Below are 57,671 nucleotides of genomic sequence, written 5' to 3'. Positions count from 1 at the left end.
AAGTGCAACCCGTTCCGTGGGTGTTCTTCGTGTTCACGCGTTTCGACTTCAGTTCCAACATTTCATCGGTTTCAACATTGTAAAAGATGTCCGTCAGCTCATCTTCCGTTAAATGACCGGCTTTCAACAAGACAGAAACTTTGCCGCCGCAAGTCAGGCTTTTTATCACCTTTCTCAGATCGGCCTGGTAAGCGATTTTCTGCCCCGACAAGATCTCCGCTTCGGGAATATTGGGCGTGATGACGCGTGCCAGGGGTATCAATTCATTTTGAAGGGTGGATATCGCCTCTTTCTGAAGCAAAGGATCACCCGAGGTTGCGACCATAACGGGGTCAAGAACAATATTTCGGATCTGGTAAGGCAACAGGGTTTCCCTAATGCCACGAATCAGTTCCGAAGAGTGTAACATCCCTATTTTAATGGCATCGGCGCCAATATCGTCCAATACCGATTTGATTTGCCCTTTAACAAAGTCAACCGGAATGGGATGAACACCAAAGACGCCGACTGTATTTTCATCGACCACTGCAGTAATGGCTGTTGTGCCAAAACAACCGCAAGCCGACATGGTTTTTAAATCGGCCTGAATACCGGCTCCACCACTTGGATCGCTTCCGGCAATACTTAAAACACGTTTATAATGCATGTCATTCGGATTTAGAGTTGGGGCATAGAGCATCGCGGAAAATAATCAGACCGGCCACTGCTCCTGTTCGTAAGCGCTTTGCCAAAACATCCATTCCATTTTAAAGGACAGTTTGAACGCCCGGGTCATCCTGTTTCGATGCTCCGGTGTACATTTTTCAGCATACTGATCGCAAATAAACAGGGCTTTTGCGACAGCTTTGGCAAACTCATCGCCACCATAGGTATCAATCCACGATTGGTAAGGGTTCTCCTCTTTCGTTTGATTGGCCAGGATATAGTCGCCAACCTCCTTGTACACCCAGAAGCAGGGTAAAACAGAAGCCAGTGCTTCTTCAACAGAGGCACAAGCCAATTGCCGAAACATATGCCCGGTGTAAAGCGTGCAGGTCGGCGAAGGTTCTGCTTTTGCCTTGGAGTCTTTCAGGTAAAACTGATGCAATGCTTGCTCTACCGCAACCGTGTCAGCTGAGAAATGAAGGAAAGCTTCCCGCCATTCCTTTCGTTCCAAACGGCCTGCGATGGCAGCCAGTATTTTCCCGTATTCAGCCAGGTAAAAAGCATCTTGCTGCAAATAGAACAGAAACTTCTCCTTTGGCAGGTTCCCGTTCGTGAGTTCCTGCAAAAAGGGTAAGGTCAAAATTTCGCCATAAACGGACGCACAGTCCGCCCAAGCCTGATCACTCCACTTCATCCTCTATATTTTTTTAATCGTTTGTTTTAACACTTCTGCTGCTTTCATTGGGTTCTCTGCCATTGAGATCGCTGAAACAACCGCAATTCCATTGGCCCCGTGTGCAATAATTTGAGCTGCATTCTCCTGCTTAATTCCGCCAATGGCAACAGTCGGGTGTTTCGACAATGCACAGGCGGCTTTTAAGCCCTCCAGACCAAAAGGCTGAAAGGTATCTGTTTTGGTTGCTGTTGCAAATACCGGCGAAATACCGATGTAATCCACGTCCAGTGCATTGGCCTCTCTCGCCTGTTCCATGGTTTCCACCGAAAGACCGAGAATCTTGTCCTTGCCGAGAATCGACCGGGCTACCTGCCAGGGCAAGTCGCTCTGCCCGACATGTAAACCATCAGCATCAATGGCCAGGGCAATATCCAGTCGATCATTTATAATCAGGGGAATATTTAAGGGTGCCAACAAGCTTTTCAATCGAATACCGAGTTCGTAGAATTCGCGGGAGTCACAATCCTTTTCGCGCAACTGAACCATGGTAACGCCACCTTTCACCGCTTCATCAACAATAAACTCCAACGGGCGACCTAGAGACAAGCTTCGGTCGGTTACCAGGTACAGGCTTAAATCGAATGTTTTCATGATTTGAACGTCTGTTTGATGTCGGCTTCAGAAAGCGTGTACAGCTGGTCCAGGAAATTCAACTGCAAGGTTCCCGGTCCGGTCGATTTTGCCGTAGCCAGTTCACCGGCAATTCCCATCACCGCCATGGCATGGCTTGCTGCCTGAATAGCGTTTGCATTAATCGCGGCAAATGCCCCAAGAACAGCGGTCGCTGTGCATCCCATTCCGGTTACCCGGGCCATCATGGTTGAACCATTTAAGGTTGAAAGCACCAGCTCGCCATCGGTAATAAAATCTTCGGGACCACTGATGACAACCACCGCGCCTGTTTCGGTAGCCAGCCGTTTTGCTGCTTCCACAGCCGAATTGCTCGACGCAGAGCTGTCAACTCCCTTGGTAACCACATTCTCTTTGGCCAAAGCCATAATCTCAGAAGCATTTCCACGAATAACGGTCGGCTTACACTGTTCCAGAATCTGTGCAGCAACTTCGTTTCGATAGGGAGTTGCTCCAACACCAACCGGATCGAAAATAACCGGGATGCCTTTCTTTGTAGCTGCTTTTCCGGCTTTAATCATCCCGTCAACCCACTGCGAATTAAGGGTTCCCATATTAATCACTAAGGCTGAAGCGATGTTCACCATATCCTCAACTTCCTCAACAGCATGCGCCATAACCGGCGATGCACCAATGGCCAGCAAAGCATTGGCGGTGTTGTTCATGACCACAAAATTGGTGATATTTTGTACTAAGGGCGACTTTTCACGAACAGCTGTCAGGTCGGCACAAATAGACTCTACAGAAATCATCATTTCAAATTTTATTATTTTGATTCGTTTGAAAGGATCATCTGCGGACGGCCATCAAAAAAGCCATCTCACAGGAAGTGAAACGGCTTGTATATCATGCTAAAATGATTAATCATACAACCCTCGTTTCCCTACGCTGTAATGATACATTTCAGGTTTGAAGGGTATAATCTCAGTCCGCCATCTGCGGACACCCCCAACGAGATGCAACAAAGTTAACGATAATTCCAAACGGTCAAAATTAGCGCTCAATATCTTTTGCTCAATGAAACATCTCCCGACAAAGAAGCTAAGCGACAAAAGGGACACGTAATTACCGATCCATTAGGGCACGATGACTTTTTTATCCAACAAATCCTTCACGATGATGTGTGAAAAACGAATGGTCTCTTCTTCCATGTCTTTCAAATTCACCGTTTTTGTTTGTCCCGACCATAGCAACTCTTCCGTCTTTACGTCATAAAATTTACAATCAACAAAATAAGTTACATCATCAACGTAGTATCCCGACCGATAAATAGAACCGAAAGAATAAGCATAATAATCGTAGAATGAACCTCCGGAATAGGGTGTCCCGTAATAAGAAGTCCCTCCCCAATGAAAGTCCTTGCTTTCTTCATATCGTTGTTGAACATCCTTTTGTAAAAGTGTAATTATCAGGATGCCATCAAACTTATTATCCGTAATTTTTTGTTCCACTTTACTTTTCAGTTTTGCCTTGGCTTCATCATCTATCTCAACATCACCTAATTTCCCGGCCATCGGAAAGATATCGTAAGTCGCTTTCGCAGTTATTTTCTTTTCTTTAAAAGCATCCTTCATCGAATTTTCCATCAGATAGCGGTTCGAACTGCTCGGAAAAAGAGTCACGACTGCGATGTTGTTGAATTTCTTCGCTTGATTGTCTACATGTTTCCATGAATCAGTCAACTTCGTTGATGAACCACATCCTGCAATGACTATCACACAGGATAAAAAAAGACCTTTCATTAATTTTTTCATGTTATCAGTAAAATAGTTGTTGTTCTCGTTGCATGCAAAACGAATGACACTGGATGAAGATAAATCAGCCATCACATCGACCGACTAATCTTTGATTGCCCGATAGAAAAGATTGAAACTTCGAGCGTTCACCAATCGCTTACCATCCTGCCTGTTCCTTTGTGATCATTATAATCTTTTCTATTTATAAGGTTCAAAAATTAAATCATCATTTCAAAGTCAAATCATATTTAAAATCTAATTTCATACAGCCGGCGAAATCGTTTTGGCAACCGGTCAGCATTCGTGTATTGTTTCACCATCCCAATCCTCTTCTGTCTAAGCGTATCATTTTCTCATTTTGAGTTCATGATCCATTAGACTGGCACCTCTGGTTAGCTAGCCAAACGAAGAACAGAATGTTTAAAGAAAAAGCGGCAAATGCTATTTGAAGCATAAAACAAGAACAATAAAATATAACTAATATTAGAAATATTTTGTAAATTACTACATCGTAATACACTCTAAATCTGTCACTCCAAAACAGTCAAACTAAAACAAGATCTGACTGAATTAGCTCTCGATAGCATTTTTCGAACTTTTGTGTACTATCTAAATTTAATCTAAAAAAAGGGAACACATGAAAATTAAAATTCTTTTAAGTCTTATGAGCGTACTGGTGCTCGGTGCATGTACATCAACTATGAAACACACGTGGAAAAGAGCAGATTACAATGGTAAAAGCTTTAATAGCATCCTGGTAATTGCCATTACGAAGAATTTGGAAGCGCGTACAACTTTTGAAAACACGATTGTTGAAGAACTCAAGAAACAAGGGATCAACGCATCAAACAGTCTCGATGTTTTCCCTCCTATCCTCAATGTCGCTGATTTGAGTGAAGAAGAAATCGCATCGAAGATTATGGAAGGAAATTATGACGCGGTTATCGCCTCTTCTTTAATCAAAGAGGATAGCCGTGATGTGAAGGAAGTTGCCACAGGTGCGTATTACGGACCTGGAATGTACGGCTACGGGGGTTACCGCGGCTATATCAGGTACGGGTATGGCTTTGCCTACACACCGGAGTACTACAGGCAGGAAAAATCGTATATTCTGGAAACAAGGCTCTTTGATGTTGAAGGCGCGAACCCGCAAGATGCCATCGTCTGGACCGGACAGTCTTCGCTGATTGACCCGTCATCTTATTATTCAGGAGCAAAAGAATATGCCAGGAAACTCGTAAAAACATTAGTCGACGATAACGTAATCCAATAATGTCGTTCATTGCAGGCACAGGCGTGCTTTCAAAGGACGAACCATAATGATAAAAGAGCAAATTGAACGAAACTCCAATTTGCTCTTTTATTATTAAGCTAAGAAAAAAGCCTTTAGCTCTCCTCCTTCTCTTTGTAGGAACCAATCGGGATGTTGATCTTCAGAAAAAGGGAACTATTTGTTGTCCCCGATATGTTTTTGTACACATCCGTAAACCCCTGGTAATATTTAAGCCCGACTGTAAATCCCTCACCGTTCATGAGTTTGTAACCGAAGCCACCTACCACACCAGCATCCAGCGTTCTTAGGATATCTTTATTATTATCCCGGATCCGAATATTCTTGCCTTCGATATCCGAGTCAAACTGAATGTATGCATCATACATCAGTGCAAATTGCGGACCTAACTCCAAATAAAAATGGTTCTTGAAATGGTACTTTGCCAGCACCGGAAGCTGAAAGGCTTTAATGACTTGCTTGTAATCTCCCTTCTCAACGTTGATTGTCGCGCCTAATGAATTCAGATCATTTTCAGTTAAATTATCCGAACCGAAATTTGATTTAACCAACATTCCGGTATATAAATTCCACTGGTTTTTAATTCGAATATCGAAGTAATATCCCAAATTATAAGCAACCATACTACTGGAGGTTTCCATTCCCGAAATTTGCGAAAAATTGATGCCACCTTCCAAACCAAATTCCAGACCGTCAGAATTCAACTTATCACCGAACAACATGGAAATAAGTATCTGAGAGTGTGAAGTAAAAGTGACCAAGAATAAGGTCAACCCGACGATAATTTTTTTCATCAAACAGTCGAAATTAAGTGAATAGTCAGCATGACGTTGTTTTCAGACATAGCGCCTTGATAGATGTATTTTCGCACCTATCGTCGGACACCTGTTCGTTGCGGAACTTTTGCTCTTCCTCGGTTTCCTGCAGGAGCAGCTCTGCTATTTTGGAAATTCCGGGTATTCGTATTCCCCCGGCTTCTGTTTTGAAATTGACTGTTCATGTAGTTCCCTTGAGCTGGTCGCTGGGCTGGTCGTGTTGGGCGCTGAACCGCTTTATTATCTGGCCTTTGTACCGACTGAGTCGGACGCTTTATGGATTGAGTTGGACGCTGGTTTAAATTCGTTGGACGCGTTTGGCTGACAGGCCGTTTGTTTTTCTGTTCCCAATTTCCTTTGTTGTCGCGCTGAAAAACATTCCCGCTGCGATCGGTATAAACGTTGTTGGGCCTGGTTGAAGGCCGAATTCGTGAGTTGTTAACCGGACGGGTATTATTCCGGGTATGTGTGACTCCCGTTCTCCTGTTTCGATAGATATTATTCGACTGGTGGCGTCCGTGGTAGTAACCGGAGGCATAACCCCGGTTATAACCATGATGGTAGCCATGGTAATAACCATGACGGTAACCATAGCGATAACCTGAAGGCCCCCAAAAACTAGGATGATAGCCAATCGACAACCACCCAAAACTAATTCCTACGGAAAATCCCCAGCCCGTATACGGGTTGTAATGAACACCAAAACCATAGGTTACCGGCCGCGGATAATAATAGCTTCCGTACCAGGGACGATAGTAAAAACCCGTTCCATAAACAACGACACCTCCATAAACATACGAATTGTAATAGCCGGGTGTGTAACCAACATACACCACATCAGGCGTAGAGTCATAAATATAAACATACTTCACATTGTACACCGGAGAGCTCGGTGGTATCTGATCAACTTCCTCGGGCCTCGAATCCGCGACTTTCCAAGTCCCCTTAGGACTGGAAGCTTCAAACCAAACCCCCTCATCAACACAATAGTAGGTGTCTTCCAATTTGAGAACCGTACTTTCGGTGTTGACGGCACTCGACAATGCAGTACCCTCTATTTTTTCAAATTTGGGTTCTCCATCGTATGTAACTTCAACGGTGGCCGTTTTCCGGTCAACGGTCGCCGTTTGCGGAATATATTGTTCGAACATCGCATCTGTTGCTTCCGGAGTTCCCGGAACACTTACCCGAACCGATGCAATACCGGTTGTATCTGCTGGTATTTGAGCAAATTCTTCCGGTAGATTTTCCGGTTCTACAAAATTCCAATCACCGTCCTTCAACGTTTTGGAACTGTACCAACGTCCGTTCAACAACAAAAAATGCTCCTGCGAATTAATGTCCATAAGGATATCACTTTCGCTGTTTTTGACATACAACAGTGAAGTTTCCTTAATCGGCTCGTACTCCGAGTCACCGCTAGTCACGACCAGTTCTGACGGTTCGGAAACACTAATAATTTTGGGGATTGCTCCACCGTCCTCTGCAACATCTTCCGGTTTCTCCTCATCAACCTTTCCTTTTGACAGCTCAATAACTTCGTTCGGAACCGATTTGGTTTCTGTCCAGTCTTCGGTAATTAATTTCTGCGATGTATACCAATATTCACCTCCCTTCAGGAAATACTTGTTGCCGGTTTTAACAATAAAAAAGGGCGTATTAACAACATATTCCATTTTTGAGTTTTCAACCTTTTTCAAAATTGGCTCTCCGTCGATACTGACCAAAACGGTTGGTTCGCGCCGAAAATAGATTGTTGGCGACTGATTATTTAGCTGATCACTCAATTCATTATTCGCTGCAACCGTCTCAACACTGGCCAAAACCTGATCGATCGATATTTCCATATTCGCAGACTCCAGATTTTCGATAATAATCTCTTTTAATGCCTGGAGTTTAGCCTCGTCTTCAACATCAGGAAATTTGACAATCGGGATTTCCATCTTCTCCATCACTGCCAACCTGGTTTCCATGTCGGTAGATAAAAACACCTTGAACCATAAAGCGCCGAAGATGAGTTCATCGTTTTTGTCTTTTACAGACAGTGCCATCCGACCTTCAAGAATATTGTCGTTTAACGTTTCCAGCTGGGGTTGGTAAAGCGTAATCAAATACTTTTGCTCTTTGATCTCTCGCGGCCAATGAACTTGTTTGTCAATACTCTCTCCATACAAAAACGAACAGAGAACCATAAATAACGCCCATATTGAATATTTCATAACCGATGAATTTTAAGGAAAAAACGCACTAAAATGTACTGAATTGTCAACGCCACCCCTCAACGAAATCGATAAGAATGGTTGGTTTATAAGTTCGTCTGCTTATTTAGGAAAAAGAAAAACAACGCCGGCTCGAACACCAAAATCGGCTTTACCTCCATCGGGAGCTGCCAGGTTTAAGCGTGGTCCAAACAGAAACTGTGTTTTTTGCTTCCCCAAACTGGTTACGGCTGTCAATATCGGATTTAGCCAAACGGTAGTGGTATTTCCTTTCCAGTTTTGAGTAACCTCGAAATTAGCGCCAATCCCGGCCCCTGATTTCCAGTTGTAGGTAAAAAAGGGCTGAAAAAACATGGAACTCAGATCACTGCGGTCCTTGTCACCGGCAATGCTCCAAACCTGATTGACCAATGCTCCAAATGTCATTCCATTTGCCTGGTACAAGGCAACAGCAGTCGGCCCGATACCGAGTTTTTTTGCTGTCAGGTAATCATTGGTTCCCGTTGGCACCAAAAGCACAGGTCCCACCCCCCACGTTAAACCATTTTTGGCTTCAGCAGGACTAAAAAAAGCACTCACAACGGCATCGCCCAATCCAGATTCATGCTTTCCGCTTCCGGTGACATTATACTGGGAAATAACAGGCTGAACCCACCTCACAATGAGATTTATATCTTCGGTTAGAGAGAGTGGCACGACCGGTTGAATGTTAAGCGTGTTACGCGAACCACCATTGGCACCGATTCCCAAATCAGTGTTATTCTGAAGCGGCACACTTATTAAACTAGCTATCGGATTCGATAACTTTTTAGCTAATTCGGCGGCATCAGACTGATTTGTTTCCTGAGCCAAAAGCAAGTGACTACATCCTAAGCCACCAATTAAGAGCATAATAAAAACAGTTCTCTTCATAACATATTTTTTAAATTCAGAGTTGTGTGCAATATTTAGAAATATCCCCCGCACGTTATCCCATTCTCATGTATTCAAACTAATCTGCATAAATCTTTCCCCAGTCTTTTTCCATATCGACAATCAACCAGTTGTATTGGGCTGCATCATCCAACCCTTTATTTAAGCCGCCAATTGACGACTCGCGATCATAGGCAAATTCCCGAACCGAATCGGTATGATGCACAAACATCCCAAAACGAGGACCATCTCCGGTACATGTCCATTGCAACATGGCATAGTCTCCATCGGAGTTCCCAGCTGCAAATACCGGTCGTTTCCCGATGTATTGATGGATACCAACCGGTTTCCCTTCCTTATCATCAATGAAACTGAGTTCCGGGAGTTTGATCAGTACCGGTTTTCCATCAATCACTTCGTATTTTACCTTACCGGAGCTTCCGACTACCTGATCCGAAGGAATTCCGTAGGTTTCCTCAGCCCAGGCACGTATAAAGTCAATTCCACCACCTGATACGATAAAGGTTTTGTATTGATTACTTCTTAAATAATTAAGTAATTCAATCATCGGCAGAAAGACCATGTCTTTGTAAAGCTTGCCTGTTTGAGGATGTTTGGCTGTACTAATCCAGCCCTTTACAAGGGCAGAAAACTCGTCAGTGGTCATCCCGGCATGAGTAGCCATTACAATTTCGACAATTGCATGCTCGCCACCAGTCAGCGCTGTTGATAAATCCCCGGCCAATATTGCTTTAAAGGGCTGTTCAGTTTGCCATTCCGGATGTTCCGGAGCCATTTTCTTAATCTGATCAATCGCAAACGCAAATTGAAAGTAAAGCGGCTGCTCGCTCCATAAAGTACCATCGTTATCAAAAACGGCAATTCGATCGGTAACCGGGATAAAGTCCGGACTTGTTTCCGTGGTTGTCTTCGTGACAAAATCGACAATTGCCTGCTTGACATCGCCCTGGTTCCACGAAGGGAGTGGATCAAGATTCGTTAAGGCATCGCCATTATTTTTCTTATCCCCCTGACTACAGGCCGATAAAATAAGAACACCGATCACGGTGCACAGAATTCGTAAAGATTTTAGTTGTTTCACCTTTCTCGCTTTAGGGTTATTCGACATTATCAACTTAGAATCGCTCCCGCCCATCCTCAGAAAACAAAAGAATCGGAGGCTTTGTATATGCTCTCTTTTTTGTTGAACGTAAGCAACCCTATCAAATTACAACATATTCTGAAAATATTATGTCTAAAAATGAACAAATTTAAAGGACGCCGGAGAAACAAGAATTCTGATTCAACAAACAATGAAAACAACCATCAGTTACCCCCGGGAAAATCCCAACAGCTGATACGGCACATAAAACGAAACCCAATATTTCTGTTTCTTATCATCAACGACAAGACGCTTATCGACTGAAAACCATTCGCCTGAGCATTTAGAGAAAGAATATTGATTTTAATATAATCCCAACACAGCAAAAAAATAGCTTTATATTGATCCTGGTTATGCGGTCGATTCTTAAAAATGTCTTATATTTTGTTTCCAAAAACCAAGGCAATCCCATTAACACACTATTTTTCACAAACCAATAAATACCAGTCAATTAAGCAAAATTTAAAATTGACCTAATTGCACTTGATAAAATTAAACCCATGTCAAATTCGGAAATTGAAAAAAAAGCAATTACGAAATTCCTGATTCACCTCCATCCAGTGAACGTAAATGCTCAAGCTATCAAATACACACGAACGTTCGGTCTTGGAGGTATCGCAGCCTTACTGTTTGTGATCCTTTTTCTAACAGGAATTCTTTTACGTTTCGCTTATGTACCCTCCGAAATCGGAGCTTACGCTTCCATCACTTATTTACAACAAGAAGTACTCTTTGGCCAACTCCTCCGCAATACACACTTTTGGAGTGGCATGTTGCTGGTGATTGTGTCTTTCCTCCACCTCATTCGCGTAATCTATAGTCAATCTATTTACTACGAACGACGCAAAAACTGGCTATACGGACTACTACTGATGTTTTTGGTCATTTTGTCGAACTTTACCGGGTACCTGCTTCCGTGGGACCAACTCGCCTACTGGGCGGTTACCATCATGACAAATATGATGAGCTACGTTCCTCTGATCGGAGAAAAACTAGCAACAATCGTCAGAGGCGGTGCTGAATTAAACGAAGGAACATTACTCCGCTTTTACAATTTACATACAGGACTGTTGCCGCTCATCATGGTGTTCGTCATGAGTATCCACGTCTGGTTGGTTCGGAAATCAAAAGGTGTTACCGTTGCCGATTCATCAAAAAAAGAAATGGTACCAACAAATCCGCAGTTAGTGTACAAAGAAATCGTGGTGGCTCTTGCATTGATTTTGCTTTTAACCTTCTTCTCCATTTTTGTAGATGCGCCATTGCAAAGCCAGGCGAACCCGTTGGTTAGTCCAAATCCCAGTAAATCACCCTGGTATTTTATGGGATTCCAGGAACTGCTGCTTCACCTCCACCCCATTTTCAGCATTTTCATTGTTCCGCTTTTAGTGACAGCCTTTCTCATTTATATTCCCTATATGAAAGATGTTCATGTGAATGTGGGTGTTTGGTTTCATTCTGAAAATGGTAAGAAAATCACCATCTGGTCAGTCGTTTATGCCGCAGTTTTTACGTTTTTGCTGATTGTTGCTTCCGAATACCTGCTTAAGTTTCAACTTTGGATGCCCGATCTTTCCTTACTGATCACGACCGGGTTATTGCCACTGGTGCTTTACCTGGTTCCCTCGGCGCTCTTTCTTTACGTGATGAAACAAAAGTTAAACGCTGACAAAACAGAATTGATAATGAGTATTGTAACCATTCTATTAACCGGTTACATCGTGATGACAGTGGTCGGAAGTTTAATGCGGGGCCAAAACATGAACCTGTTTGCTTAACACACCGAATATGAACTTAATAAAAAAGATAACACGACGCAGTTTCATAAAAAGAAGCATTCTGACGATTCTTTCACTGGAGTTAGTTTATGTTTTTTTCAATTTATTAAAGAAAAGCAATGACCGGCTAAAACCGGATAATTTATTTGAAGCCGGCAAATTAGACCTGTTCGAGAAAAACAGGGTCTACCCTTTTAGCTCCAGGAGGTTTTATCTATCACGGCTTGAGGACGGTGGATTTTTGGCTATTTCAACCAAGTGCACCCATTTAGGTTGCACGGTACAGTTCAGCAATAACGAAGGGAAATTCAAATGTCCGTGCCATGCTTCAGCTTTTAATAAATACGGAGAAGTGCTGGCTGCTCCTGCAACCCGGGCACTCGATATTTATCCGATTACCATTCAAAATGATACGATTTTGGTGGACACCGAAAAGCCGGTCAAACGAACGAAATATGAAAGTTCACAAATAACTTATGCCTAGATGATTAATACCCGAAGATACAATCGCATAATAGCAGTACTGTCTGGTGCACTATTATTATTTTTTCCCATATACCTGCTGATTAAGACCTATGTTGTTCCGGTGCAACCGGAGGTCAACCAAGCCCCGCAGTTTGTCGGGCGCGAAACCTGCGTTGAATGTCACTTGCAAGAGTACAACGATTGGTTGGGATCGCATCACGACCGGGCGATGGATCCGGCCAATGATTCAACAGTGCTGGGAGACTTCAATAATGTTACTATCCAAGGCAATGGCATGACACACCGGGCTTTCAAAAAAGACGGCAAGTTTATGATTCATACCGACGGTGCTGATGGCACCATGCAGGATTTTGAAATTAAATATGTCTTTGGATTTACGCCGCTGCAGCAATATTTAGTTGAGTTTGATGGCGGTCGACTTCAAACCTTGCCTTTAACCTGGAACTCGGTCGACAGCGTTTGGTATCACATGGTTGATTCGATTTATAAAGATCAGCCAATCGATCACAACAATTGGCTACACTGGACTAACCAGGCACAAAACTGGAACAGCATGTGTGCCGATTGCCATTCCACCAATTTGCAAAAAAACTACGATGTTGCCACAGACACCTATCATACCACCTGGTCGGAAATTGATGTCAGTTGTGAGGCTTGCCACGGACCGGCATCCAACCACTTAAAATGGGCCGCTCTTCCTGAATATGCCCGCGATGGTTATGAGAACACCGGGTTACCCGTGAAAACAAGCGGAATTAACAATGAGCAGTATGTCGATAATTGTGCACGCTGCCACTCACGTCGCAGTGCTCTTGGCGATCTGGATTATTCGAGCATGAACATCTACGATCATATGATCCCGAGCCTGCCTGATGTTCCCACCTGGCATATCGATGGTCAAATACTGGAGGAGGACTACGTTTATGCATCCTTCACACAAAGCAAAATGTACTCGAAAAAGCGTGAGGTAAAATGTAATGACTGCCACAACGTCCACAGCGGGAAACTGCTGTTCGGTACCGATTACAACAAACTGTGCTTACAATGTCATGTTGGCGAGATATACGATAGTCCGAAACATCATTTTCACAAGGAAGCCGGGATGGCCGGAGAAGCAGTCATTTCTCAAGTTGGTATAAAGTACGAAGTTGGCTCCGGAACTTTGTGCATCAATTGCCACATGCACGGGCAATATTACATGGGCGTTGATTATCGGCGCGATCATAGTTTCCGAATTCCCCGCCCTGATTTATCGATTAAGTATGGCGTGCCGAATGCCTGTAACCAGTGCCATGCCAACAAAAGCAACGAGTGGTCCGAAAGCTATATTAATCAGTGCTATGGTAAAAGCCGGGCTTTCCAGTTTTCAGAAGCATTTGATGATGCCAGAAACGGGAAACCCGAAGCTTCAACGGAGTTGATGAGCATGATTGATGATGAACTGTATACCCGGAATATTCGCAGTTTGTCAATCCAATACCTGGGAGCTTATTTCCAGGATTCTCTGAAAACAGAAGTCGAAGACTACTTAGGGAACCTGTATCCCGATATTCGCTTAGCTTCTCTGAGAGCCATTCAGCTTACGGATCAAAAAGAGCTGGATCTGATCTACCCGATGCTGTATGATGATACCAAAGCAATTCGGACCGAAGCGGCCAACACCCTGCTTAGTGCCGGAGTTGAGATTCCCTCGAAACATCAAAAAGCATACGATAAAGCGATTTCAGAGTACAAACAAACGCTTTTGTACAATGCTGATTTTCCAACAGGGAAATATAGTTTAGGCAATTATTATTACTATACAAATGATCTGGCCAAGGCCGAACAATTTTACAGAAAGGCACTTGAACAAGATCAAGAACTGCATTTTATCAACCTGAACCTGGCATTTGTTTACAGTAAACTTGGGAAAAACGAATTATCGGAATCCACGTTCCGCGAGTATTTCAAATACAACGATTCTGATGCCGCAGCCCTATATTCATTTGGATTGTTACTCTCCGAGATGAAAAAGTACGATGAATCCTTACAATACCTGTTGAAATCCTACAAGCTCTCGCCCAACCGTCCTCGAGTAGCGCATAACATCGCGATGATGTACGATTTCATGGGTAACAAAACTGAAGCGGAAAAATATTTAACGAAAGAGATTGATTTGGTCAATAATTACAATAGCTCCAGCGAATTATTACGCTTCTATTTAAGCAACCGAATGGTGATGAAAGCACGTAATCTAGCTCAGCAAATGAAGAAAGACTATCCTGATGTGGCAGAACTGGATCAGGTTTTGGAGTCGTTGAATTAAAGTTGAAACACAACAAATAAGCTCCAGACAACCAAGAGCTGTCTGGAGCTTATTTCCTCTAATCGTTATAATTTCGAGCTGAACTGATAATTACCTGAACCAACTTCGAGCACAACGCGCCCTTCTTCAGCTTTCACAATTGTAATCGAAGAAGATTCATCAATTGCGTTATCACCTTCTTTTAAATCTTTCAACAAACCAGCAGGCACATAAACCAGAGCCGTTGTGTTTGCCGGAACAGAAATGGTCCACTCAAATTTCTTTTTCTTTTTAGTCCAGCTGCTCTTGATGGCACCGTAGGGCGATTCATAAGACGCATTGACGAAATCAAGTCCGTCAATCATTTCCGGCTTCATGATAATTTGCTTGAACCCAACCTGGTCGTCACTCGATTTGATACCGGCCAGATCTTCATAAAACCAAATCAACAAATCGCCCAGCATCATCACATGATTGTACGAATTCATTTTGGGAGCCGCTGTGTTGCCGTTCCAAAGCTCCCAAATCGTTGTTGCACCATTTTCAACCATGTAACCCCAGCTTGGGTAGGTGGTGTTGGTCGCCAGTTTCCATGCCAAATCGGCATGCCCGTTTTGAGTCAGCGTACGCATGATCCACTGCGTACCAATTACCCCGGTACTCAAATGCCCATTATTGGTGACTTCGATCGTATTTACAATCGTCCGAATCAGTTCTTCTTTCTTATTTTCAGGAACCAGTCCCATGGCCACAGCCAATATATTTTCCGTTAGTTTATTTTCGCCATAGCCTTCCAATTCAGGTTTGTAGAAAGTTTTCTGAAAAGCTTCTTCGACTATTCCGGCCTGTTGCTTGTATTCCGGAATATCTTGCTCCTGCCCACTCAGTTCCGCAAACTGCTGCATTAATTCCAAATAGTGATAATAGTAGGCCGTCGAAATCAACGCACTTGGATATTTGCGGTCGGCACTCTTACCTCGCCCTTCTTCGATTGTTGCAGGTGGTTCGCACCAGTCGCCATAGCTGTCTTTGGTCATGACGCCATCTTTCAGGTAGCGATCTTCCATGTAGCTCAGCCACTTTTTCATTGCCGCATAATGCTTGATAATCGGTTCCGTATCGCCGGTGTGCCGGTACAACATATCAGCAACCATCAGGAACGTTCCGCACCAGCTCATGTTGTCGCTATAGTAACGCCAATAAGCCGGAGCCACATCGCTGATGGTTCCATCAGGCTTTTGCGAGTATGCAATATCGTCGAGCCATTTTCGGTACAAAGCCGCGTTGCCAAAAACGAAGTTCTCGCCATAACAACCAACCGTTCGGTCTCCCAACCAGGGTTGACGCTCGTTCCGCTGCGGACAGTCGACCGGCATTCCTTTATAATTGCTCAGAATGCCCCAATAAGCGTTTTTATAAATTTGGTTGATCAGTGAATTCGAGCTTGTAAAAGTTCCATGAACAGCCATCTCATCCGAAACCACTTTGCCCACAAAATCATCGACTGTAGGTTTGCCCGGCCATCCGGTAATCTCAACATACCGGAAACCGTAATAAACAAATCGTGGCTCCCATGTTTCGATTCCTTTGCCCTTCAAAATATATTTGGCCTGGGCCTGGGCATCGCGCAAGTTTGTAGTGAATAGTTCTCCATCGTCATGCAGAATTTCACCAAAACGCATAGTAATGGTATCACCTTCGCTTCCGTTTGCTTTCAGTTGAAGCCATCCGGCGATATTCTGCCCCAAATCCAAAATGTATTTACCGGGACTTTGCTCGCGAATGGCAACCGGCCTAATTTCGTTCAATACTTTCATGTTGGGGTTCAGTTGAGCCTCGTATTTGGCGTCGGGGTGCTCAACGTATTCCGGTTCCAACCAATTGCTGTCGTCGAAACCAACTTTATTCCAACCCGGCATTTCCTTGCGGGCATCGTATTCTTCGCCATCATATTCGTTGTTCGAGCGGATTGGCCCGTCGGCAGTTCCCTTCCAACTATTGTCTGAGCGGATATATTCTGTACTTCCATCCGTGTATTTCACAACAAGTTGAAAAAGTAGTTTGGGAAAGCCAAAATTCTTGATTTTGTAGCCTTTGTAGTGTTGACGCATGGTGTAATAGCGGCCGTTTCCAACAACCACTCCGATGGCATTTTGGCCGCTTTTCAACTCATCGGTCAAGTCGTAAATGTTGTATTTGATATTTTGATCGTAGTCTGTTGGTGAAGGAGCTAAAACCGACTCACCGACCTTTTCTCCGTTCAAGCTTAGCTCGTAAAGCCCCAACCCAATGATGTAGGCTTTCGCTTCCTGAATCTCCTTTTTCAACTTAAATTCCTTGCGGAAATAGCGGGCCGAAAGCCGCGCATGAAAGGAATCGTCATCCCAGGGAAATGCCCGATCGAATCCGATCCAGCGAGCACGCCAATCTTTGAAATAAAGTAAGCCCATGCTCCATTTTGCAGGCTCACTCCAGTCGCTTTCTCCTTTGTTGGTCCAAACTTTTACTTTCCAAAAACAATTGTCGTCACTTTTCAACCTTTTCCCGTTGTAGGAAACCAGCTGCGAGTGATTGCTTTCAATTTTACCTGAATTCCAGAGATCAGCCGAATCTTCAGTCAATTTATTGGGTGAAGAAGCAACCAGCACCTGATATTCAGTTTGCTGTACATTGCGCTGATCACTTTCAATCTTCCAACCCAATCGAGGTTGAAGTGTTTCAATGCCCAACGGGTTATTGAGCAGCTCACAGGTTAACCCGCCAAGCTGAACCTGAGCGGAGGCAACGAAAGATGAAAATATAATTAAGAGAGATAGGAATGTTCTTTGATAGTTCATGGCTAAAACCGTTAGATTTCTGCTTTCGAAATTATTCAATTAATTGCTGGGGACCAAAAGCAGAAAGGAATTAAGTTATTATAAAAAAGTCGGATAACTCTTCCTACCTGAAAAGATATCCGACTTTTATTTTGCTGAATGTGTTTTTAAAATTTGACCAAAATTTTTAATATATTTCCGGGAGCTTCAGACCAATCTTTCATTGCCTGCGGTGCTTCTTCCGGACACACGGTTCGCGAAATCAATACATTTTCGTCCAGATCACTCTGTTTCAAATATTTCATCACGGCCTCAAAATCGGTTGGATTGGCATTGCGGGAACCCATGATTTCCATTTCCTTTTGCACCCAAAGTTTAGTTGGGAAGGATACTTCATTTCCGGCATAACCGATACATACAACCCGTCCCGCAAATGCAACCTCTTCAATCGCCGACTTATAGGTTATGGGATTTCCGGCAGCCTCGATAACCACTGTTGGGCCATCTCCATTCGTAATTTTTTCCAATTCCTCATGTAAGTTCTGATCTTTCGAATTGATGGTATATTCAGCACCAAGTTTTTTTGCAATCGCCAGTTTCGAATCATCAATATCAACTGCGATGACGGTCGCACCACGTAGTTTTGCACGAACAATCGCGCCGCTGCCAATCATGCCACAGCCAAAAACCATTACCGTGTCCAGGTCGGTCACCTTACCATTATCAATCGCGTGGAAACCAACGGTCATCGGTTCAACCAAAGCCAATTGGACATCCGATAAAGCTTCATCTTTCAAAACTTTTTGCCAGGGAACAGCAATGTATTCAGCCATAGCCCCATCGCGCTGTACACCCAACGTTTGATTGTAACGACAGGCGTTGAAGCGCTTCTGTTTACAAGAAGTACACTGCCCGCAATTGGTATAAGGAACGACAGTCACCGGCTGACCAACGGTAAACGAACCGGGAACCTGATCGCCAATTTCTTCAATTACAGCCGAAATCTCGTGCCCGGGAATGCGCGGATACTGAACCAAGGGGTTCTTTCCCAAATAAGTGCTTAGGTCGGAGCCGCAAAAGCCCACATATTTTAATTTCAGCAGGATGTCGCTGGCTCCCATTTGAGGCATGTCGCGCTCAACCACTTGCATCTCTCCTGCTTTTAGTATTTCTATTGCTTTCATTTTAAATTGAGTATTAGAGTTGATAAGCCTTTTCGGCATTTTTATACAATATCATATCCTGTTCTTCTGCGCTAAATTGAGCCAGGTTCTTTTTCACCAAGTTCAACCAATTGGCATATTCAGTTGCTACCAGACACACCGGCCAATCGGAGCCATAGAGCAGACGTTTTGGTCCAAAGGCTTCCAAAACAACGTCGAAGTAGGGTCTCAGCTGTTCTTCAGTCCAGCTTTTAAAATCGGCCTCGGTTACCATTCCGCTTATTTTGCAGCTGACATTTTCACGTTTTGCCAGTTCCCGGATATTTTTCGCCCAAGGCTCAAACGCATTGACTTTAATTCGTGGTTTAGCAATGTGGTCCAGCACGAATTGCTGATCGGGATGTTGATCAACAAAGCGAATGGTATTCGGCAACTGGTGCTCGAAAATCAGGATATCATAGACCAATCCGTAGTTTTTGAGCAGCGTGATTCCCCTGTTGAATTCCTTTCCCAGAATAAACTCCGGATCAGGCTCTCCCTGTACCACATGGCGAACCGCTTTCAACCATTGATTGGAGCTGTACTTCGTTAGCAATTCATCAATATTTTCAGCAGCCAACGGCAACCAGCCAACGATTCCTTTCATAAAATCATTTTCAGCAGCCAGCTTCAGCAGCCAGTCGGTTTCTTCCAAACATTGACGCGCCTGAACCGTCACAACTCCGGTCACATTGGTATCCTTCAGTGTTGTTTTTAAATCTTCGGGGAGAAAACTGCGGCGAATTGTCGCCATCTCGTCGTCAATCCAATCGAATTCAACCGGATTATAGTCCCAATAATGATGATGCGTATCTATGATCATAACCAACGATTTACAAATAAGGATAGCTAGTCTCAATGATTCCCTGCTTTTTCAGTTCTGCCCAAAAAGCAGCAGGAAACTCCATATCGAGAAGTGCTCTGTTATGCGCCATGCGCTTCGGTTTACTCGGGTTGAGCGCAACCGATATAATTTGCGGCGCCGACAAAGCAAATTTCAAACAGGCATCGCCGGGGGCTACTTCAAATTTGTCGCAAACGGCAAAGAACTTCTCCCGCCATTTAAACAGGTGCATGTCATTCGGATTTTCCCGATTCACGATGCGGTAATCAAAATACTCGCCTCCGGTTAAAAAACCAGCATTAAAAACGGCTGAATTGATCACGCCAACGCCATCTTTTCCAAGTTTTTCCAGGAAGTCCAGAATTGCTTTCGGATGGTGATAAATGGTAAATTTATTGGCAAACATCACCCAATCAAACTTCACCTGTTCATATAATTCTTTGATGACCAGCCAGTCTTTGGAGCCAATGCCAACGGCTTGAACTTCACCTTTCTCTTTGAGTCCGAATAGGGCTTTGTAGGCACCAATAATATCCTCCAGCCGCTTTTGCCGGTCTGTAGCATCTGCCGCTGCAGCCAAATATTCATCGGGGTCGTGCACCGAAACAACTTGGGGCTTGTAAACGCCTCCCAGCAATTCACATCCCTGCTGCCAGCACTCCAATATGCCGTCGTAACTGATTCGCTGAACAGCGTCGTATTCCAGGTTAGCCCATGCTCCCGGTTCGAAAGTTGGCTCTTCGGTTTCAAGCGGCACCCGGTACCATCCCAGCTTATTGCTGATTGTGATTTCTCGTGGCAATATGCCCAACTCAAGCAACCCTTTGCCGATTACTTCCAAAGCCAGGCCGGCTCCGTATTTCCCGGCACTGTCAATCATCACCGTTCCATCCGAAACCTTAAACCATTCTTTCATCAACGAGAGTTTCTCGTCCCAGCTCAATTCCCGGTACAGATTTCCCAAAAAACTGGTACCGTAAATAATCGGCGGACAAACAATCTCAGTTAATCCCAATGCTTTTGCTTTCATCTCGAATTTCCTTTTGCTGACCTTCTTCTGCTTTGTATTCTTCCTGTTGGTCCAATTCATAGATCCGTTCCATCAACTGCCATTTCTCATCAGCAGTTGCCGATTCTGAAGTCACCTGAAAACGGGAAACAAAAGCCTCCCATTCTGCTTGCCGGGGCTTAGCAGCCAATTCAACCATCGCTTTATCGTGGTCGAAACCGGGGACTGTGTCCATGATCATAAACAGCCGGTTTTCATGCAGATAGATTTCCATATCGAGAATGCCAACCTCTTTCATTCCCTGACCAATCTCCGGCCAGGTATTTCCTTTGGCATGAACCTCCTTGTATGCTTCAATCAATTGTGGATCGTTTTCAAGCAAAAGCGTTTTACAGTAGCGTTTAAATTTCATCAGATTCTTTCTTCTTTCTACAAATTTGGCTGAAATCCATTCGTTTAGCAAACAACGCAACCTACCCAACTTTATGCAAAGCTTTCCGCAAAGCTTTGCGGAACTGAAAAAATGTTCTATAACAGAAGTTGCGTTGTCAGTTACAGAAGCAACAACAGAGAAAAAGCTATTTTTGTAAAACAAGACAAGAGCAATGAGTAAAAGACATGTTTCACTGAAAGACCTGGCGAAGGAATTGAATGTTTCCATTTCAACTGTTTCCAGAGCGCTGAAAGACCATCCCGACATTAGCGAGGAAGTTCGGCAAAAGGTGAAACATTTAGCCTCAGAGCGCAACTACAGCCCCAATCCGCTAGCGATGGGATTGCTGAAACAAGCAACCCGAATGATCGGAATTATCGTCCCGGATTTGGTTACCCATTTCTATTCGTCTATTATTTCCGGTATTGAGAGCGTGGCCAAAGAGCATGGTTATTTTGTGGTCATTAGCAGTTCAAACGAGAGCTATATTAAGGAAAAGGAGTCGATCGAAAACCTGCTAAAATCCCGAGTTGAAGGATTGATCATTTGCATGAGTCAGGAAACAACAGACACATCGCACTTTGAGAAGCTCATTCAGGCAGATATTCCGGTGGTCATGTTCGACCGTGTTTGCCTGACTGATAAAATACCGGCGGTTATAGCTGACAGCAACGACGCATCGCAAAAGATCGTGCGACACTTTCATGATCAGGGTTACAACAGAATTGCTTATGTATCGGGGCCTGAGCATTTAAACATTTCGAAGGAACGCATGAGTGGTTATTTAGCCGGATTAAACGATTGTCGGATGACCGTTGATCCGGACTTAATTGAGCAATGTGACTTATCCTTCGAATCGGCACAGCTCGCTATGAAAAGGCTGCTGAAGCTCCCCAATCCTCCGGATGCTGTTTTTGGCATCAACGACACTGTTGCTTTTGGTCTGATGAAAGCGATAAAAGAAGCAGGCTTGCAGATTCCTGAAGACATCGGCGTTGTTGGGTTCACCGACGAATTTCATTCAACGGTTGTTGATCCGCCGCTGACATCGGTCACTCACCCTACTTATGAGATGGGGCGCAAAACGGCCGAGCTGTTCTTCAAAAGATTAAAATCAGAAATTACTTCAGAAACATTGGTACTCCAAACAAAGCTGGTGGAGCGGGAATCTTCCGCCAAGTCGCGCTAAAATCCACACCAGGGTCTTCCTTTCAAAAAACGTTTTTGATGAAACGGTGCGTTACTCCCCTTTATCTTGGCTGATTTGCCTGATTCTTTCCTCCAGGTTTTTAATCGCCGTCAGCACCGTAGCCATTTCAGATTGTGCCTCCGGGAATTCGCGGCTGGTGTAAGCATAAAAGCGCCAGATTTCCATTACATCGCTGGCCTCAACCGTGTAGGGTTCATAACCCGGATTGAGTGACTTCAATAAAATTGTACCGTCTGCATTCACGGTCACCAGTTTAAACACAAAATCCTGCTGTCCTCTCAGAATAACAATACAAGGTGTATCAGCTTTCAGATTGGTCCAGTCGGCGACATACTGTGCAATAATGTCGCTGCCCTCCGGAACAGGAAGCATTGAGTCGCCAACCGACGGAAAGATCCGGAATGTTCCCTGGGCAGGTAAGTTGGGAATCGAATACTTAGGCAGAGCCGCAATGAATTCAGGGTCGTTATAACCCGCCATATAGCCGGCTTTTGCCTTCACCGGCACATACTCCACATTTTCATTGTTCGACTGGTCCACCGAAATAGCCAACACCCGAAGATTCCCCCCCCGGATGTACACATCATTCCCGGCTTCCAGCTCCCGTATCTTCAACTCACCCAATTTAGACAAATCAACTTTCAGTAAGGTGTCGATACTTATTTTAAAGAAGTCCGAAAAGTTCAGGTAGTCTTCCGGTTGCGGCGACTTGGTATTACCGGCCTCAATGGCAGCCAGTTTAGCCCGGGTTAATCCCAACGTTGAAGCAAGCGCTTCCTGGCTCATTTTCTTCCGTTCCCGAAGAAATTTAATGTTCGCGGCGAAAAAAATCTTTTGCGTTTTAGTATTCACTTGTTATATTTAGAAACAATCAATTGTTATTATTCGTAACAAAATTAAGAATCTTTTTGAATTATGAAAGAGTTGGCCGGGAAAAAAGATATCATTAAGCAACTGAGGGAGAAGATACTTTCGATGGAAGGATTCAGTGCCGGTGCGAATAGCCGTCAGCTTGAATTTGGGCTGGGGCCGATGAATGCGGCATTTCCCGGAGGCACTTTTCCTGTTGGAGCAACACACGAGTTTGTTAGCCCCACCGAAGCCAGTGCCGCTGCTGCCAACGGCTTTCTTTCGGGCCTGATAAGTGCCCTCATGAAAAAGGGAGGAATCTGTCTGTGGGTTAGTGTCGGACGCAAACTGTTCCCTCCTGCTCTTAAGTTCTTTGGCATTGAACCGCACCGGGTAATTTTTATTGACGTTAAATGGCGAAAAGATGCCCTTTGGGTGATGGAACAAGCATTGAAATGCGACGCATTGGTGGCTGTTGTGGGAGAAGTGCGCGAAGTCAGTTTTGCTGAATCCCGCCGCCTGCAACTGGCCGTGGAAAGCAGCCGGGTAACCGGTTTTTTGCACCGCCAACAGCCACGCTCCGAAAACACATTGGCCTGCGTGTCACGATGGAAGATCAGGCCTTTGTCAAGCCGGTCAAGCGATGGACTTCCCGGCGTCGGATTTCCGCGTGTGGAAGTAGAACTGGCAAAGATTCGCAACGGTCGCCCGGGTATCTGGCAGTTCGAGTGGCGAAATGAAAGCTTCCGCCCTGTGCCTGCTCAAAGACCGGCAGCCTTGGCTCCCCAAACAACAAGAAAAGAACAAAATTATGCCTAAGCGCTATTTATATATCTGGTTTCGCTACCTGTCAACCGACCGGCTGACTAAAATCAATGCGGATCTTCAAGGCCAGCCATTCTTATTGTATGCCCCCGAACGCGGGCGAATGGTTGTTCGTGCTGCCAGCCGGACATTGGAAAAAGAAGGCATTGCACCAGGCATGGTAGTGGCTGACGTGCGTGCCATACTCCCGTCGGTGGAAGTGTTCCAGGCCGAGCCTGAAGCCGAAGAAAAGCTGTTGCATGATTTGGCCGAATGGTGTTTCCGCTACAGCCCGACCGTTGCTATCGACCCGCCCGACGGACTAATGCTCGACATATCCGGCTGCCCGCATTTGTGGGGCGGCGAACAGCCCTATCTTCAATCCATAACCAACCGTTTGAATAAAGGAGGCTATACAATCCGCGCTGCTATTGCCGACACTATTGGCGCAGCCCGGGCAATGGCCCGCTATGGAAACCGCGCCATCATCGCCCCCGGCAAACAAGACGAGGCACTGCTTTCGCTCCCTCCTGTTGCTCTGCGACTGGATGCACCAAGCTTGCAACGACTCGACAAACTCGGCTTCCGACAAATCGGACAGCTCAGCTCTATCCCACGCACCAACCTGCGTCGTCGCTTTGGCGATGCTTTACTTTTCCGGCTGGGACAAGCATTGGGAACCGAGCGCGAGCTTCTGAAACCAATTCAGGCGACACCGGTTTACCTGGAACGACTGCCCTGCATGGAGCCCATCAGAACAGCAAAGGGGATTGAAATTGCACTGGAACGCCTGTTGGAAATGCTGTGTGAACGTTTTTTCAGGGAAGGGAAAGGCATGCGAACAGGCATCTTCAAAGGTTATCGCCTTGACGGGGAAACTGTCCAGATCAGCATTGGCACCAACCGGGCATCGCGCAATGCAGCGCATCTTTTCAAACTCTTCGAACTGAAGATCCCCGAACTGGAACCGGCACTTGGCATTGAGCTGTTTACGTTGGAAGCCACGCTGGTCGAGGAAGTCAGCGAAACGCAGGAAGCTTTATGGAGTATTGGCAGCAACAACCAAACAGTCATTGCCGAATTGCTCGATAATATTGCCGGCAAAGTGGGTGCGCGGTCCATTCACCGCTACCTGCCACAAGAACATCACTGGCCCGAACGTTCAACCAAGGAGACCAATTCACTTGAAGAGCAACCGGAAACCGAATGGCACACCGACCGGCCACGACCGCTTCATTTGTTACCCAGGCCCGAGGCCATTCAGGTCATGGTTCCCCTCCCCGACTATCCGCCGCTCAACTTTCGCTATCAAGGTGAAATCATTCGCATTGCCCGCGCCGATGGCCCCGAACGCATTGAACAGGAATGGTGGCTTCAGAACGGGCCGCCCAGAGACTATTACCAGGTTGAAGACGAAGACGGAGCACGCTACTGGATTTTTCGCCTTGGCCTGTATGGCAACGGAAAACCGCAATGGTTTTTGCATGGGTTCTTTGTATGAAGAAGAAATGAGTCGTGGGCTATAAGTAGCGAGACTGAAAACCGAAACTTGAAACTGAGAACTGTAAACTGCTATGAATTATACCGAATTACAAGTGACCTCCAATTTTAGCTTTCTCCGCGGGGGCTCTCATCCGGAGGAGATTATTGCACAAGCAGCAAAATTGGAACACCAAACCATTGCCATCACCGACCGCAACACACTGGCCGGTATTGTCCGCGCTCATGCAGCAACACGGGAGAATCAGATCCGTCTCATTCCCGCTTGTCGTCTCGATCTGTTGGATGGCCCAAGCTTGCTGGCTTATCCAACCAACCAATCAGCCTATGCCAATTTATCAGCCTTGCTTACCGAAGGGAATCTTCGGGCCGAAAAAGGATCCTGTCACCTGTATCGCGCCGATGTGTACAAGTATGCAACCGGGATGAAATTTATTGTGGTGCCACCAGCATCGCTGAATACCGATTTCGACTTTCCACCTGAATTTATCAGCGCCTTGGAAGCATACAAAGATGCACTGGGCGGCAACTTATATTTGGCAGCAAGCTTTTCGTACCAGGCCGATGACCATAAAAAACTATTTCGCCTGTCTCAACTGGAGTTGCAACTGGGAATTCCGATGGTGGCAACCAACGATGTCCACTATCATGCACCGGAACGCCGGGAGTTACAGGATGTGCTGACCTGTATTCGCGAGAAATGCAACATCCACAATGCCGGCTTCAAACTACACCAAAATGCCGAGCGATACCTGAAAACGACCTCCGAGATCCAGCGTTTGTTTCGGCAATACCCCGAAGCCATTCACCGGACACAGGAAATTGCAGCAGCCTGCCGCTTTTCACTCGATGAATTGAAATATCGCTACCCCGAAGAGATTACCAGCGAAGGACGCACGCCCATGGAAGAGTTGATTTACCTTACCTGGAAGGGTGCTCATGAGCGTTTCGGGGAAGCTATTCCCGAGAAAATAAAAGCCACAATTGATATGGAATTGGAGTTTATCGGGCGAAAAAACTATGCCTCCTATTTCCTGACCGTGCACGACTATGTGCGCGAAGCCCGATCGCGGGGAATCCTTTGCCAGGGACGCGGATCAGCAGCCAACTCGGTTATTTGCTATTGTCTGGGTGTTACAGCTGTCAATCCCTCAAAATTCAAATTGCTGTTTGCCCGCTTCATGAGCGACGAACGCAATGAGCCACCCGATATTGATGTGGATTTTGAACATGAACGCCGCGAGGAAATCATGCAATACATTTACGAAAAGTACGGACGAGACCGGGCCGGCATTGTTGCCACCGTCACACAAGTACACTGGAAAGGAGCTGTGCGCGATGTCGGAAAAGCGATGGGCCTGTCCACTGATACCATCAATGTGCTTTCGAAATCGGCCTACGAGTTCACCGAGGACTGGTTTGAAGGCAATGCTCCTGCAACAGCCAGTTTCAACGCACAGGATCCTCACCTGCGCAAAGTGTTGGAACTAACCGGGCAGTATATTGGTTTTCCCCGACAACTGGGGCAACACACCGGAGGATTCGTCATTACACGCGGCAAGCTGCACGAGCTGTGCCCGATTCTTAATGCCCGCATGGATAATCGCACCAACATTGAGTGGAACAAAGACGACATTGAAGCCCTCGGTTTTATGAAGGTTGACGTGCTGGCGCTAGGGATGCTGACCTGCATTCGCAAAGCTTTCGACCTGGCCAAAGAACATTATAATTTGAATCTCACCCTGGCTAACATTCCGCAGGACGACCCGAAAGTTTACGAAATGATCAGTCATGCCGACACCGTTGGAGTGTTCCAGATTGAAAGCCGGGCACAGATGTCGATGCTTCCGCGACTAAAGCCCGAAACCTTCTACGACCTGGTGATTGAAGTGGCTATTGTACGTCCCGGCCCCATTCAGGGCGATATGGTACATCCGTATTTAAAGCGACGGAATGGTGAAGAGCCCGTTGAGTTTCCGTCGAAGGAACTGGAAGAGATTTTGGGCCGAACGCTGGGGGTTCCCTTATTCCAGGAACAGGCCATGGAAATTGCTATTGTTGCCGCCGGATTCACGCCTGCCGAAGCTGATGGTCTGCGCCGGGCAATGGCCACCTTTAAGGCAAAAGGCAAAATCAGCTGGTATCGGGAAAAGTTGATCGGAGGCATGATCAAAAAAGGCTATACACTCGATTTTGCCAACCGGGTGTTTAAGCAAATTGAAGGTTTCGGAAGTTATGGTTTCCCCGAAAGCCACGCCGCCAGTTTTGCACTGCTGGTGTACATTTCATCGTGGATTAAATGTTATTACCCCGACATCTTCGCGGCAGCGCTGCTCAACAGCCAGCCCATGGGTTTTTACCAGCCAGCGCAGATTGTCATCGATGCCCGTCGCCATGGCGTGCAGGTGCGACCGGTCGACATCAACTTTTCGGAATGGGACAATACGCTGGAAGAAAAGGACGGCAACTTCTGTGCTGTTCGTTTGGGATTCCGCCAGGTGAAAGGCCTTCGGCAAGACGACATGCAAACACTGCTTTCCGGCCGGCTGGTATTTTATGCCAATGTGAATGAACTGCTCGATGCCGGCGTTTCACCCGCTGCACTCGAACGATTGGCCGATGCCGATGCTTTCCGCTCCATTGGTCTCGACCGCCGCCGAGCCTTATGGGAAGTGTCGGCCCTGCACGATCATCCCACAGGTATGTTCACCGGAACACCTTCAGCGAGTGCCTCCGAAGGAACAACCGAACTCCCTCTGATGACCGACGGCGAGCATGTGATTCAGGATTACGCCAGCACAGCGCTGTCGCTCAAAGCCCACCCGGTCAGCTTTCTTCGTCAACAGCTAAACGAGCTGCGGGTTATTCCAACTTCAGCATTAAGCCAACACAAAAACGGCCAGTTCGTGAAAGTGTGTGGCTTGATCACCGTTCGGCAGCGACCGGGAACAGCCAAAGGGGTGCTGTTTATCACCATCGAAGATGAAACCGGTTTTGCCAACCTTGTGGTTTGGGCCAATACTTTTGAAACGTACCGCAAAGTCATCCTGCAGTCGCACCTGTTGATGGTCGAAGGGAAATTGCAGATTGAAGGCGAAGTCATTCACGTGGTGGTCAACGCCTGCTTCAACCTCAACGAACTGATGAACCTGGAAACCGAAGAACGAAACCTGGGCTCCATGAGCAAACCAACCAATGCTGCCAATAAGAAGGAGGAAGCGGCCTCTCCAAACAAAAAGCCCCGGAATGTAAAAGCAGTGCAGGGTGAACTCTTCCGCTCCCGTGATTTTAAATAGCTCATATCCGGACTGAAATAGTTGATGCCCGTTTCTAAAATGGTTGTCCGGAAGCGATTTTCACGTTGCAGGCAATTCGGCCAATTACAGCATCGTATCTTAACCTGACATCCACTTTTTCTTGCATATTCACCAAAATGATGCTTCCCAATAAATACGCATTCTGCCGGGCCTCCCGCTCCCTTCGTGTTGTCATATTCATAGCCAGTAAAAAAGATGACAACCGATTCATCAATAAATTTTGGCTAATACATTTCAATAGCTAAATTTGGGCTGCATGACACGAATCAATAACCAGCTACTATCCCTATTACTAAGTGGTGATGAAGAATCCTTCAAAGCAGTGTACAATCATTTTTATTCGCGTCTATCCTTCTTCGTTTCACAATATGTTGTTCACCCCGATATTACAGAAAATATTATCCAGGATACTTTCCTTACACTTTGGCTGAAAAGATCGTCATTAAAGGCCGACACGAATCTAAACGCCTACGTCTTTACAGTAGCTAAAAATAATTGTTTGAAGAGACTGAGAGATCAAAAATACCGAAACAAAATTATGAGCAGTCAGGTAAGTGAGGCTGAGATCGAACTCAATACAAATGCGCTGTTCAAACTGGATACCAACATACTAGCTTTCGAAGAAATTAACGCTATTGTAAAGACGACTCTTGAATCGTTACCCCCCACATGTAAGCTTGTGTTTGAGATGAGCCGCTTTCAAATGCTGAGAAATCAAGAAATTGCCGATACACTCGGGACGTCTGTAAAAACGGTCGAAGGACACATCACCAAAGCAATTAAAGTTCTGAAAAACAACCTCAAAGATTATCTCCCTTTACTCTCCGCGATCATTTAACAGCGCCCTCGAAAAAAAAAAATCAAAAAAAATCACATTTCAAGCAAGGGGTAATCCATTCTCGTGGATTAAATAGATAGAGAACAAAATTTATCTATGACACCTGACCAACAAATAATAGACCTGATTTCAGGAAATTTAAACGCTAAGCAAAAAGACGAGATTTTGAAAGTGATTAGTCAAGATCCGGCTTTGCAAGAGGAATACGAGAAAATTAAAAACGCGTGGGCTCTAAGTTCAAGTCCAACTTTTACAGATATCAAAAAAAGAGATGAAAGTTTCCAAAAATTAGTAGCAATCATTCATAAAAGGAAACGGATTAAGCTAATTCAAACATTAAAATACGCTGCCATTCTTATTCTTTTCTTCGCGTTAGGCTACGTTGCCAGTCAACAACTTGAATCCCTTATGCTGACTGAAAGCTACAAAACCAATGAGCTGACAGAGATTTATGTTCCCAAAGGCGAGCAAGCAGAAATCACCTTAGCCGACAACACTAAAGTGATTCTGAACTCCGATACCAAACTTACATTTCCGGTGAAATTCAACAAAAAGCAACGCTTCGTTTCCATCTCCGGAGAAGCTTATTTTGATGTCTCAAAATCAAAAATTCCGTTTATTGTTAATTCTTCATATGGAAACATCCGGGTACTGGGAACCTCTTTCAACATTAGAGCCTACGGTGACATGGAGTACCAAACAACATTGGTTGAGGGAAAAGTAATTTTTACCAACAAAGCATTGGAAACCATATTAAAGCCGGGCGAACAGTTGACTGTAACAACTAAAAATCAAGCGAATGTCAAAAAAGTAAATACAACGGCAGCGTCCTCCTGGACTTTGGGAGTAATATCGTTTGAAAATGAACCGCTTATGGATGTTGTGAAAAAATTGGAACGCCATTTCAACATTACAATCTCACTCGATAAAACACTGGCACCAATACGTTTTACCGGTAAAGTTGTCGATGAATCGATTGATGAGGTCATGCTTCTGATTGATAAAACAAAACCGATAAAATACACTTATGATAAAAACAAGAAAAATCTAACGATTATGAATCATACCTGATTTTTGAATGTAAGAAAAGGCAGGATGGTCGAGATCCTGCCTTTTTGGAAATAACTTGATTAAACCAAATTATTAACATCTAAACGTAAAATTATGAAAAAAAAACGATGTTATGGGGATGTTATGCCCATAATTTCCCAAATCCTGCGACGAATGAAACTAACAATTGCATTACTACTGTTTTTAGTTTTTAGCAGTCTGGCTTCGGACCTCTATTCACAAGGTACCTACAGTTTAGAAAGTAAAAATGAAAAAATCGTCAATGTACTTCAAAAGATTGAGGAACAGTCTAAATACCGTTTCTTCTACAACGAGGAAATCGATTTAGGGACCAACGTTTCAATAGACGTTAAAGACGCGTCAATCCAAGAGATTCTGAATAATCTCTTTAAAGACTCACGCATCAATTACGAGATTGTTGGAAGACAGATAATTCTGACTGGTCAGGAAAATGTCGCCAATTCTCAGCAGAGTACGGACATCACCGGAATTGTGAGGGATAAAACAGGACTCCCCATCCCCGGTGCTACCGTTGTATTGAAAGGATCCACGTCGGGAACCATAACCGACATGGACGGTAAATATACACTGCCGGGTATACCCTCCGACGGAACATTGGTGTTCTCATTTGTGGGAATGCGACTTCAGGAAGTGCCGATTCAGGGTCGATCAAAAATCGATGTTACGCTCGAAGAAGAAACAATCGGGCTGGAAGAAGTCGTTGCAATTGGTTACGGAACAATGAAGAAAAGAGATGTCACCGGATCAGTTGCGTCTGTTACGGGTGAACAACTTGCAGCTGTTCCTGTTCCGAATGCCGCTCAGGCATTAAAAGGTAAACTTGCCGGGGTTAATGTTGTGGCACAGGATGGACGTCCCGGTGCTGATATCTCAATTCGTGTACGTGGAGGCGGATCTATCTCACAAAGCAATGAGCCTTTATTTATTGTTGACGGATTCCCGGTAAGTACGATAAGCGACATTCCAGGTAACCAGATTGAAAGTATTGATGTTTTAAAAGATGCTTCGTCAACTGCCATTTATGGAGCACGCGGAGCAAATGGCGTTATCATCGTAACGACTAAAAGTGGCAAAGCTGGTAAACTTACAGTTACCTACGACGGCTACGTGAAATTTAACAGACCGACGAAGTACTTTCCAACAATGAGTGCGCACGATTATATCGGATACAACTGGGGCTATGCCGCAGCTATCAGCGACAACTACGCTGATGCCTGGGAAATGCTTTGGGCAATTGGACGCTACGAAGACACCTATGGAAATGCACAGGGAATTGATGCCTACAATAATGTTGGTGCTACAAATTACTCGAAAGAAGTGTACGGAAATTCATTCTCTCACAGCCATAATTTCAATATTTCCAGCGGTACTGATAAAACCAAATACATCTTTTCGGTCAACCACGTTGATGAAGACGGGATGAAAATTAATTCATCATACAAAAGAAGTAATGTATCATTCAAGCTAGACCAGAAACTGGGTGATAAGCTAAAATTCAACTTTGATTCCCGCTTTACACAAATCGAAGAAATTGGAGATGAAAGTACTTCTACAAGTGGTGGATCTCTGTTAACAACGGCATATTGGTTCCGTCCAATCGCTACTGAAGACGTGCTCGGAGAACTGGATGAATCAATAAATTCTCAAATTGGATTTTACACGGATATTCTTCAGGATGTATATAACCCGGTTTCCCGAATTAATGACTATTCTGATTTTAGCAGAAATCGCTCTTTGCGGGCGAATGGCTCTTTGAGTTGGGAAATAATAGATGGTCTGACTGCCAAAACAGAGCTCGGCTTAAGTACTAATTGGGGGCGAAATAAAGTGTGGTCCGGTGCTATTTACAACGACTATTTTGATACCGCAGGAAATAAAACGTTTGGCGGGAATGCAAAAATCAGAGCGACTGAAGGTTGGAATTACCGTTGGGTAAATACCTTAAACTACGATGTTCAGGGGCTTGGCGAAAATCAAAGTTTAAATATTCTCGCGGGAATGGAAGTAGCAGACTCGGGATCTGAGTATACTGAAGTTTGGGGGAATTACTACCCGGCTTCTTTTGATTCGGAACGTGCTTTTGCAATGATGGATCAGTACCTGACCGGCACAAGTACGATTAATGGAGGGTTGAGCTCAAACACAGGTACACCCAATCGTTTACAATCTTATTTCGGTCGTGCCAATTATTCCTTAATGGATAAATATCTATTGACAGCAACATTCCGTGCTGACGGATCTTCAAGATTTGCTCCAACTAACCGTTGGGGATATTTCCCGGCAGCCGCATTAGCATGGCGCATGTCTGAGGAATCTTTCATTAAAGACTTAGGCTGGTTTGACAACTTAAAATTACGTCTTTCCTATGGTAGCGTAGGTAATGATGGCATTAGCGCCAATTTATGGAAGATGAGCTGGGCATCAGATGGCTTGACCCGTTATTCAATAAACGAACAACAAATAGTCGCCTATTCCCCGGCTTCGTCAACCATTGCCAATCCTGATTTGAAATGGGAAACCACTATTACCCGCAACCTTGGAATTGATTTTGCATTCTTTGATAGTCGTTTGTATGGTACGCTCGATTTATATAAAAATACGACAGAAGATTTATTGATGCTTACTTCTGTTTCTGCGATCAGCGGATTCTCTTATACCTACGATAATATTGGAGCCACCAGCAACAAAGGAATCGAATTGTCACTGGGTGGTGATATCGTTCGCTCCAATGATTTCAATTTAAGAGCTAGTGTAAACATCAATATCAACAGAGGAAATGTAGATAAACTGGCCGAAGGGGTTAACGGACTATATAACTCAGAGTGGGGAGGAACAGCCTATGTCGAGCCTGTTTCCGGCGATTACATTCTGCAGGAAGGAAAGCCTGTCGGCCAGGTTCGTGGATTCCAATACGATGGATGGTACACTGTTGATGATTTTAACTATGAAGCTGGACAGTATGTATTAAAAGAAGGAATTCCTGATATCGCTTCCGGAATCTTAGGACCTGTTTATGGAACAACTGACAACAAACCGGGTGATCAAACAGCCTACCCTGGTGTACTCAAATTGAAAGATATTGCCGGTGCAGATGGCAGTGGCACGGATGGTGTCGTTGACGAAAATGATATCGGCATCATTGGAGATATGACCCCCAAACATACTGGTGGATTGAACATCAGTGGTAACTTTAAGAACTTTGATTTTAGCTTAGATTTTAACTGGAGCTATGGCAACCAGATTTACAATGCCAACTACCTCTATGGATTTACCGGGAATAAAGAAATCGGTATGTATAGAAACCGATTAGACTACCTTTCAACAGCATATAAAATTTACGACGTTCAGGATGGTCAGCTAACCTTTGTGACTGATCCTGCTGAATTAAAGGCGCTGAATGCCAATGCAACGGCTTTTCTTCCTTACAATGAAAACACTGTTGTTTCGACACTCGGAATTGAAGATGGCTCATTCCTGAGACTCAATACGGTTACGTTGGGATACACACTACCCAAAAATCTGTTAGATAAAGTTGGTGTTAACAAACTTCGTGTCTATGGCTCGATTTATAATGTGTTCCTGCTCACAAATTATGAAGGAGCTGATCCTGAAGTGAATGTAGATGATGAACGCGCCGTTTATCCAACAATTGGACTTGACTACGGCGCCTATCCTCGTGCACGTTCATTTACTCTCGGTGTAAATATTGAGTTTTAATCATTAATCAATCATTCAATATGAAAAATACAATATATATAATCTGCGGCCTGTTACTTTTAGTGGCCACAGCATGTGAAAAAGATTTTCTGGATGTAAAATCCCCATCGAGTGTCGATGAAGACTTTGTTTTCTCCTCCTCTGATGAAGCATTTAAAGTATTAGGAGGGTGTTATGACATTTGGCACCATGCAGATCATTTTATGTTTTATGATGTACAAATTGTAGGCTCTGATGCTGAGTGCCATCCTGAAACCTACTCCGCTCAACAGAGACACGTTCCGGAAGGATTGTATGCTGAAGAATTACCGATTAACTATAAGAGGTCAGTTGCTGCGTGGGCCGATTTTTATACCATAATCAACCGCACCAATATTATGATGAAAGCCATCAGCGGGAAAGACGATTACCTGGCTGCAGTAGAAGCCGGCACTCCCAACGACTGGACTCAACTTTACGGAGAGGCTGCTGCTTTTCGCGCAAATATGTATCTCTACTTAACGCGCTATTTTGGCGATGTTCCTTACTTTGATGTTCCTGTTTACAATACCTCTCAAACAGATTCAGCAGGTTTGGTATCTCGTGATATCATTTATGACAAGGAAATAGCTCATCTTAAAATGGTTGAACCATTAATGTACCGGATTGGTGAGAGTGGCATTAATGCCGAGCGTTTCTCTCGCACTTTTGTACAGGCTCTTATTGGTAAAATTGCTCTTTGGGCCGGTGGATGGAGCTTGCGTCGCACCGACTTTGACTATGCTCCGGTTGCGTTAGAACAAAAAGGTTCTGAGAAGTGGAATGCAATTTATGCTCGACGCACAGACTATAAAGACTACTATCAGATTGCGAAAGAATATCTTGAAAAATGTATCAATAATTCAGGTTCTGCATACCTCATCACTTCTGATCCTCGTGGAGATGGATTTAATAACCCATTCCAATATCATTTTCAAAACTTGCTGGATTTAAAAGTTAGTCCGGAGTCGATTTATGAGATGGGAGCAACCAGAGCTGTCGATAATTCTGAATTCCCTTATGCCTTTGGTCGTCCTTCTGGGGGCGGAGGTTCAAATGCATTTCCGTGTAAATCCTATGGTCAAAGCAGAATGCATGCATCTTTCTACTATGGTGACTATAGCCCAAAAGACTTACGCCGCGATGTAACCGTTGGGGTCACTGCGAACTCGGGTAGTTGCTCAGAGTGGATGATCGATTTTACGCCTGGTAACAGACAAAAAGGTGGTCTGTGTAATAACAAGACAGACGAAAGTCGCATGAGTGATCCCTATACCATAAAGCAACGTAGCTCTGGTGTAAACTGGGTACAGATGCGTCTTGCCCAAGTCGTTTTGATGTTAGCTGAAACCTACGTTGAACTGGGAGAAGAAGCCAAGGCTAAAACTGAATTGACGAAAATCAGAAGTCGCGCATTCTCCTCTGAAGACCAAACAGAGATGGTGACTAACTATATCAACTCCCTGTCCGGAGATGATTTAAAGAATGCGATTGTTGAAGAGCATAAATTAGAATTAGCTGGTGAAGGACACCACCGATTTGAGATGATTCGTTCAGGCTTGATGCCTGAAAAAATCAAACGATTGAAAGATAACCAGAAAGCGATGGTTGAAGGCCTGAAAAACCAAGGCTTCTACACTTTCGCAAACGGAAATACGATTTCAAATTACATCTGGGTTAAAACGGTCAATACAGCAGATTACGGCATGAGCAAAATGTTAACAACAGAATGTGAAGTTGACGAAAATGACCCAACATATCCAATTAAACATCCGGGATGGCGTGGCAACTGTGACCTTTGGGGATCTTACGGATTCTTTAATGATGAAGGCGATCGAAATTTAGCCATTAAAGGTTTGTTCCGCTATATCGATCCTGACGGATCTGAAGCTGTTACCCTGGAGGCTGATGGCTATGTTAAAACAGACTGGGGATCGACTATTGTTGTAAATGAAGCGCAATATACAACGGATGTCTTCAAAGGGTATACCGACGAATATTATGAAGCGGGGGTTCCTCCCCGGTACTTATACCCACTGTCTTCCGAGACCATCTCTAAATCCAATGGACTTATTACCAACGGATACGGATTTGCTCAAGAATAACTAACTATAAAATCCGCCATTTAGCGTGGCGGATTTTATCTTCTTGTTCTGGTGCCCGATTGGGTGCCAAATAGGATCGGTACATCCTGTATTCACTGTCATCAAGATAACAACCGGTATCAATCTTGTTAAACCAATGAGTATTCGAAGCAACATCTATTTTCTCTTCTTCCTTGCTGTTTTCGCAAGCAAGTCAATTTCGGCCCAGCCAACAGATAAAATGGCTATTTGCATTAACACACGGGTCGAAATACCATCATGGGCAATCGCAGAGCGGGAACTATTCGCCTTGTACGACAGTGCAGCCCAAATATTTGCCGATCGGTATTTGGCAGATAACGGCTACTTCAAAGTTGTAGAACGCTGGGGAGGAAATGACGGCCCCGATGATGTGATGGAAAACTTTGCACAATGGCCCCTTTATTACGCTTTAGGTGGATCGGAAACAGTGCTCCGTTTATATGAAAAGGCTTGGGAGGGACACATTCAGCAATACACCAATGCCAAAGTGCCCACTGTTGAAATGGCTAAAGATGGCATGTTCCACAAAGAATTTATAACATCTTTTGATTGGGAACACAATGGTGAAGGCCTGTCGGCCTTTAATTTCTACGGACTTGCGAATCCCTGTGATTCAATTTACCGGGAACGCATGATTCGTTTTGCCGGATTCTACATGAATGAAGATCCGGAAGCGCCCAATTATGATCCTGAACACAAAATTATCAGAAGCTTACACAACGGAAGCCTCGGGCCAAAGCTCACCGAAGCAACCGAAACGGACTGGGGAGGAGAACCCGTAGAAGGCCATCCAGAACGTTTGTCCCGCTATCGCGACGCAGGGAACATCAGAGGCGATCATCCGTTGAACCTGCTATCGACAACGCTTGCAACAAATGCTTACCTGCTAACCGGCAACGATAAATACAAAAAATGGATTCTTGAATATGTCGGAGCCTGGCACGACCGAATCATGCGTAACGGAGGGAATATACCCAGCAACATTGGTCTGGACGGAAGTATTGGTGGCGAATGGGACGGACTTTGGTACGGCGGAACATTTGGGTGGAACTTCTCGCCCGGGAGCAGCCTTCGCAACTATTCGTTCAGAGGTCCGCACGTAGCCATGGGAAATGCGCTACTGTTAACGGGAGACCGTGAGTTCATCACACCCTTAGCGGCTCAGATGAAAAATCTGTTCCGTGTAAAAAAGGTGAAAGACTCAACAATCTTACTTCCAAACAAATTCGGACCAAATGGTTGGTACGGCTATATCCCGAACAAACACCGGGAGCTTTTGCTCGACATCTGCTTATGGAGTATGGATTCAGCCAATCTGAGCTTTATTCCAAACGACCCCTGGTTAGAATTTCTCACCAATCGGAATCCGGAATATCCGGAGCAGATACTCGCTACTGAGATGCAATCTCTCAACGATAAAATTCAAGGTATCCTTACTGAAAACAATTCAGCATCATTACGACAGTCAGATGACCCGCAAAAGTTAAATCCGTTGAAAACAGGAAACTTAATCCGCTTAACCACGGGAGGGAATGATCCCGGGATTATTGGCAACACCCTGCACTGCCAGGTTAGATACTTCGACCCGGAAAACAAAAGAGCAGGGTTACCCGACGGCATCGCAACCCTGGTCGAAAAAGTACTGCCTGACGGCATACAACTCACGCTAATAAACACGAGCCCCTCCTGCGAGCGCACAGTAATTCTGCAAGCAGGAGCTTACGGAGAACATCAGTTTACCGGAATTCAATACAACGACGAATACCTCGAATTAAACCAAAAACAACTAACAATCCATATTGCCAAACATTCGGGAAGCCAGATCAAACTGAAAATGAAACGCTATGTAAACCCACCAAGTCTCGACCAGCCTTGGGCAATTTCCCTGAAGAGTAATATGCTGTAAACCGAATCCAACAAAACAACAAACAAATCAAATCGACTTATGCAAAACAAATACAACATACCACTATCACTCATACTTATTTGCACCCTGATTTCGTGTGCAAATAAACAACCGTCTTCCAAAGGTGAGCAAGCAAAGTGGTCAGTACAAATGGCCAACTCAATCATGCATACGAGTAACACCTTGCTATACTTCGAAAAAATTAATAACCCTGCAAGAGAATACAGAATCGGTGATTGGGATTACGATGTGGGCTATATGGGATCCGCCATTGCCCGTTTAGAAGACATTGATCCCAAATACTCCAAATACCTCAAGGACTATATCAATTATTTCATCCTTGATGACGGTACCGTAAAGGATTATCATCTGGAGGAATATAACATCGACCGGGTTAATCCGGCCAAAAACCTGTTCAGCCTATACCGAAAAACCGGAGACGAGAAATACAAAATTGCCATTGAGCAATTCGTCGATCAGATGCGCACTCACCCCAAAACCACTGATGGCGGTTACTGGCATAAAAACATTTACCCACACCAAATGTGGCTCGACGGCATTTACATGGCCTCCCCTTTTCTGGCACAATATGCCAAAGAATTTGACCACCCGGAATGGTTTGATGTTGTAACACACCAAATCCTGTTGGTTTACGATAAAACCTACGATCCCAAAACCGGTCTTTTGTTTCATGCACAGGACGAAAGCAAGCAGCAGAAATGGGCCGATCCGGAGACGGGAAGATCATCCTATTTCTGGGGACGGGCAATTGGCTGGTATTTAATGGCCATTGTTGATGTTTTGGATTACTTGCCACAAGACAATCCTCAACGTAATCGGATCATCGAGATCTTCCAGCAAACAGTTGATGCGGTATTAAAAGTCCGCGACTCAAAATCGGGCGTTTGGTATCAAATTTTAAATCTGTCTGACCGAGAAGGAAACTATCTGGAAGGTTCGTGCTCGGCCATGTTTACCTATGCCATCGCCAAGGGGGCCAAAAAAGGATATCTCGCACCAAGTTACCTGAAAGTTGCCAATGATTGTTTCGACAGTGTTTTAAAAACATTTATCACAGAAGATGAACATGGATACCTGAAGATGCAAAATATCTGCGGCGGTGCCGGCCTTGGCGGAACCCCTTATCGGGACGGAAGTTTCGAATACTACGTCAGTGAGGCTATTGTCGTTAACGACTGCAAAGGCGTAGCTCCTTTTATTGATGCAGCAGTTGAATTGGATCGGTAGTGACTAATTAAAATACGCGAACTATGGATCCAATCATTATAATTTTAATCGGCACTTTTGTTGTACTGTTCTGCATCATCGTGCTCAAGCTGCACGCCGTAATATCCCTACTCCTTGCTGCGTTGGTAACGGGCTTGCTAACCTCGCCGGAAATGATCTACAACTATGCAACTCATTGTGGCAGCTCTCCTGACGAAGCGCATAATTTATCAACCCTGTTGATTGGCAAACGTCTAGCCACTGCATTTGGCAACACATCCGCTAAAATCGGAATACTAATTGCTTTGGCATCAATTCTGGGAACAGCACTGATGCGCAGCGGAGGCGCTGAACGCATTGTAAGAGCTATTTTAGGTTTGTTTGGCAAAAAGAATTCTGCTCTCGCATTACTCAGCGGAAGCTTCACCCTGGCAATACCTGTATTTTTCGACACGGTCTTTTACCTCATGATCCCGATTGTCAAATCCATGAGTATCCGCGATCCGAAAAAGTTCAGTCTCTACCTGATGATGGTAATGGCCGGAGGAGTAATGGCTCATTCACTCATTCCGCCAACACCCGGCCCGTTGTTCGTCGCTGAAGAAATGGGAATCGATTTGGGCACCATGATTATCGGCGGACTGGCAGTCGGTTCAATCACCTCACTGACTGGTTTCCTTTTCGCGAAATGGGCGAATAAACGCTGGGACCTCCCCATGCGCGACACTCCAGACATCAGCCTGGATGATTTAAAACAATTTTCATCGAAAGAAAATAAGGATCTGCCCGCGCTGTGGATATCAGTGATGCCTGTCGTTCTGCCAATTCTGCTGATCACCGGCAATACGATCAGCCAGATGCTTTCCGCCGGAAAAGCAGGGCTGCTAAGTCCCACACAACAGTGGTTCGTCAAATTCTTTGCAACTGTCGGTGATGCCAACATTGCCTTGACAATTGCCACTGGCTTTGCTATTTACTTACTGTGGGCAAGATTGAAAGAGCTGACAAAATTCAAGCAATTCATTTATGAATCCCTGACCAGTGCCGGTGTGATCATCCTGATTACAGCCGCCGGTGGAGCTTTTGGTCAAATGTTGCAACAAACAGGGATTGGTATCCGCATCGAAAGTATGGCTGCAAATTACCAATTGGCTTTGCTGCCAATGGCATTCATTATTACAGCTTTGGTCCGGTCGGCTCAAGGTTCTGCAACAGTTGCCATGGTTACAGCCATTGGCGTTATGAGTGGAATCGGAAATAGTGCGGGGCTGCAATTCCACCCGGTATATTTGGCTTTGGCCATTGGCTGCGGCTCCAAGATTTTTGCATGGATGAATGACAGCGCCTTTTGGATTATCCTCCGAATGAGCGGTATGAATGAGAAGGAAACGATACAGCATTTTTCGCTACTTTTAACAGTAATGGCCTTCGCCGGCCTTGCCGCAATTATGGTTTTGTCGAAAGTTTTACCATTAGTCTAATAATATATGAGTGAAAAACCGATCATTATAAAAACAGCGGAAATCGACAATGTTGGTGTCGTCGCGAACATGAAAGGATTGCCCTCGGGAACGATCCTTGATGACGGCACAAGGCTGACTCAAAATGTCCCGATTGGGCACAAAGTCGCGCTGACTATAATCCCGAAAGGAGCAGCAATTGTCCGCTACGGCCAAATAATTGGCTTCGCTGCCGAAACGATTCCACAGGGTGGTTGGGTACAGGAACGTTTGGTTTTATTGCCTACACCTCCGGCTTTAAACTCAATCCCGCTGAATTCAGCTCCGGAAGAGCAAACAGAGTCGCTGGAAGGATACACCTTCGAAGGTTATCGCAATGCGGACGGGAGTGTGGGTACTAAAAATATTTTGGGAATCACAACCAGCGTGCAATGTGTCGCCGGATTGACGGACTACGTTTCCAAGCGAATCCGGCAGGAACTGCTTCCCAAATATCCGAACGTTGATGATGTCGTCCCTCTTAATCATTCGTACGGATGTGGCGTCGCAATAAACGCACCGGCAGCGATTGTTCCAATCCGCACGATTAAGAACATGGCTACCAACCCAAATTTAGGAGGCGAAGTCTTCGTCATCGGGCTGGGTTGCGAAAAACTGCTTCCCGAAAGGTTACTGCCTGCGGAGAGCGAATCTGAGGACAAGCTGCCTGCCATTTTGCTGATGCAGGACGAACGGTTTCAGGGGTTTAATGAAATGGCTGAAGGCGTCATGCAGTTGGCTGAGCGGTACCTCCAAAAGCTAAACAGGCGCAAGCGCGAAACCTGCCCGGCATCCGATTTGATTGTGGGTATGCAGTGCGGAGGAAGCGATGCTTTCTCTGGTATTACTTCGAACCCGGTAGCCGGCTTTGCAGCCGATCTGATCGTCCGCGCCGGAGGAAGCGTCATGTTCTCCGAAGTCACAGAAGTTCGCGATGCAATCCACTTATTGGTTCCCCGGGCAGTAAGTGAAGACGTTGGACGGGCATTGTTGCGCGAAATGAAATGGTACGATGACTACCTTCAAAAAGGAGAAGCCGACCGCAGTGCCAACCCCTCTCCCGGAAATAAAACAGGTGGTTTGAGCAACGTGGTGGAAAAAGCATTGGGGTCAATTGCCAAATCAGGGTCCAGCCCTATTGTTGATGTGCTTTCTCCCGGTGAAAAGATCCGAAAAAAAGGCTTGACGTTCGCAGCAACTCCTGCCAGTGATTTTGTCTGCGGAACACTTCAACTTGCTTCCGGAATGAACATGCACGTCTTTATGACCGGCCGCGGAACTCCTTATGGCCTGCAAATGGTTCCGGTCATTAAAGTCGGTTCGAATTCCAAGTTGAGCAATCGTTGGTTCGACCTGATTGATTTGGATGCCGGAAAAGTAGCCTTAGGCGAAAAAACAATCGAAGAGATGGGTTGGGAACTATTCCAACTGATCCTGGATGTCGCCAGCGGCCGAAAACAGGTAGCCTGCGATAAGCTGGGACTTCATAACGACCTTGTACTATTCAACCCCGGACCAGTAACCTAAAAACCAAATCATATGCTGTCTTTAAACGATATTAAGGGAGTTATTCCCCCAATCATTACTCCGGTCGACGAACAGGAGAATGTGAATACTGATGCCCTAAAGCGGGTAATCGACTATGTAATCAATGGTGGCGTACATGGCATTTTTGCCTTGGGTAGCAATGGCGAGTTTTACGCACTCGATCATCACAATCAGAAAGTTGCGCTCGAAACAACTGTTGCTCATGTTAATGGACGGATACCGGTTTATGCCGGTGCGAGCGCTATTACCACCAAAGAATGTGTTTCGATGGCTCAGATGGCTGAAAGCATTGGCGCCGATGCGTTAACGGTCCTTACACCCATGTTTATCACGCCGTCAGAAAGTGAGCTTTACGAACACTTTAAAACGATTGCCGCAGCAACAAAGCTGCCGGTCTTGCTTTACAACAACCCGGGAAAGACCACAAACAATATTTCAGTTTCACTACTGAAAAAGCTGGCGGAAATCGACAACATCGTCGGTATCAAAAATACCAGTCTGGACTTTTCGCAGACCATTCAGTATCTGGATGTCACCCGGAACAACGAATCGTTCAAGGTGCTGGCCGGAACCGATTTTTACATCTACGGCACCTTAACTTATGGCGGTGTGGGCTGCGTTGCCGGAACAGCCAATGTTGCTCCTGCCCTTGTTGTTGACATCTATGAAAAATTCATAGCTGGTGATCACCCGGGCGCACTGGAAGCGCAATACAAATTGATGCCGCTTCGAAGCGCCTACAATTACGGAAGCTTCCCGGTCGTCATGAAAGACTGCCTGAACCTGATGGGGCTTGATGTTGGGCACCCGGTGAAACCAATCGATCACTGCACGGCAGAGCGAATGGAAGCACTGAAAGTTGTTTTAAAGGATCTTCAATTGCTAAACGAATGAATTCATTAAGAGACAAAGCCCGATCAATAATCGACGAAGCGATCAAAGCTGTTCTTCCGGAAGAGGCGGTAAAGAAAGCGCTTTCCGGCATGCAGTTGCCTGATGGCGTCGTACTTGTTGCCATTGGCAAAGCAGCCTGGAATATGGCTTCTGCTGCGCACGAGATTCTGGGTGAGCACATCCGGGAGGGCATTGTTTTGACAAAGTATCAGCATTCCAAAGGAGAACTTAAAGGATTGAAAATCCGGGAAGCCGGTCATCCCCTGCCCGATCAAAACTCGGTGACAGGAACAGCCGAAATTCTGGAGATGGTCAATAAACTTACAACGCAGGATGAGTTGCTGTTTTTGGTTTCCGGCGGCGGATCAGCTCTGTTCGAAAAACCACTGGAAGGCGTTTCAATCGATGAAATCATTTCCGCGACAAACCAGCTCCTGGCTAAAGGAGCTGATATTGTTGAAATGAATACTGTTCGGAAACATTTGTCGGCGGTTAAAGGCGGGCGGTTTGCGGCTCACTGCAATGGAGCCAAAATTCACACGGTCGTCCTGTCCGACATCATTGGCGATCCGTTGGATGCCATTGCCAGTGGACCGGCATATCCGGATATGTCAACGTCCGACGATGCTTTGCAGATTGTTTCAAAATACAATCTCAATCTGAGCAAAGACTGTCTGAAGGCGATTCGGCTGGAAACACCCAAGTCTATTGAAAACTGCGAGACAATTGTTACCGGCAGTGTTACGGAGTTGTGCAAAGCGGCAGCCCAAATTGCGCGGCAAAACGGCTTTCAGGCTCATATCCTTTCCACCTTTATCCAAAGTGAAGCGAAAGAAGTTGGCTACACCCTGGCTGCAATTGCCCGGGAAATTGCTTCCGGTAAAAACGCTTTTTCTTTCCGGAAGCCCTGTGCCATTATTCTGGGAGGAGAAACGCTGGTACAACTCAAAGGAAACGGGAAGGGAGGACGTAACCAGGAGCTCGCGTTGGCTGCAGCCACCGGAATTGAAAACCTGGAGAACGTGGTCATCTTCTCTGTCGGCTCAGACGGTACAGACGGACCTACAGAAGCCGCCGGAGGAATGGTAGACGGCCAATCGATCCGGCGAATGAATTCAGCCCGAATTGACCCGCTGGAAAAACTAAACAGGAACGATTCGTTCCATGCACTGGAGGCCAGCGGAGATCTGATCATTACCGGTCCAACAGGCACGAATGTCAATGACCTGATGATGATTTTATGCGAATAACAAACCGCTTAAACGTATTTAGAACGAACCATTTAATCTAATTAAAATATCAACGTATGAAAATAGGATTTATCGGACTTGGAATTATGGGTAAACCCATGTCGAAAAACTTGATTAAAGCCGGACACGAACTGGTCGTACTGGACATTAACAAAGGCGCTGTTGATGAACTGGTCTCCCTTGGTGCTGAATCTGTCACAAGCGCTTCGGAACTGGCCTCGAAAGTGAAAGTCATCATCACCATGCTGCCCAATTCGCCCCAGGTAAAAGAAGTTGTGCTGGGAAAAGGCGGCGTCATTGAAGGAGTGTCAACCGGGTCGGTTCTGATCGACATGAGCTCGATCGCTCCCCTTGCCAGTCGTGAAATCGCCGCTGAATTGGCAACAAAGGGAGTCGAAATGCTGGATGCTCCGGTCAGCGGTGGCGAACCAAAAGCGATCGAGGGAACAATTGCGGTGATGGTCGGCGGTAAAACGGAAGTGTTCGACGCCAATTACGACGTGATGATGGCCATGGCCGGCTCTGTTGTTCATGTTGGAGAAATTGGAGCCGGAAACATCGCCAAACTCTGTAACCAGGTTGTTGTCGCCCTGAACATTGCTGCTGTTTCCGAAGCGTTGGTGTTGGCGCAAAAAGCAGGCGTTAGTCCCGACCGCGTTTACCAGGCCATCAGAGGCGGACTTGCCGGAAGCACGGTGATGGATGCCAAAGCACCTATGATGATGGACCGGAATTATGCTCCCGGATTCAGAATCGACCTGCACATCAAAGACCTCAATAATGTGTTGGAAACTTCTCGCGGAGTTGGTGTCCCTCTTCCCTTAGCGGCACAGGTCATGGAAATCATGCAGGCCATCAAACAAGACGGCTGCGGAGTGGAAGACCACTCCAGTATCGTCAAGTTTTATGAAAAAATGGCAAACATTCAATTGAGCCGATAACGCCTTAGCCCTATGATACGATAGAAACAAAAAAGGTCCGGATGGGCCTTTTTTCATTTCCCTTAACTTCCCTTGGAACTAGCTTTCCTGGTCGTAATAGATTTTATAATATTTCCGCCCTTGCTCGTCAACCCCTTGTTCGATCAACTGCCGGTTAGCGTGCACATAAATGTGAAAGTTCTTATCCAGCTTAATAACACTTCTGAAAACACGGGATTGTTTCTTCACAGCTGATTCCGAAATGTTAAACCGATCGGGAATATCCAGTGCCTGGTCGCGTTGATATTGATCTTTAAACCGGTTAAAGCTGTCAATCACTTCCGGTTGGTTGATTACCTGGCGGGCAAAATCCGTGATCTCAAACTTATCCTGCTTCTTAAAGAAATCGACCGACTTATTCAGGTAATCAACCTGGTCGGCTTTCGAAACCTCAAACTGCTGCGGAAGCTCGTTGACGATAAAGTTTTTGCAAAGGGTTAGTAAATTCTGGGTTTGGTGATATTCGTCTTTTCGCGGACGAAGATGCAGGAAATCATCCACCCAATATTGGGCTTCCGAACCACGACTAACCGAATCGACCACGGCAACCACATAGCCCTGATCCTTTTCGGTGTTGAAAATCAGGCAACCTTTATCGAGTTTATTGATGTTGACTCCCCGCTGGCTTTTCAGCTCAAAACCATCGTTGGCTTGCTGTACTTTCAGGAAAGTTTCTTTGTTTTCCGACTTAAACAGCCCGACAGCATCGCAGTTCGTGCCCTCAACAATACAGTCTTTAAAATACACGGTATAAAACTCGCCTCCTTTAATCTTCGGGTGGGTACTTTGCTCATACAAGTGTTTCGCCAGGTTTACCGATTGCTCATACAGCACTTTCGGATCGTCGAATATTTTGCTCGCATAAACATAGCCTTCGTTTAAATCCAGGTTAGTCTCATGGTCGAAGTTGAAGTACTCATTCGACCGAAAAGATACCATAAAGTAATGGCCGAGTAATTCCTTGAGTTCATCGGTAACTAATAAGCCGGAAGATGCCAGCTGAATGCCTTCGTCGTTGGTTCGATTACCTACCCGATGCAAAACCAATGTCTGTAGTGTCGTATTATTAAAGTCAATCATAAGAAGCAAAGTTTAAAAACGATCATCATTGCCAATGACCGACCTGAAAATTAGCGAAATAATTCGTTAAACGGTGTCCGGCCAAATATTGGGCAATTCGCCACTAAATCCCATTTCCGGAATAGTATCGATCAGCCTCATTTCTTCTGCTGTCAGTTCGAAATCGAATAAGTCGAGATTACCTGTAATTCGTTCATTGGTAGTCGACTTTGGAATGGCTACAACATCGTGTTGAATGATCCAGCGAAGACTAACCTGAGCAACTGATTTCTGATGAAGTCGGGCAATTTGCTTCAATAGCTCGTTCCCAAAAACTTTCCCTCGTGCTAAAGGCGACCAGGCCTCAACAACAATGTTTTGTTTTTGACAATATTCGACCAACTCCGGCTGCCAATAGCCCGGATGAAATTCGATTTGATTCACTGCCGGAGTAAGCTTTGCGGTCTCAGACAACACTTCCAAATGTTCCTGCCAAAAATTGCTTACCCCAATCGACTTGATCTTTCCTTCGGCCTGCAGCTCCTCCATTGCCCGCCAGGTGTCGGCATTGGTTTGTTGCCAATTATCGTAGTTCTTAGCATTTGCCGGCCAGTGAATCAAATACAAATCAACGTAGTCCAAACCGAGCTTATCTAACGACAGGGCCAATTCCTTTTTTGCGGATTCATATCCTAAACTCTCACGCCACAATTTAGTCGTTACAAAAATATCACTTCGGTCAATTCCGCTGGCTTTAATTCCTTTTCCAACAGCTTCTTCATTTTTATAAAATGCTGCCGTATCAATCAAGCGATAACCGCTTGTGATGGCGTAACGAACCGCATCAATTCCCTCTTGTTCGGTTGACTCATAAGTTCCAAAACCAATCGTTGGAATCTCATTGCCATCATTTAAAATTAGTTTTGCCATTTGTTTGTTTTCTGGTTCATACTAAAAACTAAATTATTTCAAGGCCGAAGGCACTGTTGCCCGTTCTCCGATGATGATATCTCCGATTTCCACATTTTCTGCATCGACGACGGTCATGCCGTTCTTTGCCGATTGAACTTCGATATCGTGAAGGTGGATGTTGCGTACTTTCTTTTCCGGGTATCCTTGTATCACAATGGCCGTTTTCGTTGCTTTCCGGCATTTGATATTGGAATACCAGATATCCAAAATTTCTGAAGGATATCCGCTTCCTTCGCCCAAAAAGTTAGCCGTAATATAAAGGCAATCTTCAACCTCATCCATATCCAGGTTCCGGACATAAACGTTATTTATAAATCCCCCCCGATCGGCATTGGTTTTAAAATAAATCCCCCGTTTTAAATATCCACCTGTTTGACAACTGTCAATATATATGTTCCGTATCCCTGCCGACATTTCACTACCCACCACAACACCATGCAACCCCTTAAAGCTACAATTGCGGATGACAATATTCTCGCTGGGCGTGGCATTGTTTTTCCGGCCTTCATGATCCCTGCCCGCTTTAATGGCAATATTGTCATCGCCGTTATCGAAAGTGATATTTTCGATTAAAACATCTTTGGCATATTCCGGGTCAATGCCGTCATTATTATGGTTCAATGATTTATAGTTCACCCCCCTGATGGTGATACTTTGCGATTTTAAGAGGTGCAGACACCAAAACGGCGAATCTTCGATGCGGATATTCTCGACCAGGATGTTCTTGCAATTGAAAAACTGGATTAAATGGGGCCGAAGGTAATGTCCTTCTCCGAATTTCCGGTCTGCGATCGGAACACCTTGATGATTCATATCCCGGCTCAACATCTTGTCGCCGTCTTCCTTTTCTTTATAGCTGTCCCACAGTCGGCCACCTTCGCCATCGATCGTTCCTTTGCCTGTGATCGCTATGTCGTGGCAATCGTGGGCATAAATAAGCGGACTGTAATTGTAAAGCATTGTGCCTTCCCAGCTTGTCAGAACCAGGGGCAGGTAATCTTTCGGCTTATCACTGAAACGAATTGTTGCCCCTTCGTTGATCTCCAGCCTGACGTTGCTCACAAAGTGAATTGGCCCATTGAGTTTATAGGTGCCTTTCGGAACAATGATCATACCGCCGTTATTTTTTTTGCACAGCGCCATAGCCTCGTCAAAAGCAGGCTTACAATTCGCAGTAGAATCGCCTGTCGCCCCCAGACTAGCGATATTTATTTCGAAAGAGGGTATTTGGGGTAATTGTATGCGTGTTACGATTTCATCTACTTCGTCTGTTGGGAAACTGTTGTCCTGAGCTACGATGCTTAGGTTTACAAACAGGATCAAAAAAAGAAAGAGTAGTTTTTTCATCCGGGGTAGTTTGTTTGGTTTGTTAACTGGGTTCCTTGTTGTCAAATAATATATGGTATAAATCTTTTTGTTTGTCTCATGTAAGCAATGTATTTCTCTCCAAAATACGCCATACATTCCTTCTCTTCGAAAACAGCTGTCAAATAAAGACAGCCAGAGGAAAGGATGGCAATTAGTAATAATCCGAATGTGATATCCTTAAAGAGAATTCCCCAAGTCAAAAAAAGCAAAGAGGAATAAATCGGATGCCTGATGTATTTGTAAATTCCTTTGTCTATTAATTGCGTTGTTTGTTCTATTTCATAAAGGCTTGGTTCGTTTCTGTCCTTTTGGGGCTTTCCTCTTTTTACTAAAAGAATCAGACCATGAACAACCAAATATCCTGATATTATCAGAAGAATCCATGAAATTATTTGATTAAATGAAAAAGGATTGACAAACCAATTTTCAGAATTGACAGCAAAAAGCCAAGCGATGCATTCCCAACTTAGGAATCGATAAAAGCCATGACTTCTAATTTTTAATATTGTTCGCCATGAAACAGCTATTAACAGCATGCTTACTATTGCGAATATGAGTATCCTGACCATGTATCAATTATTACGAACAAGGGACAATACATAATTTCCATAACTGTAAACCGGATGAGAAGTCGTTGGTTGAGCGGCACTTCCCTGTCAAACCGGAATAACGTTTGAGTGGGCGACAATGCCTGAATTTACGACTTCCCCCGCGATGCCCATCTGGTGTGTTCTGTGTAATTAATCTTGACAACTCTAATTTCCTATTCCATTAATTGGTGTCAATATTTTAATGTTTTCTTTAATCGTTTTGGCTAAACACAGCATCAACCATGTTCTAATTAAATCATTCTGACTCAACCTACTGTTGACTTGAAAAGATTTGAGCGTGTTATTCATGTCTACGAACTCTTTTTCGAGATATTCTTGTATCTCAGCATTAAACAGGCCACATCCTTCAAATTCTTTGCCCTCAACCGCTTTTAGCTGTCCGATCCCTTGTAATAATAAATCAAGGTTGTTCGGAAATGCGTAATGACAAATATCCATCCGGCTTGCCTGGTATTCAATATCTTTAAATTCGCCACCATGCAGTAATTTCTCGTACGAGGTCCAATCCCAAGTCAATCTGGCAAGCAATAACTTAACTAAGTGCACTTTATCGGGACTCTTATTACCCAGCCATTTTCGAATCAGTTGTCCAAGTTCTTTGTCATATTTATCCGGGGCCTCACTTTCACGATCTTCATTTAACCATTCTTTCAAGGCCCAAATGTATTGTTGTCCGATCAGGCTTTTCCCTGTGGTGTCTGTATTGATAACATGTTCTCCATGCTGGATATGATTTACGCCGATTTTTGTCGGATCCACATTCGGATGAAGCTCAGTTATCGAATCCTTTATCTTTTTTAAGTGCTGTTTATATTTGAAATGGCAGACTTCAAATCTGGTGATGAGTTCGCGGATTCGTTTTACGCTCTCAGGCAATTCTCCAAGTCTTTTCTCCAAATCATTTATTTTGATGATTTCTGAATCCGGAGTGGAAATCTCAATATTTGACCAACTATTCATAATCATAAATTTCCAAAACAATTATCACAATACGGTCCTTTTATATGCCTGTACAACGTTGCCCCGGGGCACCAAGGTTGGAAAACCACCTTATCCCCAGCTCATCAGACAGCGAGCTGTCCGAACCGTTCCAGGCTGAGCCTTAGTGATTACTGCGCATCATGCGCTTTTCTTTATTTCGGACATAGATCAATTTATGCCTGCCTTTGGGATTTTCCCGTTGCTCGATGTCAAATTTCCCGGTTGAACTAATCAATGGCGTTAACTTTTGAAAACCATAATTCCGGGGATCAAAGTTAGGTCGCTTCTTTTGCAACAAGCTACCAACATCTCCCAAAAAAGCCCAGCCCTCATCGTCCGACAGGTCATTAATTGTATCGGCAATTAGTTTGATCTCTTTTCCCGCTATTTTCTCGAACGATTCTTTTTCTATTCCTTTTTCTTCCGATTCTTTCTCCTTCGATTTTGTTTTAAGAATCTCAATGTATATGAATTTGTCACAAGCGACGATAAAAGGGTTCGGCGTCTTCTTTTCTCCAATACCGATGACCTGCATGCCTGCCTCTCGTAAGCGGGTTGCTAATTTGGTGAAATCACTATCACTCGATACGATACAGAACCCATTGACTCTTTCTGCATATAAGATATCCATGGCATCAATAATCATAGCAGAATCTGTTGCATTTTTCCCTGTCGTATAGCTATACTGTTGGATCGGGGTAATCGCATGCTCCAGAAGTACGTTCTTCCATTTTGAAAGACTGGGGTTCGTCCAATCTCCATAGATTCGTTTAATGGTTGGATTACCATATTTGGCAATTTCTTCCATCATCTCTTTTACAAATGCAGACGGTATATTATCCCCATCAATTAGTACGGCTAAATTTACATTCATCGTTTTTTCGTGTTAATCCGGTTCTTCGTTGTCCGCATTCTTGTGATGCGACACACCTTAAATTTACAAAATTCCCAGATGCCGCACGAATGTATCGCGTGGCGTGACTCAATTAATTTCAAACCATACGAAGCGATGCGCGCTTTAGCGAATCCTGCTTTGTATCTTCCTTTTTTGTGAAGTCCTGTTAGGAATAAACGGCTATTTAATAAGCCTACCGCCCGATTTCCGTAAAATAATAACGACCCAAATCCCGATAAGGTGTCGTAATGAATCGGACGACTTCACTGTTTATCAGCTCCGGTTGTTCTGCAGGTACCATATGCGAAGCTCTTGGAACAACAAAAAGTTGGGCATGCGGCAGACTGTTAAATAATGCCAGCGTATGCTCAAGCTTTATCAAATCGTGATCGCCTGAAACCACTAAAACAGGGACTTGTATTTCATGAAGCTGTTCTTTTGTGAAATTGGGATATTTCTCCATGAGATCATTTAATTTCTTCTTTATGTCCGGCGAAATCACCTTATATGCTGCCCTGTATTTTAACATCATCGGACTGACTTTTTCATATAAAGGGTCATGGGGATCCATCTGAACACTATCCGATGCTGCAGAGAAATCTTCCCAGCTATAATTGGCCCCAATTGTTATTAGTTTGGTCACTTTTTCAGGATGGGCATAAGCCAATTCCAAACCAATGTTACCGCCATCGCTCCAGCCAAGAATAGCAACACGTTCAAGCTTTAACTGATCAATGAGTTCATTCATGTCTGACCCCATCAGCGCATAGCTTATTTCATCTTCAGAGTCAGAAGATTTTCCCTGTGCCCTGCTGTCAACCGCAATGACTTTAAAGTGTTTTGACAATTCGGGTATTTGCTTTTCAAAGACAACAATAGACCCGCCATTGCCGTGCAAAAGCAATAAAGGCTCACCTTCACCATAAATTTCACAGTATATTTTGATGCCATTGACATCAACATATTGACCGGCCTTCTCATTTGAACCGTACGCAATCTTTTCGTTCATCGAATTAGTACATGAGCCTGCAATAACTAGTACCAGGAGCATAAGGATAGCTTTCATGATTTTTAGGTTTGGTTATTTCTATACTAAAATTAAGGAATAATCACATCAAGGTCAATCCTTAGATACGAAGGGCTAAAGCAGTATTTGGATGACAGGAAGGCCAGTGTGCGCACCGTGGTTAGTTTGCGATCCCGCTGCCGCGCTTTTGCAAAGCGTGCCGCAACATGCCTGTTGAAAATCGGCATCTCCAACTCAATTGTTTGTACCAAGCAGAGTACAGATTACAAACTCCACGCTCGCAGTGTGGACTGTCGGATAATTCGTACCTTTGAATTTTGCAAATAGAAAAGAAGGCCAACATGAATATCCGAAATACATCACTTGACGAGTTTTACCGCGAAGCTGCTGCCTTTACCGGCCGCGACATCCAGGAGTTGTTGCCCCCGGGAATCAACAAGGAAGTTGGTCATTTCAATGTATTCGATGTGGCCGAAACCATCCGTTCAGTGAAACGGAACGCGGTGATGCCCTATAGTCGCCGTTCGTATTACAAAATCAGTTTGATCCGTGGCCGAAACAGGGCTGAGTATGCCGACAAGGTGATCCAGGTTGAAAAGAATGCCCTGCTGTTTGGTACGCCCAAAGTGCCTTACCACTGGATTCCGCAGGATGAAAACCAGGCGGGTACGTTTTGCGTGTTTACCGATGCCTTCCTGGTGAAGAACAAAAGCGGGGTATTGATCGATGAGCTGCCTATTTTTAAGTTGGGCGGTTACCCCGTGTTTGAGTTGAGCAATGAAGATGCCGAAGAGATTGCACTGGTTTTCCGGAAAATGAAAAAGGAAATCGCCTCCGATTATGAATTCAAGTACGATTTGTTGCGCAACTATGTGCTTGAACTCATACATTACGGACAAAAAATGCAACCAGCCACTACGCTGCACACCAGCCAAAATGCTTCGCAACGCATTGTCGCGCTGTTTGTGGAGTTGCTCGAGCGACAGTTTCCCATCGAGTCGGGCTCGCAACGACTGGGACTGCGTACGGCCAAGGATTACGCCGAGCGCCTGTCTATTCATGTCAACCACCTCAATAAGGTGCTAAAAGAAAGCACGGGGAAAACAACCACCGATATTATTGGCAGCCGTATTGCCCAGGAAGCCAAAATCCTGTTAAAGCAAACCGATTGGAACATCACCGAGATTGCCTATTCGCTGGGATTCGAAGAAGTGGCACATTTCTCCAATTTCTTTAAACGACAAACTTCCGTCACCCCGCTTGCCTTTCGCGTTTAAAGTCATATTGTTTGAATTTCGCAAGGAATGGATTGTTGCTTGCAAAATTCAATCCGTCTCTTTGCCGAACTTTGTCTTATTGAAAACAAACAACCGATGACCGAAGCATCATCGAATGGAAACACATTAAAAACAATAAAACAATGACAGAGACAAAAACAAAAATTGCCCTGGTGACCGGAGGAAGTCGCGGTCTGGGGCGCAACATGGCCATCAACCTGGCTAAAAAGGGAATCGATGTGGTAATTACCTACAACAGCAACAGCGCAAAAGCCGACGAGGTGGTCGCTGAAATTCGGGAGATGGGACGACAAGCCGCAGCCTACCAATTGGATACCTCGAAGATTAGCGACTTTGGTACTTTCTACGAACAACTGGCGGCTTATTTACAAGAGACCTATGGGACCGCCAATTTCGATTTTCTAATCAACAATGCCGGAACGGCGCTCTATGCTCCTTTTGCCGAAACAACAGAGGAGCAGTTCGATGCGGCGATTAATATTCACCTGAAGGGCGTATTCTTCTTCACACAGAAAGCACTGCCTTATCTGAACGACGGCGGGCGCATCATAAACATTTCTTCGGGGCTGGCGCGCTTTTCGTTTCCCGGCTCATCGGCCTATGCCAGCATGAAGGGTGCTATTGAGGTATTAACCCGTTATCTGGCCAAAGAACTAGGATCGCGTGGCATTGCAGCAAATATTGTGGCACCCGGCGCCATTGAAACCGACTTTGGCGGCGGGCATGTGCGCGACAACAAGGAGGTGAATGACCATGTAGCGAGCGTAACAGCCCTGGGAAGGGTGGGCTTGCCAACCGATATTGGCGGCGTGGTGGCTTTCCTGTGCTCGGAAGAAGCCAGCTGGATCAACGGCCAGCGTATTGAAGTGTCGGGTGGCATGATGCTCTAGTCCTGGTACCTGCAATTTTTTTGATGGACGAACTGACCGGGTGACTTTGAGTCACCCGGTCAGTTCGATGTCGTTGCGACTTCCTGAAAAGGAATCTGGACGTCCCCTCTCTGGCAATGACCGATTGGACTTCCGATACTATTGTTATCTTTCCCCGATGGGAAAATAAAGGACGTATCAGCCAGCCATCTCACTGGCTTGCTTGCTTGTCCCAAACCTGGCCCCTACTACCACCCGTTTCCAACGAGTAGTTTATTTAGGCGTTTCAAAAGGCTTTGCTTGTATCGTTAAAAACGAAGAATACTTGCGCTGGGGACCCGTCAAAATATAAGAAAAACAAAAGCCGGTTTTTTCATACAGGAGCGGGTGGAAGCGACTCGTCTTTTAGTTATCTTTAGAATACTCTGACACTCGGGGAATTTCAAACCCCGCTCAAACCTAAAGCCCGGGAATGTTGGGAGCATCTATGAAACATTATTTAATAATTTTGTGCCTCTGGATATCCGTTGCTTCCGGGCAAACCACGCATGGTAAATATGCCGTAGATTCCATATCCTTCCAGGATAATCGCGACGCTGGAAATATTGTAGCGCATGTCTTGACATTTAAATATGATATCGTTGATCTTTCACTCTCCTCCAACGATTCAGTTTTACTTATTCAGGAATACAAACTGAATAAAAAGAAAACAGGTCCCGCATTCGGAATGGTCGGATACGCACATGCCCTGAATTTATACTCATTGGATCACTATTGGACTAAGCCCGAACTTGGAAATGCAACGGAAGGCTGGTCTTATCAGCTTATCGGCGGAAAGATCTTTAATAATAATCCATTCGGGAAATACACAAAACTCGATACCAAATCCGGAAAAGCATTAAATAAATTAAATTATTCGTTGCTATACTTTGACGATTCAACGGCTGTATTTATTGGACGAAAACTCGGATTACAGGGACTTCCAATGGATATTTATTCAGCAATCGATATATCAAATGACAGTATTCTGTGGTCACAGCAATTTGATAATAAGCGCTTCCTCCAGACAACTCCATTGCAAATTGATTCCGGAAGGCTATTTTGTGACGTTAACCTATACTTTCAAAATCTGCATTCAGGCGAAAGCTGGACTCATGATCTCGAATCAATCTATCGATTCCCCGTAAGTAATTCGGCACAAACTTTTTTTAATTCTATATCATTTCTAACCATGGTTGTTGATGACCGAATTACTTTTCTATGGCAAATACGATCAGAACCGTTAATTGATAACGATTTAATTTATATCGCTTCCAGGAATAAATTGGAGTGTTTATCGAATAAAGGTATTGTAAACTGGCAGCTAGAACTACCACCGGACTCCGTTAGTTCTTCTCAATTATATAATTGGGCCGATTATCTCACATTACTAAACACTGGATCTGCTTTATATGGGTGGGATATCGTTCCCTTTGGCTATCCGTTCATTTCGAAATACAATAAAACCACTCGTTCCCGTGAATTTCATTATGTATTTGAGAAAGACTCAACTGAATATGTGCGCGATGCCCTGATAAATGACTCAACCTTATATTTAATTTATAGCAACACTGTATACGCATTTAATATGGGTACCAACGATATTCAGAAGTACCCCTTACCTAAAGGTAGCTACAAGTGCACCGGATTTTTAACCGACGATCGCTATATTTTATCTGATAGCTCAAGCTATTATCCTTTTATTTCAAGTGACTCTACATTATTCCTAACGCTGAGCAACGATTCTATTTGTAAACTAAATCTACTTAGCAATGAGTACCGATTCTTTTCCGATCAACAAGTAAATGCCAAGGTTGGAGAGTACAAGAACTTTATTGTATTGGAAAACGAATTGAGACCAATAATTATCGATTCAAACGGGAATGAAATTTCTCAGTTAAACGGGCTAAAAAATGTATTGATTGATAACAACATCATTGTATCCAGCAACGAAAACAATTTATATCTAATTAACCTGGATCAATTAACTGTGCCCTAAAAGAGGGTTGGGACTATTTCCTTGTATCACTGTGTAACTGAGCAACTCAAACCAATCCAATTAGGTCGCAACCTGCTGGTTTCTATTGCAAAGCCCATCAAATTAGCAGTCATTAATTGTGCCCGAAACTTTAGTTTCAGATGGTGGAATGAATGCCTCAAACGTTGCGAATGTATTTGGAATCCAATTTACTCCATACGCTCGTATTAAGACAAAATACAACGATTGAATCAACTCTCGTTTGCAGAAGACCAATCTAAGGGAAGCAGAAGCTTCCTCCCGGAATTCAAAGGTGTGAGCAGCGTTTACTATTTTTTTAGCCATGTTATTTATATCCTGTTAAGGCTTTGTTTATAAGGTAAATTCCAATGTCCTGTCGAATATCATTTCTGTTTTCTGAGATACTCCAAAAAACTATTAAAAAGTGGAAAGTAAAACCCTTTAATGTAAGCTAGGTCACCGCTCGGAATTCTATTTTCAAAAATGATTTCTCCTCTCAATGGATCATAAACTGACAATCCAGTAACCCAGACATAATGTGCGTCTCTATAAAGAGATCTTTTTTCCAATATAACAAAGGGTTTGTAAAGTTTGGCAGCCCTGTTTAGCTTCAATTTATCGGGCATTTGAAATCTCAAATCCAACGTATCTCCTAATTCCAACATTTTTTCTTCCAGCTGGTGATAAGTCATTACTTCTTCAAAGTAATTCAGGTTTTTACCCATCTCGGCATAATATTCATCGTTGGGAACGACTAATAACGATTTTAAAATAGTTGCA

The 57,671-nt window shown here is 44.6% G+C and carries 47 protein-coding genes and 1 riboswitch (2 of these 48 cut by a window edge); of the genes, 22 read left to right on the top strand and 25 right to left on the bottom strand.

What is annotated here, in order from left to right; all coding sequences use genetic code 11:
• The 5 genes from thiD to GJV22_RS19595 form a co-directional block, all read right to left on the bottom strand.
• Positions 1–646 carry the 5' portion of a bifunctional hydroxymethylpyrimidine kinase/phosphomethylpyrimidine kinase gene (gene thiD / locus GJV22_RS19615; RefSeq protein ID WP_163717808.1) on the bottom strand. It extends 161 nt beyond the left edge of the window, so the window shows 646 of its 807 coding nt (coding positions 1–646); the start codon lies at positions 644–646; its stop codon lies beyond the left edge, outside the window.
• A 45-nt stretch (positions 647–691) separates the two neighbouring features.
• On the bottom strand, positions 692–1,339 hold the full coding sequence (locus GJV22_RS19610; protein ID WP_163717806.1) for a TenA family protein: 648 nt from the start codon (positions 1,337–1,339) through the stop codon (positions 692–694).
• Between the two features lie 3 nt (positions 1,340–1,342).
• Positions 1,343–1,972 (bottom strand): thiamine phosphate synthase, encoded by a 630-nt coding sequence (gene thiE, locus GJV22_RS19605; protein ID WP_163717804.1) that lies wholly within the window; start codon positions 1,970–1,972, stop codon positions 1,343–1,345.
• Complete coding sequence (gene thiM, locus GJV22_RS19600) at positions 1,969–2,766, bottom strand: hydroxyethylthiazole kinase (RefSeq protein ID WP_238480364.1); 798 nt, start codon at positions 2,764–2,766, stop codon at positions 1,969–1,971. Before thiM ends, thiE begins: the two co-directional genes overlap by 4 nt.
• 108 nt (positions 2,767–2,874) lie before the next feature.
• Positions 2,875–2,971: riboswitch (TPP riboswitch) on the bottom strand.
• A 116-nt stretch (positions 2,972–3,087) separates the two neighbouring features.
• The gene (locus GJV22_RS19595; protein WP_163717802.1) at positions 3,088–3,837 is read right to left on the bottom strand and encodes a hypothetical protein; all 750 of its coding nucleotides are present in this window, start codon (positions 3,835–3,837) and stop codon (positions 3,088–3,090) included.
• A 547-nt stretch (positions 3,838–4,384) separates the two neighbouring features.
• Here GJV22_RS19595 and GJV22_RS19590 point away from each other — a divergent pair.
• The gene (locus GJV22_RS19590) at positions 4,385–5,020 is read left to right on the top strand and encodes a hypothetical protein (protein ID WP_163717800.1); all 636 of its coding nucleotides are present in this window, start codon (positions 4,385–4,387) and stop codon (positions 5,018–5,020) included.
• 113 nt (positions 5,021–5,133) lie between these two features.
• Here the strand turns inward: GJV22_RS19590 and GJV22_RS19585 are convergent, their stop codons facing one another.
• The 4 genes from GJV22_RS19585 to GJV22_RS19570 form a co-directional block, all read right to left on the bottom strand.
• Positions 5,134–5,832, bottom strand: coding sequence for a porin family protein (locus GJV22_RS19585; protein WP_163717798.1), 699 nt, complete (start codon positions 5,830–5,832; stop codon positions 5,134–5,136).
• Positions 5,833–5,909: 77 nt separating this feature from the next.
• Positions 5,910–8,072 (bottom strand): DUF3300 domain-containing protein, encoded by a 2,163-nt coding sequence (locus GJV22_RS19580; protein ID WP_163717796.1) that lies wholly within the window; start codon positions 8,070–8,072, stop codon positions 5,910–5,912.
• A 102-nt stretch (positions 8,073–8,174) separates the two neighbouring features.
• The gene (locus GJV22_RS19575) at positions 8,175–8,984 is read right to left on the bottom strand and encodes a transporter family protein (protein ID WP_205461970.1); all 810 of its coding nucleotides are present in this window, start codon (positions 8,982–8,984) and stop codon (positions 8,175–8,177) included.
• A 79-nt stretch (positions 8,985–9,063) separates the two neighbouring features.
• Positions 9,064–10,086 carry an HAD family hydrolase gene (locus tag GJV22_RS19570; protein WP_205461969.1) on the bottom strand — a complete coding sequence of 341 codons (1,023 nt, stop codon included), beginning with the start codon at positions 10,084–10,086 and terminating at the stop codon, positions 9,064–9,066.
• 560 nt (positions 10,087–10,646) lie between these two features.
• On the opposite strand from GJV22_RS19570, the gene GJV22_RS19565 reads away from it, so the two are divergent.
• Genes GJV22_RS19565 through GJV22_RS19555 form a run of 3 tightly spaced genes read left to right on the top strand, consistent with a single transcriptional unit; the run spans position 10,647 to position 14,715 of the window.
• Positions 10,647–11,924 (top strand): cytochrome b N-terminal domain-containing protein, encoded by a 1,278-nt coding sequence (locus tag GJV22_RS19565; RefSeq protein ID WP_163717793.1) that lies wholly within the window; start codon positions 10,647–10,649, stop codon positions 11,922–11,924.
• Between the two features lie 10 nt (positions 11,925–11,934).
• Entirely contained in the window at positions 11,935–12,408 is a 474-nt protein-coding gene (locus GJV22_RS19560) for a QcrA and Rieske domain-containing protein (RefSeq protein WP_163717791.1), read from the top strand.
• Complete coding sequence (locus GJV22_RS19555; protein ID WP_163717789.1) at positions 12,409–14,715, top strand: cytochrome c3 family protein; 2,307 nt, start codon at positions 12,409–12,411, stop codon at positions 14,713–14,715.
• Positions 14,716–14,780: 65 nt separating this feature from the next.
• Here GJV22_RS19555 and GJV22_RS19550 read toward each other — a convergent pair whose 3' ends face one another.
• The 5 genes from GJV22_RS19550 to GJV22_RS19530 all read right to left on the bottom strand — a co-directional run bounded on the left by GJV22_RS19550 (position 14,781) and on the right by GJV22_RS19530 (position 20,977).
• A complete protein-coding gene (locus GJV22_RS19550; protein ID WP_163717787.1) occupies positions 14,781–17,531 on the bottom strand; it encodes an alpha-L-rhamnosidase in 2,751 nt (916 codons plus the stop codon).
• 146 nt (positions 17,532–17,677) lie between these two features.
• Positions 17,678–18,694 carry a zinc-binding alcohol dehydrogenase family protein gene (locus GJV22_RS19545; RefSeq protein ID WP_163717785.1) on the bottom strand — a complete coding sequence of 339 codons (1,017 nt, stop codon included), beginning with the start codon at positions 18,692–18,694 and terminating at the stop codon, positions 17,678–17,680.
• Positions 18,695–18,707: 13 nt separating this feature from the next.
• Positions 18,708–19,535 carry an amidohydrolase family protein gene (locus GJV22_RS19540; protein ID WP_163717782.1) on the bottom strand — a complete coding sequence of 276 codons (828 nt, stop codon included), beginning with the start codon at positions 19,533–19,535 and terminating at the stop codon, positions 18,708–18,710.
• Positions 19,536–19,545: 10 nt separating this feature from the next.
• Positions 19,546–20,586 carry an aldo/keto reductase gene (locus tag GJV22_RS19535; protein WP_163717780.1) on the bottom strand — a complete coding sequence of 347 codons (1,041 nt, stop codon included), beginning with the start codon at positions 20,584–20,586 and terminating at the stop codon, positions 19,546–19,548.
• Positions 20,558–20,977, bottom strand: a complete 420-nt coding sequence (locus GJV22_RS19530) for an L-rhamnose mutarotase (protein WP_163717778.1) — start codon at positions 20,975–20,977, stop codon at positions 20,558–20,560. The genes GJV22_RS19535 and GJV22_RS19530 overlap by 29 nt, the downstream gene beginning before the upstream one ends.
• 193 nt (positions 20,978–21,170) lie before the next feature.
• Here GJV22_RS19530 and GJV22_RS19525 point away from each other — a divergent pair, with 193 nt between their 5' ends.
• Positions 21,171–22,187 (top strand): LacI family DNA-binding transcriptional regulator, encoded by a 1,017-nt coding sequence (locus tag GJV22_RS19525; protein ID WP_163717776.1) that lies wholly within the window; start codon positions 21,171–21,173, stop codon positions 22,185–22,187.
• Between the two features lie 51 nt (positions 22,188–22,238).
• Here GJV22_RS19525 and GJV22_RS19520 read toward each other — a convergent pair whose 3' ends face one another.
• On the bottom strand, positions 22,239–23,060 hold the full coding sequence (locus GJV22_RS19520) for an XRE family transcriptional regulator (protein WP_205461968.1): 822 nt from the start codon (positions 23,058–23,060) through the stop codon (positions 22,239–22,241).
• A gap of 63 nt (positions 23,061–23,123) precedes the next feature.
• Here GJV22_RS19520 and GJV22_RS19515 point away from each other — a divergent pair, with 63 nt between their 5' ends.
• From GJV22_RS19515 to GJV22_RS19505, 3 genes are all read left to right on the top strand, one after another.
• Positions 23,124–23,876, top strand: a complete 753-nt coding sequence (locus tag GJV22_RS19515; protein WP_163717775.1) for an ImuA family protein — start codon at positions 23,124–23,126, stop codon at positions 23,874–23,876.
• Positions 23,869–25,362: a Y-family DNA polymerase gene (locus tag GJV22_RS19510; RefSeq protein ID WP_163717773.1), complete on the top strand. Its 1,494-nt coding sequence runs from the start codon at positions 23,869–23,871 to the stop codon at positions 25,360–25,362. The genes GJV22_RS19515 and GJV22_RS19510 overlap by 8 nt, the downstream gene beginning before the upstream one ends.
• 73 nt (positions 25,363–25,435) lie before the next feature.
• Complete coding sequence (locus GJV22_RS19505) at positions 25,436–28,657, top strand: error-prone DNA polymerase (protein WP_163717771.1); 3,222 nt, start codon at positions 25,436–25,438, stop codon at positions 28,655–28,657.
• 34 nt (positions 28,658–28,691) lie between these two features.
• Here GJV22_RS19505 and GJV22_RS19500 read toward each other — a convergent pair whose 3' ends face one another.
• On the bottom strand, positions 28,692–28,853 hold the full coding sequence (locus GJV22_RS19500) for a hypothetical protein (RefSeq protein WP_163717769.1): 162 nt from the start codon (positions 28,851–28,853) through the stop codon (positions 28,692–28,694).
• An 81-nt stretch (positions 28,854–28,934) separates the two neighbouring features.
• Between GJV22_RS19500 and GJV22_RS19495 the strand changes: the two genes are divergently transcribed.
• The 11 genes from GJV22_RS19495 to garR all read left to right on the top strand — a co-directional run bounded on the left by GJV22_RS19495 (position 28,935) and on the right by garR (position 45,734).
• Positions 28,935–29,516: an RNA polymerase sigma-70 factor gene (locus GJV22_RS19495; protein WP_163717767.1), complete on the top strand. Its 582-nt coding sequence runs from the start codon at positions 28,935–28,937 to the stop codon at positions 29,514–29,516.
• A gap of 96 nt (positions 29,517–29,612) precedes the next feature.
• The gene (locus tag GJV22_RS19490; protein WP_163717764.1) at positions 29,613–30,587 is read left to right on the top strand and encodes a FecR family protein; all 975 of its coding nucleotides are present in this window, start codon (positions 29,613–29,615) and stop codon (positions 30,585–30,587) included.
• Between the two features lie 153 nt (positions 30,588–30,740).
• Positions 30,741–34,325, top strand: a complete 3,585-nt coding sequence (locus GJV22_RS19485; protein WP_163717762.1) for a SusC/RagA family TonB-linked outer membrane protein — start codon at positions 30,741–30,743, stop codon at positions 34,323–34,325.
• Positions 34,326–34,345: 20 nt separating this feature from the next.
• Positions 34,346–36,448 (top strand): RagB/SusD family nutrient uptake outer membrane protein, encoded by a 2,103-nt coding sequence (locus GJV22_RS19480; RefSeq protein WP_163717760.1) that lies wholly within the window; start codon positions 34,346–34,348, stop codon positions 36,446–36,448.
• 136 nt (positions 36,449–36,584) lie between these two features.
• On the top strand, positions 36,585–38,375 hold the full coding sequence (locus GJV22_RS19475; protein ID WP_163717758.1) for a hypothetical protein: 1,791 nt from the start codon (positions 36,585–36,587) through the stop codon (positions 38,373–38,375).
• Positions 38,376–38,414: 39 nt separating this feature from the next.
• The gene (locus tag GJV22_RS19470) at positions 38,415–39,623 is read left to right on the top strand and encodes a glycoside hydrolase family 88/105 protein (protein ID WP_163717756.1); all 1,209 of its coding nucleotides are present in this window, start codon (positions 38,415–38,417) and stop codon (positions 39,621–39,623) included.
• Between the two features lie 23 nt (positions 39,624–39,646).
• Positions 39,647–41,083 carry a GntP family permease gene (locus GJV22_RS19465; RefSeq protein ID WP_163717754.1) on the top strand — a complete coding sequence of 479 codons (1,437 nt, stop codon included), beginning with the start codon at positions 39,647–39,649 and terminating at the stop codon, positions 41,081–41,083.
• A 6-nt stretch (positions 41,084–41,089) separates the two neighbouring features.
• Complete coding sequence (gene garD, locus GJV22_RS19460) at positions 41,090–42,628, top strand: galactarate dehydratase (protein ID WP_163717752.1); 1,539 nt, start codon at positions 41,090–41,092, stop codon at positions 42,626–42,628.
• A gap of 12 nt (positions 42,629–42,640) precedes the next feature.
• Positions 42,641–43,543: a 4-hydroxy-tetrahydrodipicolinate synthase gene (gene dapA / locus GJV22_RS19455; RefSeq protein ID WP_163717751.1), complete on the top strand. Its 903-nt coding sequence runs from the start codon at positions 42,641–42,643 to the stop codon at positions 43,541–43,543.
• Positions 43,540–44,793: a glycerate kinase type-2 family protein gene (locus GJV22_RS19450; RefSeq protein WP_163717749.1), complete on the top strand. Its 1,254-nt coding sequence runs from the start codon at positions 43,540–43,542 to the stop codon at positions 44,791–44,793. Before dapA ends, GJV22_RS19450 begins: the two co-directional genes overlap by 4 nt.
• A 56-nt stretch (positions 44,794–44,849) precedes the next feature.
• Positions 44,850–45,734, top strand: a complete 885-nt coding sequence (gene garR, locus GJV22_RS19445; protein ID WP_163717747.1) for a 2-hydroxy-3-oxopropionate reductase — start codon at positions 44,850–44,852, stop codon at positions 45,732–45,734.
• Between the two features lie 78 nt (positions 45,735–45,812).
• On the opposite strand, the gene GJV22_RS19440 is transcribed toward garR, so the two are convergent.
• From GJV22_RS19440 to GJV22_RS19405, 8 genes are all read right to left on the bottom strand, one after another.
• Complete coding sequence (locus GJV22_RS19440; protein ID WP_163717745.1) at positions 45,813–46,853, bottom strand: nucleoid-associated protein; 1,041 nt, start codon at positions 46,851–46,853, stop codon at positions 45,813–45,815.
• Positions 46,854–46,919: 66 nt separating this feature from the next.
• Complete coding sequence (locus GJV22_RS19435; protein ID WP_163717743.1) at positions 46,920–47,762, bottom strand: aldo/keto reductase; 843 nt, start codon at positions 47,760–47,762, stop codon at positions 46,920–46,922.
• A gap of 33 nt (positions 47,763–47,795) precedes the next feature.
• A complete protein-coding gene (locus GJV22_RS19430; protein WP_163717741.1) occupies positions 47,796–49,151 on the bottom strand; it encodes a glycoside hydrolase family 28 protein in 1,356 nt (451 codons plus the stop codon).
• Between the two features lie 41 nt (positions 49,152–49,192).
• On the bottom strand, positions 49,193–49,741 hold the full coding sequence (locus GJV22_RS19425; RefSeq protein WP_163717739.1) for a methyltransferase family protein: 549 nt from the start codon (positions 49,739–49,741) through the stop codon (positions 49,193–49,195).
• A gap of 186 nt (positions 49,742–49,927) precedes the next feature.
• Positions 49,928–50,743: a hypothetical protein gene (locus tag GJV22_RS19420; protein ID WP_163717737.1), complete on the bottom strand. Its 816-nt coding sequence runs from the start codon at positions 50,741–50,743 to the stop codon at positions 49,928–49,930.
• 142 nt (positions 50,744–50,885) lie between these two features.
• Positions 50,886–51,638 (bottom strand): NYN domain-containing protein, encoded by a 753-nt coding sequence (locus GJV22_RS19415; protein WP_163717736.1) that lies wholly within the window; start codon positions 51,636–51,638, stop codon positions 50,886–50,888.
• Between the two features lie 214 nt (positions 51,639–51,852).
• Complete coding sequence (locus GJV22_RS19410) at positions 51,853–52,725, bottom strand: alpha/beta fold hydrolase (RefSeq protein ID WP_163717734.1); 873 nt, start codon at positions 52,723–52,725, stop codon at positions 51,853–51,855.
• 32 nt (positions 52,726–52,757) lie between these two features.
• On the bottom strand, positions 52,758–52,937 hold the full coding sequence (locus GJV22_RS19405; RefSeq protein WP_163717732.1) for a hypothetical protein: 180 nt from the start codon (positions 52,935–52,937) through the stop codon (positions 52,758–52,760).
• A gap of 90 nt (positions 52,938–53,027) precedes the next feature.
• On the opposite strand from GJV22_RS19405, the gene GJV22_RS19400 reads away from it, so the two are divergent.
• From GJV22_RS19400 to GJV22_RS19390, 3 genes are all read left to right on the top strand, one after another.
• Positions 53,028–53,963: a helix-turn-helix domain-containing protein gene (locus GJV22_RS19400; RefSeq protein ID WP_163717729.1), complete on the top strand. Its 936-nt coding sequence runs from the start codon at positions 53,028–53,030 to the stop codon at positions 53,961–53,963.
• A gap of 143 nt (positions 53,964–54,106) precedes the next feature.
• Positions 54,107–54,874 carry an SDR family NAD(P)-dependent oxidoreductase gene (locus GJV22_RS19395; RefSeq protein ID WP_163717727.1) on the top strand — a complete coding sequence of 256 codons (768 nt, stop codon included), beginning with the start codon at positions 54,107–54,109 and terminating at the stop codon, positions 54,872–54,874.
• A gap of 598 nt (positions 54,875–55,472) precedes the next feature.
• Positions 55,473–56,891, top strand: coding sequence for a hypothetical protein (locus tag GJV22_RS19390; protein WP_163717725.1), 1,419 nt, complete (start codon positions 55,473–55,475; stop codon positions 56,889–56,891).
• A 383-nt stretch (positions 56,892–57,274) separates the two neighbouring features.
• On the opposite strand, the gene GJV22_RS19385 is transcribed toward GJV22_RS19390, so the two are convergent.
• On the bottom strand, positions 57,275–57,671 hold the 3' portion of the coding sequence (locus GJV22_RS19385; protein ID WP_163717723.1) for a hypothetical protein. Its footprint extends 155 nt past the window's final position; only the last 397 of its 552 coding nucleotides appear in the window; its start codon lies beyond the right edge, outside the window; the stop codon is at positions 57,275–57,277.

Origin of the sequence: Mangrovibacterium lignilyticum (assembly GCF_010882175.1) — a bacterium.
In the GTDB taxonomy this organism is placed as follows: domain Bacteria; phylum Bacteroidota; class Bacteroidia; order Bacteroidales; family Prolixibacteraceae; genus Mangrovibacterium; species Mangrovibacterium lignilyticum.
This window is presented reverse-complemented; position numbering and strand designations above follow the sequence as displayed.

Excerpts from the sequence above, each read along its gene's own strand:
- GJV22_RS19435 (WP_163717743.1), bottom strand. The coding sequence starts at position 47,762 with ATGGCAAAACTAATTTTAAATGATGGCAATGAGATTCCAACGATTGGT.
- GJV22_RS19565 (WP_163717793.1), top strand. The coding sequence starts at position 10,647 with ATGTCAAATTCGGAAATTGAAAAAAAAGCAATTACGAAATTCCTGATT.
- GJV22_RS19440 (WP_163717745.1), bottom strand. The coding sequence starts at position 46,853 with ATGATTGACTTTAATAATACGACACTACAGACATTGGTTTTGCATCGG.
- GJV22_RS19505 (WP_163717771.1), top strand. The coding sequence starts at position 25,436 with ATGAATTATACCGAATTACAAGTGACCTCCAATTTTAGCTTTCTCCGC.
- GJV22_RS19425 (WP_163717739.1), bottom strand. The coding sequence starts at position 49,741 with ATGGTCAGGATACTCATATTCGCAATAGTAAGCATGCTGTTAATAGCT.
- GJV22_RS19500 (WP_163717769.1), bottom strand. The coding sequence starts at position 28,853 with ATGACAACACGAAGGGAGCGGGAGGCCCGGCAGAATGCGTATTTATTG.
- GJV22_RS19495 (WP_163717767.1), top strand. The coding sequence starts at position 28,935 with ATGACACGAATCAATAACCAGCTACTATCCCTATTACTAAGTGGTGAT.
- GJV22_RS19415 (WP_163717736.1), bottom strand. The coding sequence starts at position 51,638 with ATGAATGTAAATTTAGCCGTACTAATTGATGGGGATAATATACCGTCT.
- GJV22_RS19560 (WP_163717791.1), top strand. The coding sequence starts at position 11,935 with ATGAACTTAATAAAAAAGATAACACGACGCAGTTTCATAAAAAGAAGC.
- GJV22_RS19510 (WP_163717773.1), top strand. The coding sequence starts at position 23,869 with ATGCCTAAGCGCTATTTATATATCTGGTTTCGCTACCTGTCAACCGAC.
- GJV22_RS19590 (WP_163717800.1), top strand. The coding sequence starts at position 4,385 with ATGAAAATTAAAATTCTTTTAAGTCTTATGAGCGTACTGGTGCTCGGT.
- GJV22_RS19595 (WP_163717802.1), bottom strand. The coding sequence starts at position 3,837 with ATGGCTGATTTATCTTCATCCAGTGTCATTCGTTTTGCATGCAACGAG.
- GJV22_RS19540 (WP_163717782.1), bottom strand. The coding sequence starts at position 19,535 with ATGATCATAGATACGCATCATCATTATTGGGACTATAATCCGGTTGAA.
- GJV22_RS19475 (WP_163717758.1), top strand. The coding sequence starts at position 36,585 with ATGAGTATTCGAAGCAACATCTATTTTCTCTTCTTCCTTGCTGTTTTC.
- GJV22_RS19580 (WP_163717796.1), bottom strand. The coding sequence starts at position 8,072 with ATGAAATATTCAATATGGGCGTTATTTATGGTTCTCTGTTCGTTTTTG.
- GJV22_RS19555 (WP_163717789.1), top strand. The coding sequence starts at position 12,409 with ATGATTAATACCCGAAGATACAATCGCATAATAGCAGTACTGTCTGGT.
- GJV22_RS19485 (WP_163717762.1), top strand. The coding sequence starts at position 30,741 with ATGAAACTAACAATTGCATTACTACTGTTTTTAGTTTTTAGCAGTCTG.
- GJV22_RS19480 (WP_163717760.1), top strand. The coding sequence starts at position 34,346 with ATGAAAAATACAATATATATAATCTGCGGCCTGTTACTTTTAGTGGCC.
- GJV22_RS19490 (WP_163717764.1), top strand. The coding sequence starts at position 29,613 with ATGACACCTGACCAACAAATAATAGACCTGATTTCAGGAAATTTAAAC.
- GJV22_RS19470 (WP_163717756.1), top strand. The coding sequence starts at position 38,415 with ATGCAAAACAAATACAACATACCACTATCACTCATACTTATTTGCACC.
- GJV22_RS19575 (WP_205461970.1), bottom strand. The coding sequence starts at position 8,984 with ATGAAGAGAACTGTTTTTATTATGCTCTTAATTGGTGGCTTAGGATGT.
- GJV22_RS19525 (WP_163717776.1), top strand. The coding sequence starts at position 21,171 with ATGAGTAAAAGACATGTTTCACTGAAAGACCTGGCGAAGGAATTGAAT.
- GJV22_RS19585 (WP_163717798.1), bottom strand. The coding sequence starts at position 5,832 with ATGAAAAAAATTATCGTCGGGTTGACCTTATTCTTGGTCACTTTTACT.
- GJV22_RS19400 (WP_163717729.1), top strand. The coding sequence starts at position 53,028 with ATGAATATCCGAAATACATCACTTGACGAGTTTTACCGCGAAGCTGCT.
- GJV22_RS19420 (WP_163717737.1), bottom strand. The coding sequence starts at position 50,743 with ATGAATAGTTGGTCAAATATTGAGATTTCCACTCCGGATTCAGAAATC.
- garR (WP_163717747.1), top strand. The coding sequence starts at position 44,850 with ATGAAAATAGGATTTATCGGACTTGGAATTATGGGTAAACCCATGTCG.
- GJV22_RS19410 (WP_163717734.1), bottom strand. The coding sequence starts at position 52,725 with ATGAAAGCTATCCTTATGCTCCTGGTACTAGTTATTGCAGGCTCATGT.
- GJV22_RS19450 (WP_163717749.1), top strand. The coding sequence starts at position 43,540 with ATGAATTCATTAAGAGACAAAGCCCGATCAATAATCGACGAAGCGATC.
- GJV22_RS19530 (WP_163717778.1), bottom strand. The coding sequence starts at position 20,977 with ATGAAATTTAAACGCTACTGTAAAACGCTTTTGCTTGAAAACGATCCA.
- GJV22_RS19550 (WP_163717787.1), bottom strand. The coding sequence starts at position 17,531 with ATGAACTATCAAAGAACATTCCTATCTCTCTTAATTATATTTTCATCT.
- GJV22_RS19515 (WP_163717775.1), top strand. The coding sequence starts at position 23,124 with ATGAAAGAGTTGGCCGGGAAAAAAGATATCATTAAGCAACTGAGGGAG.
- GJV22_RS19395 (WP_163717727.1), top strand. The coding sequence starts at position 54,107 with ATGACAGAGACAAAAACAAAAATTGCCCTGGTGACCGGAGGAAGTCGC.
- dapA (WP_163717751.1), top strand. The coding sequence starts at position 42,641 with ATGCTGTCTTTAAACGATATTAAGGGAGTTATTCCCCCAATCATTACT.
- thiE (WP_163717804.1), bottom strand. The coding sequence starts at position 1,972 with ATGAAAACATTCGATTTAAGCCTGTACCTGGTAACCGACCGAAGCTTG.
- GJV22_RS19430 (WP_163717741.1), bottom strand. The coding sequence starts at position 49,151 with ATGAAAAAACTACTCTTTCTTTTTTTGATCCTGTTTGTAAACCTAAGC.
- garD (WP_163717752.1), top strand. The coding sequence starts at position 41,090 with ATGAGTGAAAAACCGATCATTATAAAAACAGCGGAAATCGACAATGTT.
- GJV22_RS19465 (WP_163717754.1), top strand. The coding sequence starts at position 39,647 with ATGGATCCAATCATTATAATTTTAATCGGCACTTTTGTTGTACTGTTC.
- GJV22_RS19610 (WP_163717806.1), bottom strand. The coding sequence starts at position 1,339 with ATGAAGTGGAGTGATCAGGCTTGGGCGGACTGTGCGTCCGTTTATGGC.
- thiM (WP_238480364.1), bottom strand. The coding sequence starts at position 2,766 with ATGATGATTTCTGTAGAGTCTATTTGTGCCGACCTGACAGCTGTTCGT.
- GJV22_RS19535 (WP_163717780.1), bottom strand. The coding sequence starts at position 20,586 with ATGAAAGCAAAAGCATTGGGATTAACTGAGATTGTTTGTCCGCCGATT.
- GJV22_RS19545 (WP_163717785.1), bottom strand. The coding sequence starts at position 18,694 with ATGAAAGCAATAGAAATACTAAAAGCAGGAGAGATGCAAGTGGTTGAG.